We start from the raw sequence: 57,671 nt of genomic DNA on the forward strand, positions 1-57,671 counted from the left end.
CTACGGTAACGTATCAATTCAAACGGGTGGCTGTTTGTGCAGTGGGGGTTGCCACAAGCAATATTGTGACCATAAACCTACTGCCCAAACCTTTCTCCCAGTCTCTTTATACTTTCAATGCGGGAAGTTCTGTTGAGCTAACACAATATTGGGGTACGAACAGTTCCGCCGTATGGCAATTTGAGGGTGCGCCGTCGTGGGTATATGTATCCGGCAAGTCTTCCAATTCCCTGACGATAGCAGGCGGACTGGTAGATGAAGAATTCAAGCTGAAAGCCCATATTACCCAATGTCCATCGGATGTATTTTCCGCCACAATCAAAATCAGTAACACGATTCCCTACCGGGGACACATGGATAGTGTCAGATTGGCGGCAGGTAAGTATAAAATGGAGTGTTGGGGAGCACAGGGAGGAACAGGATATGTCGCTTCTTATTCTGCAAGGGGAGGCTACGGAGGTTATGCCCAGGGAACTGCAGTGCTAAATACAGTTACTACTTATTACGTTTATGTTGGAGGTATGGGAGTTTCAACCCCTTCTTCCACATCCGGGGGAGATGGCGGTTGGAATGGCGGTGGACGTGGGGGTGGAGATGATATAGCTGGTAATACTGGAGGTGGAGGCGGAGGCGGTACGGATATACGAAGGGGAGGACAAGCTTTATCCAACCGGATTATGGTTGCTGGTGGTGGAGGGGGTGGTTCCGGTGCTGCTGGAATTGGCGGTTATGGAGGAGGTATCGAAGGAGAAAGCGGAAACAAGCATTCGTCGATAACGAGGGCGGTTCCGTCTCCGGGTAAGCAAACTTCCGGCTATGCCTTAGGGTATGGTGGAAATGGTACTTATGGAGGTTTGCATTATACAGGAACAGGAGGCGGTGGAGGCGGCTACTATGGTGGGGAGGGGGCTGGAACAGGTCCTAAGTTTACAAATGCTTCTGAGCGATATAGATATGGAATTGGTGGTGCCGGGGGTTCCGGATACGTCAATACCGGCATTTTCAGTAACTCCTCTATGTCCAATGGTGCGAGAAGCGGAAACGGTCAGGTGAAGATTACATCGTTGAATTAAAAAGTTGAAGAGATTAAAAGAGTTGAAAAAGGTTGAAAGTACTCCTTTCAACCTTTTTACTTATTTATACTATATGTTTTATGCTACTAATATCTGCTAAGCGTCCATTTCCAAGTCGGACAACCAATTTGTATAATGTCTCGTCAATATAAATATTGACACCAATTATTCAATAGCCACGGGATTGCCTATCTCCACACATACTATATCCGGATACATTAATACAAACAGCCGAACGTCCAAAGCGGAATCCTGTTGCCGCTTCCGGTCTCAATATCATCCAGCGCAAGGTAGCTGTTCGGAAGGTTGGCTATCTGGTTGAAAGTCTTGCGGCTACCGCCCACCTCGAACAGATATTTCCCGTCTGCCATAAAATCACCCTGCCTGGGCATTGTCAGAGTTGAGCCTGCACCCATCTGGTTGGCAAAGAACGTTTCGCGAAGCGTACCTTCCGAAGTTCTTCCCGACAATGCGTGCATCAGATTGGCATTATTCAGATATACTTTCTTCGGACCAGTCAGGTGTTTATAATCCTTAGCCTTGTCTGTCAGCAAATAAAGCAATGCAGCACGATCTAACAAATATAACATTTTCAGCGTCTGGTCGCGGGTCGATTCCAGTTCCGCAGAGAGTTTGTTGATATTCGGTTCAAGAGGCACATTTTCGGCAATAACCATCAACAACTTCTTTATCTTCTGAATAGTCGTATAGGTAATATCCTCCACTGCCGGAATATCGCTGTCTATAACAAGTTGTGTGACTTCTGCCACTCGCATCAGATAATCATCGCCAGCCTCCTTATAATAGGGATAATAACCTTTACTCAGATATTCATCAAAGTATTTCAACACCTTTATCTTTGATGCCACCTCCATTGCGTATCCCGTATGAACGTCAAGTAATTTTTCCAAAGTAATTGCAGGTATCGTAGCGACTTCTTCATATTCTAGATACTCTCTAAAAGACAGTCCATTGAGTGTATAAAGCGATTGCCGGCGCGACAAGTCGGTTTTAGAGTTGTCGATAGCTAGCATGGCAGAGCCTGTGTACACAATATTCAAATCGGGATAGCTGTCGTAAAAGTTCTTTAATAACTGCGTCCAATTCTTATACTTATGCACTTCGTCGAAATAGACATTTACAACACCATGCGTATAGAGAAATTCCACCAACTCTTCCAGGCTGTGATTATTAAACCACATATTATCTAGTGACACATACAGCACATTTTCAAGCCTGGTGAAAGTTTCTTTGATATGTTGCAACAGCAACGTAGTCTTGCCGACACCCCGTGCGCCTTTAATGCCTATCAGTCGCACATTCCAGTTTACGCAGTCATACAAATAGCGTTTGAATCGCAAATCGGTTGCAGCGAGTTTACGATGAAAAGTATTTACCAACGGTTGAATATCCTCGTAATCCATAATGGCATAAATTACATATTTCATTGCAAATATAAGAAAAAACACTTTTCTAAAAGTGTTTTTTGTGCAAAATTTCACCTTTGAAAAGGTGTATATTCGTTCTGCGGAAACCAATTAAAGGATTATTATGCTTTTGTAAAGATTGTGTATAGAAGATATTTAAGCTAAGCACTTAGCGCATTATTGCCCGAATTTAAGTACCTTTGCCCGCAAAGTAGATAGAGTTTACAGAAAATGGGTACGGTGCCGGAAGAACTGAAAAATATAAGAATAGAGGATTATTCGTATGAGTTGCCGGAAGAGCGGATTGCCAAATTTCCTTTGGCGGATCGGGAGTCTTCCAAGTTATTGCTGTACGAGGGGGGACGGATAGAGGAGAGGAGTTTTCACGATGTCCGCCGTATTTTGAAGGCCGGGCAGACGTTGATATTCAATAATACGAAGGTGATTTATGCCCGTCTGTTTTTTCAGAAAGCGACGGGAGCCCATATAGAGGTGTTTTGTCTGGAACCTTTTGTTCCTGCCGATTATGCGATGAATTTCGCGTCCTGTTCTTCGTGCGACTGGAGTTGTATGGTTGGTAATTTGAAGAAATGGAAGGAGGGGACGATCTCATGTGTTTTCGACTATCAGGGGAAGCCGGTGACGTTGCAGGCGACGAAGCTGGAAGTGAAGACCGGCGGTGAAGTCATCGTCCGTTTTTCTTGGGATGCCGCGTTGTCGTTCAGCGAAGTGCTGGAGGGCTGCGGAAGAATACCGATTCCGCCTTATTTGAACCGGGAGTCGGAGGAGTCCGATAAGATACGCTACCAGACGATTTATTCCAAAAAGGAAGGTTCGGTCGCGGCTCCGACGGCGGGTTTGCATTTTACGGAAGCCATTTTGAAGGATCTGGCATTGCAGGGGGTGCATACCGAAGAATTGACGCTGCACGTGGGGGCGGGGACTTTCCGGCCGGTGAAAGCGGAGACAATCGGAGGACATGATATGCACACGGAACATATCGTGGTCGCCAGAAAGTTGGTGACGGCATTGAGGGATAAGAGTGCGGAGGTGATTGCGGTTGGGACTACTTCCGTCCGGACGCTTGAGAGTCTTTACTGGATGGGGGTGAAACTCCTGGAGGGCTATGAGGATTTCAACAGCGTTTCGCAATGGGAGTGTTACAGTCTGCCGTCTCATTATACGCTGAAGCAGGCGATGAGTGCCTTGGCGGACTGGCTGGAGCACGCCGAAACGGAGTGGCTGAAAGCCTCTACGACGATTATTATTTTACCGGGGTATCGCTATCGGGTGGTGGATGCCTTGTTTACGAACTTCCATCAGCCGCAGAGTACGCTGCTCCTGTTGGTGGCGGCGGCAATCGGAGAGGACTGGAAGAATGTGTATGCGTATGCCATGGCGCACGGGTTCCGCTTCTTGAGTTATGGTGATAGCAGTTTATTGTGGATAAAGAAATAATGTTGCCATGTTGAATCTGACGTTGCCGCCTTTTGAATACAATCTCGGGAAACAGAACGGAATGCCGGTGATTTTCGATGTCATCCGGAGGAAGTATGTAGCCTTGACACCGGAGGAGTGGGTGCGGCAGCACGTGATTCACTATCTGATAGAGAAAAAGCAGTATCCCCGGACATGGATTGCGGTGGAGAAAGAGATTGACTTGTACGGGCTGAAAAGGCGCTTTGACATTGTCTGCTATGATAAAAAATCGGAGCCTTATCTCATAGTTGAGTGTAAGGCTCCGACTGTCGCTTTGTCTCAATCGGTGTTCGACCAGGTGTTTCGCTACAATCTGGTGTTGGCGGCTCCCTATGTGGCGATAACCAACGGGGTGACGCATTATTGCGGCCAGCTGAATGAAGACAGGACTTTTTCCTTCCTGCCCGATTTCCCTTCTTTCTAACCCTGTTTGCCGAAGTAATCTTCCAACAGGTCGAATGCGGCTGTGAAAGAGCTTAGTTCGTTGTTCAGCACCTTTTCCTCCGCCTGCTTGATCTTTTCTTTTTCGTGCTGGTAAAAGCGGTTTTTCAGCTGCTCGTTGATGGTTTCGTACATCCAGTATTTGGCCTGTTCCCTCCGTCTGCCGTCGAAATAGCCGTTTTGCTGCGTTTCGCTGCAATAGTGCAGGATATTCTCCCAGATGGCGTCGATGCCTGTCCGTTCGTATGCCGAGCAGGTCATGACCTGGGGCGTCACGCCCGATTCGTGTGGGGGGAAAAAATGCAGCGCCGTTTGCAGTTGCACCTTTGCCAGTTCCGCGCGTTGTATGTTGTTGCCGTCGGCTTTGTTGATGATAATGCTGTCCGCCATTTCCATAATGCCGCGCTTGATGCCCTGCAGTTCATCGCCCGCTCCGGCGATTTGCAGCAGCAGGAAAAAGTCCACCATGGAATGGACGGCTGTTTCGCTTTGTCCCACGCCCACGGTCTCAATCAGAATGATGTCGAATCCCGCCACTTCGCAGAGAATCATCGCTTCCCGCGTTTTCCGCGCTACGCCGCCCAATGAACCGGCGGAGGGGGAAGGACGGATATAGGCTTTCGGGTCGCATGAAAGCTCTTCCATGCGGGTTTTATCTCCTAATATACTCCCTTTGGAGCGTTCGCTGCTGGGGTCAATCGCCAGTACGGCGATCTGGTGTCCCTGACCGGTCAGGTATTTCCCGAAACTCTCGATAAAGGTGCTTTTCCCGGCTCCCGGTACGCCCGTAATGCCGATCCGGACGGAATTGCCCGAAGAGGGAAGACAACGCTTGATGACTTCCTGGGCGATGAGCTGGTGCTCCGTTTTGGAACTCTCCACCAGGGTAATGGCCTGGCTGAGGATATTAATGTCCCCTTTCAGAATACCTTCGACATAATCGTCCGTTGTCAGCGTTTTTTTCTTGATAAACTTCAGGCGGGCGGCGATATTTGGATTCATCGCCTCAGGCTGTTCGATACCTCTGTTTACTTTCAGTCCTTCGTATTCCGGTGAATTCTCCGGATGTTCAATACATTCCGACATTATTTGTTGTTTTTCTTAATATGACAAAGATATTAATAAAAGTTGAGAGAGAAGAGGGCTATGTAAAATGATTTTTGAAGAGTTTGCCAAATTGAAGAAAATGGTTTAATTTCGAGTTGTAAAAAGATATTTATATGAAAGTATTATTGGTAAACGGGTCTCCTCATAAAAACGGGTGTACCTATACGGCATTGGATATTGTAGCACAAGCCTTGCATATGGAAGGTATTGAAACTGAAATTTTTTGGATTGGAAATAAACCTTTGGGCGGTTGTGTCGGGTGTGGCAATTGTCGTGAAAATCATAGATGCGTTTTTGATGATGCGGTCAATGAGTTTGTGAAAAAAGCGAAAAGTTTCGATGGTTTTGTTTTCGGGAGTCCGGTACATTATGCTTCAATGGCAGGTAGTATGACCGGTTTCATGGACAGGGTTTTTATGTCCGATAAAGCTGGGGGACATGGGGGGCTTTGTAAAAAACCGGGTGCGGTCATTACAACTTCCAGAAGGGCTGGTGCTACTGCCACTCTTGATCAATTGATGAAATGGCTTTCTATTTACGAGATGCCGATTGTCTCTTCAAGATATTGGAATGAGATACACGGTTGTACACCGGAAGATGTGCTGAAAGATGAGGAAGGGGTGCAGATTATGCGTGTGCTTGGAAAGAATATGGCATGGATTCTGAAATGTATAGAAGCCGGAAAACAAGCAGGTATTAAAGTGCCGGAATCGGAACAAGGTATTTATACAAGTTTTATTCGATAAAAGGAATATTTATTTTCTCTCTTTGAATTTCATAAACAGCGGGAGGTAGAGCAGTAGGGCTACGATGGAAAAGACCATGCCTCCCATGGCGCCGACGGCGAAAGAGAACCAGAATACTTCTTTGGATCCTTCGTATACGAAAGGTATTAAACCTAAAATCGTGGAAATGATTGTAAGGAATATGGGAATGATTTTGTGGTTGTATGATTTCAGATAATATTTCAGTCCCTGTTTGCGGGCTGTCTGGCATGTGAGGTTGTATTCGTTGATGATGTATATGCCCGCATTGACGACGATACCACACAGCAGTACAAAAGAAGCGAATCCGCCTTGGTCGAATGTGAATTTGAAGAGGTAAAAGGTAAGGAATACCCCTATGAAAGAGATGGGAATCATGAGAATGATGACCAAAGGTTGCCACAGCGATTCAAAGAGAATGGCGCATACCATATAGATGATTGCGATGACAAGAAACAGGAGGGCGTATTGTTTCTTTTGCGCGGACCAATTCCAGTTCCATCCGTTTTTATCGGCTTTGAATCCCAGGGGCAGGTTGTTGTTCATGTTTTTGATAGTTCGCTCCATGACCCGTTTTGCCAATTCGTAAGGACCGAGGAAATCGTATGCTACCAGCAGGGAGTAGACCTGATTGGTTTTATAAATGTCGTTTCCGGAACGGCGCTTTTCTATCTTTCCGAGGTCAGCCAGTTTTATGGACCTTTCATTCATCGTGATGATGTCGTTTTTGAGGTGCCATATATCGAAATTCCGGTTTTCCGATGAGACTAAAGATACGGGAATCTGTTCATTGTTAAAAAGAACGGGCGTCAGGTTGTTGCGGTATAACTGTTGTACCAAAAAATGATAATACTCTTTCGGTTGTAAATCTTGTCGGGCAAACTGTTCAAAATCGAAGTCGATGAAATATTCCGTGAAGTTGCGGCTCCTCCATGAATCCGAGCCCATAATTTCGGGAGCGGATACCCGTTTGTTTTGTTTTAGCGTATCGCACAGTTGTTCGGCAAAGGCGTACAGCATATCGTAATTGTAGCCGGTCAGCCGGATTTGGTTGCTCTTGTAGCCTGAGCCCAGGGCGTTGGAGAATCCCTGTCCGATGCCGTATATGCTCCAGTCCGCTCCGCCCAAGTCGTTGGCTTTGGCGATAAGAATGTCTTTCAGCATGACGGGGAAAGAACTGTTTTCAGCTTTTGGGTGGAAGGTAATGGTGATACCGGCGTTGTCATAGTTATATACGTAGCTTTGGTACATCTCGATTTCCTGATATTGGCTCAGGAAATTTTCCATTTTCAGCATCACGTCGTTCATCTGGTGGACGGTACAGCCTTCGGGCATGGAGGCCCGTACATACAATCGGGTTCGTTGCGGGTCACTGTAATAGTTACCGTTGAATACGTGTTCGGTGAAAAGCCGCAATGTACCTCCCAGGAGCGGTTCGAGGTAAGGCTTTAGTGTATTTTGGTAAAACTTGCCGCCGATGGTGTTGTTATACAATTCGGGGAAAAATCCTTTTAGTTCCTGGTCTTTGTTGTCTTTTAGCTTTGTCGGGAGAAGATGGACAGGTAGCCCGAATGTCAGCAGGATAAGCACGATTAGCAACCATTTAAATCTCGGACGGCGGCAATGTGTGATGAATTTACCGTATAGCCGAGTGAACTTTACCAGACGGCGCCTTGATTTTATCAGTTTTTTGCTTTTGCGGGGAGTAATCGGGAGCTTGTCAAGCAGTGCCGGAATAAACAGCAGGGCAATGAGCAGGGAAACTGTCAGATTAATGATGATAACGGAGGAAAAGTCTACGAGGTTGTTGCGTTGGTTCTCCGGTAGAAAGAATACGATAGTCAAGGCTCCGATGGTTGTCAGCAGGGCTGCCAAAATGGCTAAAAAAGCCTTCCGGTTATGATAGTAGCTGTAATGGTCTATCATGATGATGCTGGTATCGATAATCAGTCCGAGGGAGACGGTGATTCCCGCCATGGAATACAAATGAATCTCCAGATTGAACAGATTGTAGAAAATGAAGGCCAGCAGCACGTTTGCCAACAGGGTGACCACAATAAGAAACAGATACCGCAGTTTCCGGCTTACTGCATACACGAACAGCAGCAGAATAAGCGTAGACATGATTGTCCGGATATATATTTTATTCAGTTCTTTTTGAATCTCTTTTGACGAATCGTAAGCGATAATAGCCGAATAGTTCTCCGGGAACCGGGCTTCCAGTTTTTTCATTTCTTCTTTAATCCGGGCGGATACTTCCAAGGTGTTGATATGTTTTTCGGCCGTTACGGAAAGGTTGATGTTATTCAAGCCGTTGATGCGGTAATAATGGGTCGGAAGCTGTTCCTTGTATTGTATGGTGGCAATGTCTTTCAGGTAAATAATACGTCCGTTCTGGTTGGCGACCGGGATGTTTTCCCACATTTCGTAACCGTAGACCGTATTGTCGTTTTGTTGTTCCGGACTGTCCGAAGAAGCCGTATTTTTTACATTATTGACCAATAAAACCCGAATTTGCAGGGTATCGCCGGAGGTAGTGGTTTCTTTGGTAAGTCCTAATATATTTTCGGAATGAAACGTATTGACTGCCTGGCTAATCTGTTCGGCGGTAATGTTCAGTACCGCGCATTTGTTCGGGTTAAATTGGATTTCCCATTCGTAGGGTGTGGCACCGTATACTTCCACATTGTTTACTCCGTCGAGGCGGGAAATGACGGGGATAATATGTTCTTCCGCGTATTTTTGGATTTGTGAGGTGGCAATCGGGGCGTTCAGCGTATAGGAAATCAGTGTCTGCTGCTCTTCTCCCGAAGTATTGGTGGAAAAGGTCGGATAAGTGACCTGTTCCGGCAGCCGGGGATACAACTGTTTGATTAAAGTTGCAATCTCAAACCGGATAGCGTCGATGTTTACCTGTTTCTTGATAGCCAGCGTAATGCGTCCCGAACCTTTGCCTGTAACGGATTTCATCTCCTCGATACCCTTTACGGAGGCCAATACCCCTTCAATCTTGGAGGTGACTTCCTGTTCGATAATCCGTGCCGAAGCACCGTACCAATTGAAAGAGAGTGTCAGTTCCTGCTGTTTAAAAGAGGGGGTGTACCGGATATTCAGCATCGGAATCATGCTGACACCTACCACCATCAATGCCGCCATTGTCAGAATGACGGAAAAGGGGGAAAGTCTCCGCTTTGTTTCTCGTACACCCAAATTACTCATAATTTATTTCCGGTAAATATAATAATATGCCAACGGAATGAAATATACACTGACCAGTGTTCCCAACGTCATACCTCCGATAATAGCCAACGATAACGGGAATTGCAGGTCTGCCCCCAGATTTCCCGTAAACAGGAATGGGAGTATCGCCAAAATCGTAGTTAGGGAGGTCATGATAATGGGTTTCAAACGCCGGTTACCTGCCATCATAATAGCGCGTTTCAGGTGATGTCCCGATTTGCGCAGTTGGTTAATCGTATCTACTTTCAGAATGGAATCGTTAATCACAATACCGCACATGACGATAATACCAATCATAGACATAATGTTGATACTTGAACCGCAAATCCAAAGCAGGAACAATGCTCCGAAAAGGTCTATGGCAATCTCCGACAGGATAATAAGAGGTTGTACCAGCGATTCAAATTGTGCCGCCAGGATAAAATACAGAAGCAGTAAAGACACCAGCAAGATAACGGCTAATTCTTTGATTAAAGCCCGGTTAGTGTAATAGCTTCCGCTATAGCTGACTTCAAAGTCGGCATTGTCTGCCACGATTTGGGAGATTTCCCGGATGACCCGGTGGATGTCTTTGTCCGGAACTTCCAGATTAAGCGGGTAGAATTCGCCTTCCGGTCCCGAAATGATATTCTTCAAATCATTAACCCGGCTTTCCCGGAGCAGTGTATTCAACGGAATATCTATTTTATCCTTGTTTCTTACCCGGTTCTTTTGCAGGATTGCCTGGAGTGTATGTGTTTCGTCACCCAAAATGACGGGAATGGAGTATTCCCCCTCATTGAGGTCGAAAATCCGGTTTTCATTGAAAGCACTTTTCAATTTATAGAAAAGCGTATTGTAATCGACATCATACAAAGTCATTAATTCCGGGGAGGTGCGGAGCTGGATGACCTCTTGCCATGCCACCGGTTCGATGTATAAATCGGGTAGTTGCTTTCTTATTGTAGTCAGTAATTTATTCAACTTGTCGGGATTGGGGGCTTTCCCGTTTGTACTTCGGATGCGGGCAACCAGCGCAGGCTCTTTTTCCGCAAAAATCATATCGAATATATTTCCCGAACTCTCGGTGTAAAAAACGGCATGCGGGTAGTGTTGCTGCATGAAATCGTTTATGCGGTTGGTTAATGCCTTTACACTGTCGGTCTGAATTGTTTTCAGATAAATAATCGCTTCGGTGACGGAGCATTCTTTTGTGTGGGAGAGCAGGAATTTCTGGCTACCCGCCATGACCGTATTTTGGGCGAGTAAATCCTGCAGATGTCTAACCAGTTCCCCGCACCTTTTCTCGTTTTCCACCGCATTGATTTTCTGGTTCCATTCGATATTCAGTAACAGGTCATTCTGTGTAATAGGGGGCAGTTTCCTTTTTTCAATTGCGGAATAAATCAGACAGCTGCCGGCAATCATTCCCAAGCAGATACTCCATGTGGCAAATTGGTGGCGGAAAACCCATTTCAATCCTTTTTCATAAGTAGCTTCGTAATCGATGATTTGCAACCGGGCTAAAACGGAATTCGGCTTGCGTACCTGTTGTTTTTTGTATATCAGATAATAATATACCGGAATAATTAAGACAGAGACCAGCAACGAAGAGAGAAGGCCGATGGTAACCGCCATCGCCTGGTCATAAAACAGGGCTCCCGAAATTCCACTCATGAAAATTAAGGGAATAAATACGGCACAGGTTGTCAGTACAGAACTGAGCATCGGGGTAAATACCTCGTTCGTTCCTTGGACAACGGCTGTCGGAAGCGGTTCGCCTTTATCCCAATGCTGCGTGATGTTGTCTATGACGATAATGGAATTATCCACCATCATACCGACTCCCAGCACAATTCCTGAAAGGGAAATGATATTGATGGAAATGCCTGCCGTAAACATAAACAGCATCGATACAATCAAAGCAATGGGAATGGTTATCGTAATCAGCAGGGGCGAGCGGAAATCCTGCATGAAAAAGAATATAATGAAGCAGGCGAGGAAAATACCCATCAACAGATTCTGTGTCAGATTATCAATGGAATAATCCAACAAGGCGGTTTGGTCTCTTGTCATGATAAAGTCAAGATGCGGGTAGTCCTGCCGGAATATCTCCGTCAGTTTGGTAATCTCTTCTTTTAAGTTTGCCATGCGGGTGTCCGCTTGTTTGATAATCGCCAGCGTCAGGGCAGGTTTCCCGTCGGATTGTACAGATCCGGTCTGTTTCTGCGGTACTTCCTTTACTGTGGCCAGTTCTTTCAATTGGTAAAGTCGGTCGTTAATTTTACAGTACACATTTTCGATGTCCTGTTTGTTCGTAAGGGTGGAGGAGAAGCGGATATTATACTGATACTCTCCGTCCCGGATGGTAAGATTGCCTAAATTGATGTTATTTTTGGTAATTGCTTCCTCTATATCAGAAGGATTTATACCCAAAGCATCCAATTTCGGAAGGTCGGGAATGACCAGTAATTCCGACAGCGTTTGTCCGCTGATATCCACCATGGCCACTTCCGGAATCTGTTCAATCCGTTTGGAGAGGACGGCTAAGCTGAATTTGCTGAGTGCGATAAATTCCCGCATATCGCCCGCCTTGCTTCCTGTACTTTCTTTGAGAGTCAGATTCATGTAAAAAGCGGGAATATCCGTCGCGTTGGCTTTTATCGTGCGGGGACGATCGATATTACGGGGTAAATTGGCACGGTCTATTTTCTCATTGACTTCGATAAAGATAAAATCAATGTCCGACCCGTGTTCAAACTCCATGAAAATATTGCCTCTTCCGTCGCGAGTTTCCGTACGAATATCAACCAAATGGCTTAATTGGGTCAATTGATTACGCAACGGTTTGACCACCGTGGCATCCAGCTCCCTGGCAGAAAGGTTCTCTGCTGTCACTTGGACCGTTATATGCGGTATCTTCACCTCCGGCATCAGGGACACCGGAAGCAGGTTGATTGCCAGTACCCCCAGCACCAATACCGCAATCAACGTCATCGTTACCGCGATGGGCCGTTTTATCAGAAATTCCACCATACTTTACTTCTCTTTTATCATCACACCGGAGCCGTGCGCCAAATTCAGATTGCCCGAAATAATAACCACATCCCCTTCATTCAATTCCGCCCCTTTGTCCTGATTCGGTACGACTACGTAACTGTCACTGTTTGAGAACAAGACGTGTACATACGTCCACATGGCCTTATTCTCCCGGTCTATGCGGAAAAGTACTTCCTGATTGTCCCGGATAAGCACGGCGCTCTTCGGGACGACGAATTTGTCGGGTATACTGTTTTCGATATGCACCTTGACGTTCATGCCATCTATTAAATGACCGGGATTCGGGAATTGTGCCCGGACCATTATCTGTCCTTTGTCATTGACCGTCGGGTTGATTTCTGTTACCTGTCCGCTGTATTTCTTTTCCGGCTCCGTGAAAGTGGATACCAATACTTTCTGTCCGTTTTTCAAGTCATTTAATTCTGTCTCCAGCACGGCGAATTCCACTTCAAAAATCCTGTCATTGATAATCTGGCAGAACTCATCTCCCGTCGGGTATTCATACACCTTCGTCGATAAATTGGCAATCCGTCCGCTTACCGGGGCTTTTAAGAAACAGTTGTCCAATGTGAATTGCGCACTCTTCAACTGGGCTTCCGCGTCATTGTATCCGCTATGGATACGGGCTATACGCATTGTTTCGTGGGGGATATGCAACGAATCGCTTATCTTATATCCGTAGCCCAGTAGCTTGTCTTCCAGTTCGATTTTAGCCTTTTCCATCTGGTGCCGGGCTTGTTCCAGAGCAAGCAGGGCATCCCGAGTTTCCTGTACGGCAATCACATCCCCTTTTTCAACATGCGAGCCGTTTTTACCGTTCAGTTGGGTAATGATACCCGTATTGGCAAATTTCAGTGAGCTTTTATTTAACGCCCTTAATTTGCCGTTGCTCAATAGTTGGCTGTTAAAACTTTGTTTGCGTAAAACAATCGTATCTACCGGATTTTTTTCGATTTCATATTTTTTTCTTCCCACTTCGCTTTCCTCTTCGCTCTTTTCCTTTGAACCGCAACCGATGAGGGCGGCGCTTAAAAATAAATAGGCTAAAATGTGCAATTGTTTCATGTCTTTGCCTCTTAAAATGTCCGAATCAATTTTGAATCAACAAATCGAAATCCGTTGATATATTCCGTTTGTAAGTAAAATCGTAAAGGGTGGATTTTTGCAAGGAATAGTAATACGTCCAATAGTTGTGGAGTTCCGTAATAAAACGGCTCATGGCCTCGTCTTTCTCTGTTTGGGCCGTATTGAATTCCAGCACGCTAAGCGTCCCTTTGGTAAACTGTTCGAGGGATAACTCGTAACGCTGCTGTGCCACTTCATTCGCTTTGCCGGAAATATCACACTGTTTTTTCTGGTTATTGAACTGCAACACCCGAATCATAATATCCTGTTGCTGATCCACCAATTGTTGTTCAATCTGCGTCTTGATAACATTCATCTGTGATTGGGCGGTGCGAATCCTGCCGCGTCCCATGCCCCAGTCCATAATGGGAATCTGTATGCCCAGGCGTATATTCTCCTGGTCCTGGGTGTGGCGGTAACTGTCGCCTAAATCCGTCGCACTCTGATTCAAACCGAATTGGGCAAAAAAGTCTGCTTTGGCACCCCGGTTTGCCTTTGCCTGGGCGATAGCCATTTCGGCCCGCAGGAGTAATAAATTCTTATCTAACTTAAAAGACGTGTTATTTACCGATAAATCGTACACCTCTCCGTAATTCAGTGTAATATCCGGAATATTATCCGGGATAACCAATTGAAAATCGACATCGGTTTGAGGATACCCCAGAAAAGAAGCCAGTTTAAACTTGGCGGTCTGTACCTCTATTTCACTTTGACTGATAGTCATGCCGTCATTCAGCATGCGGAGTTCCAGTTGCATCAGATCGTTTTGGGTCACCGTCCCGATTTTAAAACGCTCCTGTGCCGTCTGGTAGGACTTTCGGGTATTGGTATAGTTTGTTTTGGCCATCTCTAGTTGTTGCTGTGCTTTCACTAAAGTGAAAAACATATCCACCGCTTTCACCGTCACCTCCTGCATAGCTTCCAGATAGGTTAATTTAGCCTTCTCATATTCCTCCGGTTCAATCTTTTTATCCCATTTCAACGAGTTGAAACTGCCGAAAATGGGTTGGGTGTAAGTAACGCTTACCGGATTGGAATTATAGGAATGGTAACGTTGTTTTCCGAATTGGTCTAAGCGTTCGAGGCTTGAATAAAGCGAAACCTTACCGCCCGTGGGAGCGATATTCTGGTTAATAGAGAGGCTTAGGCTATTCCGCATCGAATAATCCTGAACGTAATTATATTCCCCCGTCTGGGCATCTTGAAGAGCCACTAGAGCATGACTGAAATTGGGCGTTGTCAGACCCAGGTTCAACGAAGGGAGCAACTCCGCCTTGAAAGCCCGGAACTGCCAGTAAGAAGTCAAAAACTGATGCCGGTATAGAATAGCGTCAATAGAACGCTGGCTGGCCAATGTAATCGCATCTTCCAGTCGGAGCCGTTCCTTACGGGCTAACCGTAGGGTATCTGTCGGTTGAGCCTGGAGGAGTTCCGCCATAAGCAGGAGAAAGAGTAAAAATACCGGTTTCATGGTAGGGGGAATGGGGTTCGTTTTTATTGTATTGACAAACTTAAACTTTTTTTGATAAAATAAGGCTATTTCTACTAAAAAATTAGTTAAGAGAATGTTATTATTTCCATTTCACATCATTGTCTTCATATATAAAAATTCGTTCAATACGGCTGTCCAGGTTATAATTCTGTAACTGGTACAAAGCGTGTGAGGGAACATTTGTAAAGCACAGGTAGTGCTTTTGTTTACTCTTTTTCCCGCAAGATATCCAATCCTGTCCGTCCCAGTAAAATAACTCATATTCTGCTTCCGGCACAATACCGTCGTTGATGCAAAGGATATATCCGATACTTTGCAGACAATACCTGTCACCTAAATCGAAATCAATAAAACGGGGAGCACCTGCATGGGCGTAACCTTTGAAACAGGAAGCGGAAAAGCCGTCTGTCAGATACTCCTTCTTTCCCAATACAGGCGTAAGCGGGCAGCGGTAAACAGTTGCTTTTATCGCTTCGGATGGGTCTGCCGGGTAAAACCGTATTTCTCCGGCGGCGAACGTATCTCGGGCGCAAAGCAATCGGATATAGCGGTAACTGCGGGAAGAATCTACCGGTAATGTCTCCGACTCCATCGATATGGATGCCGGGATTTCTCCTAATGTATCGGCGGACGAGAAATCGGGCGAATTGCTTCCGAGAAAGCGGCAACGGGCCAAATATTTTACTTCATGCTGGTTCCTCTCATAAAAATGACTTCCGGTAACTTGATTGACGGCTATTGTTTGGAGGTATTTTTGTGGCATCAGGGTGTCGATACGGTTATCCGGTCGCAAATGGAAAGGAGGACCGGCGGGAATAACTTCCCCGTTTCTGTAAAAAGCGGGAAGGTAAACAATGTCCTTGCCCATGCCTTCAAACGTCACCTCGTTGCCCCGGATTTCTCCGTATTGTACCGGATGCCATTGCTGGTAACCGAACACGCACAGATAGGCGTAATGCGTCTCTTTGGGCACTTCCGGCAGGCGGATGGTAAGATTCACCGTATCGAAATACTCGGCGGAAACATCTTTCTTTTTGTAATTCTTGAAAAGCGGTGGAACATCTTCGCTTTTGACACGCTTATCGATGGCGGGGGCTGCCGGGTGATTGGAATAAGTGTGCCGGTATACCTTCGGCAGCCGGAAACTTCCCCATTTTTCATCGTACGTTCTGTTATTATATATCCGCTTGTACTTCCATCGGTCGTCATCCCAAAAAGCCTCGAAAGCATACGAACGTCCGTTGATAATCGCCACATTCCACGAATGAGAACTGTTCCGGTTACCCCAGGCAGGCACGAAATCCACGGCCACCGCCATCCCCAGGGACGACAACAACAGGGAATTAAACCAGCAGCGGTGTTCACACAATCCTTTTTTTAAATACTCCAGCACAGAGGCGGAGGGCACGGGAATATCCCGCCCGTAAAACCGCGTATGAGTGATATGCCGGTAAAGATACAAAAGACTGTCCGTCTCCCGGATGAAAGCGGTGGAATCCTGCCCGGCAACAGTGTCATTATGGTAAAAAAGTCCGTGGTGACGTGCGTAAAAAATCCGTCTGGCGGAATCCGCCGTGATACCGTTCTTTCGCCGGTAGGGCAGTATGTATTCGCAAAACTCCTCAAACGGGCAGGAACGGCAATAAACATTCTCCTGCCAGGCCTTAAAGGCGGCTTCTGTCTCTTCAATCAGATAGGCACAGGTTATAGAGCGCAGGTCAAACACCCCTCTTTCCTCGATGCTCGGAAGCAAAGAGCGTTTCAATTGCCACAACGAATCAATCTTTTCACCGAAATCTGAAAACGAATCATAATTATATCGGATAGCCAAAGCGCGGTGTTCCTCGTAAAAAGAGCGGTATGCCTGCAAAAAAACACTGTCCGGTCCCCAGCAGCCCGGCATATTCCGGATGAGGAAGCGGACGGCTTTATATTTCAGGCTGTCGCCGGATGCAGGGTCGTAATATCCCAGTGCCTTTTCAAGCTCGCCTCGGTTTGCTCCGGCAAACTGCAATGCCGCCTCCAGTTGCTTTTCCTCCGGAGTCTGGCAGGCGAGGTAACACAGCAACAGGGCGATGCACCGAAGCATATTAAGACGGAATCTGTTCATACAATTTCTTTAATTTATACTGCATCTCCTCAATAGCGGGAGACATGATTTTAGGCTTTTGTGCCAGTGCCTTTCGGATAACCTCCTTGGCTTTCTCATACTGTCCGGTTGTTACATACAGTTCCGCCAACAGATAAAGAGGATAGAGGCGGTGGGGCACCATGTGGTAAGCCTGCCGGAAAGCCGCTTCCGCCGCTTCGTAATTCCCGAGAGCCTGCTCGCTCTTGCCGATGATATTATAAAACATCGGGTCGGAACTTTTGACTGCCCCTTCCCGCAGCACCGGAATACTCTCTTTATATTGGTTCGTTTTTGCCAGACACTGCCCGTACTCGAACAGGAAAGGGGCAAACTCCCGCAGGGCAGGATACAGGGAACGGTAACCGTCAGCCGTACCCTCATAGATTTCCATATCGAAATATCTTTTTTCTTCTTTCCAGGCGTAGAGCCGTTGCACCTTTTCACTCAATTCATTACCCGCATACAGGCAGCCTGCGGCAAGAAGCACAAGCACCGTACGGAACATCGGGCTGTTTCCCGAAACGGACGGCGGAGAACAAAGGGCAATAAAAACAACAAACAAAAGCGTCAGAGGCAGCACGCCGAAAGGATAGGAGAAGAAAGCGAAAACCGAGAAAGCGGCAAGACTTCCCGCCAGACCCGTCTGCCGGTACCTGATAGCCTGTTTGAGAGCGGAGAGGAGCATTCCCGCAAAAAGAACCAATCCCGTCACGCCGAGTTCCGTTGCGAATTGCAGGTACTCGTTAAATCCGTAAGCCGGGCATCCCGCGACATACTCTTCCTGTGCGGTATGCGGCTCGTTGCGGAAATAGCGGGCTTGCGCCTCGCCGTATGCACCGGCGAAACTACCCGGACCTTGTCCCGTGAAAGGGGCTTCCCTGAAGGCGATACCCGATACTTTCCACATCAGCAGACGCCCGTCCGCCGAATCCTTTTTCAACATATATATGCCGGCGATGCAGCTGCCGAGGAGTAGCAAACCGAGGAAGACAGCCGGCAGGAGGTACCGTTTCTTTTTTCTGAAAAAGTCCCTGATGACAGGAGTAAGGGAACAGTATTGCCACAAAACCGGAACACTTCCGCACAGCGCAGCCAGCCACGCGCTGCGGCTCATGCCCGCTGGGAGGAGGATTACGCTTGCCACCGCACAGCCCATCCCGGCATAATAAATCCATTGTTCCTTGTTTGAGGACGGTTTGCGCAGGCTCAATCCCAGCGCAAGGGGGAACAGGCAGGCTAGCATACCCGAATAAGGCCCCGGATTAAAAAGTGACCCCGTAAACGGATACAGACTGTGGTAAGAAGGCAGATACCCGAACAACTGTCCCAATCCCCATATCGCCTCCGTCATACCGGTGAGGCAAAGGAAAAAGAACATAATGGTACGGGAGCGGCTCTCTATCGACACCATCGCGCGGACGGAAATGTAAACACCGCTCAATAAAATCATAACAAAGGCAAGAGTAGGGCAACAGCCGCCCGTTGCGAAGTACCGGAAAAACCAGTACCCGATAAAAGCCGCCGTCCATCCGTCGGTGGAAGTAAAGCGGAAACGGACAGGCCGGAAAAAAGAGAAAATGCAAACCGTCGCCAGCACGGCAGGCACGCACACGGCAAATACCTGCAAGCGTCTGGGATTAAGGGTGGCAATTCGCAGGGAATCATCGGTCATGACAGGCAATAAAATACCCGTTGCGCAAAGCATGACAAGCGCATAGCCGAACCACCTATTTCTTTCGGTAAACTTCATCTACTTGATTAATTTCCATGTTCTGCCTTCCTCTTCCGACTTCCAGATAATCCACGCTTTCCCCACAATACACACTTCCGGCAGGAAACCCCAGTAGCGGGAATCCTTGGAATCCTCCACCCGGTCGCCGCCCACAAAATAATAATCTCTCCGGAAGCAATACCTATCCGTTGGTTCCTCACCGATGTACACCTCCTGATTCCGGCATATGACCTCTTTCCCCGTTTCCCATTCGATCCAGCGTTTGTACAGGCATAAATTCTCCGGGGACAGCGGAACACATATCCCTTCCCCGGGCACGACAAGCGGGCCGAAATGACGAATATTCCACGGATAAGCCGGGTGATAGGGAAACGTATTATACACCTCCGGTTCAAACTCCTCCTGGCTTTTCAGCGATAACGCCTTCTGCGCGGACTGATTCCCGACTGTCCCTTTTTGTCCGTTGATAACGTAAAACCCCTCACTGATTTCAACCGTATCTCCCGGCACGCCGATACATCTCTTCACATAATAAGTGCCTAAATCCATACACACCGTATCCCACGCCGAGCGATAGGGGAAATTAAACACCAGCACATCATTGCGCTTCGCCTTCCTCCAGCCCGGTAACCGTCGTATTGTAATATCCTTTTTGTGCAAAGGGGCAAACGGATTGAAAATGCGGGCACCCAAAACAGGTTTGGCAACCCAGATGCGGTCACCCGTCACCAATGCCGGTTCCATCGAATTACTTGGAATCTTGAAAGAACTATATCCCAGCACATTCAAAACAATCCACCCCACAAACAAAATACATATCCAGAACAGGACATTCACCACCATTTCCGATACCTTGCCTTTCATTGTCCGTCGGATTTAATTTGAATGTAACGTATATTTGGAAATAAGATTATCACCGGAACTTACGGCGTAAACAGCCTTTTCATCTTCGTGGATGTCAAAGCCATTGATATATTGCTCCAATTCATAAATTTTTTCCAAATGCCCCTTTAAATCATATACATAAATATAATTACCTCCCTCCGGGGTGCTTTCTCCTGTACGCTCCAAACCGGAATAGAGAGCATAAATATGTTTATCCTTAACTTGAATATCCGAGAAACCGTCAATTCTGCCGATAGAGAACCCTCCGTTTTTTTCTACAATATCCGGTTTTCCGCCTTTTCCGATAACAATATACTCTGTTTGGTCTTTTAAATTATATATCTCCAGAACATCTCCCAACTTGGTTGCAAGACTCAGTATTTTATTTTGAGGGTTGTAATCCAGGAATGAATCCCAAAGAGAGGCTAAAAAGTTTTGATACAGGGGTACCGAGACCTCCTTATCAATGGGATAATTATATCTTCTTTCTAAAACATGGCCGATAGAATCTGCAAATATAACCCTGTCTTTTCCGTCGAAACTTAAAATAGCGAACTTATCTTCCACCTTTGTAAAAGCCAGCACGGGAATACATTCCGGAGGATAGGCAACAACCTGCAATGGAGTAGTTGAGCCGTGCAATAAACTGTCGATAGAATAAATATATAAATCCGCCTTAAATGAGTCGAAAACAAACATCTTTCCTTTATCAACCACAAACCCGCCTGCATTCACAAGCTCATTACTGCCTTTCCCTTTACTTCCGAACGATATTATATACTTCAAATCAGGGAAAGAATAAATATGGAAAAACTTATTTACACCGTGCAAATCCCAAAGAAACACCAGTGAATCCAATACCTTGACTTTATACGGATACTTCATAAATACCTCGGACTCTTTTAGTAAAACCTCCGATGAGAGTTTAATAACCTTAGGATTCTTACTGTGGACATCCACGACATTATTTCGTTCGGACTGGTATTTCTCCGTCGGCGACTCGGAGCGGCAGGCTAAAACGGTTTGTAATATTAATATTACGATGAAATGGATAGTTTTCATAGGTTGATAAATTAATAACCTTGAGCAGGTAATGAGCATTGAATAACAGAATATCCATCCTGTACCGCTATCGCATACAAAGTATTTGAACGGCTATCGGCGGCTAAACGTAAGAGAGGAATCTCTATATCAATAGTATGTTGCAAGCGAAACCGGTAATCATACAGATGAATCATCGTAGGTAAATTAGACGTATTTCTGGTATCTTCTTTGTTAATCTCTATAGTGGCAATATAATTTCGGACAAAGGCAACATCTAAAATCTTGGTATCCGGCTCTTTAATCTTTATTTGATGATTTTCAACAGAGTAATCATATCGGGTAGACTGCTTTTGGCTGTATAATGAAAACCTTTCTCCATTATTCTTATACAGGGAAATATGGGATAAATAGGGATACAGGCAAAGTAGATAACCGTTATAGGAATCATAAAACAAATTGACTTGAAAATAATCCGGACGATTGTAAAAATCTCCGGTAATGATAGGTTCACCGAACATTTGAACGACAGAATCTCTTCGTATAAATTGCAGAGAAGAAATAAGGGAATCATTAACAGCAACAAACGATGCACTATCTACGGCAATAATCGGATGTTTAAAAGAAATAGAAGGGAGAGAGGCATAATATTTCTGATGGTGGATAATACTATCTATATCGAAAAGCGCCTGTTTGGAAGAATTTAAATCATACACGATAACTTTATTATCAATGCAATTTCCGATAGAAGGAGTAATAAACTCTTCCGGCCCTTTGCCGATGATACCGGCCTCACCCACTTGTTCTCCGGATAGGGTATCGATAACTTTTATGAAATTCTTAGCTGCAAAAGGATCCTGCCACACTAAATACTGTTTATATAAAAGTAACTTCCCCGGTAAACGGGTATAAATATGCTCCGTAAGAACCGTATAAGGAATCTTAAACGGTTTAGGTGCGTCAGGCCTGCAACCGGCAAAAAAGAGTATCAACAATATAAACTTAATTTTCATAGCAAACCTTCCAAATCCAAATACCCGAATTGCATCTCATCATTAGTGCCGAAAATAATCCGGTGTTTTTCCTTATCATACTGGAAAGATAGAATGTGAAACCCTGTTTCCAGTGTTTTTATATAATTCCCTGCTGTGTCAAAAATATGGATTTTTGAAGGATAATGGTCTGGGGAACGATGATCTGCCCCGGAATAAAGGGCGAGTATCTTATCCTTACAAATACGAATATCCATATTGTAGTGGCAGATGTTGGTTATTTCCTTACTCCATGCCGGCCCGTAAACATTGCATTTCAGTGAGCCGTCTAAATTGCATATTGTCATAAGGTCATAGCGGGAATAACTCTTTACATAGATACCCTCTTCTTCAGAGGCATCGAATTGGAAGCGTTTTTTCTTCACAGACGGGTTTTCGTAACCGATGCGCAACTCTCCTGTACACATATTCCAGAGACCAGCGAGGATATTGACGTTTCTGTAATTATTCTCAACATCCACAATAGATACAAGGCTCAGTGTATCGTTGATATAACAGCATTTATATGGATACAACGGTTCTTTGAAACTGGTTTTTTCGTGAAACCGATAGGAAGGATCATGGATAACACTGTCTAAATCATAGCTAAGCAATTTGTATTTACCGAAGTCGAACACATAAAACTTCCGGTTTTTCTCGTCGGGGCATATTTCTCCGATATTTACAAATTCATAGGGTCCATGTCCTTTGGGGGCAATATTGGCAATGTATTGAAATGTATTTTTATCGAAAATGTGAATGTGTCCGTCTGCATTTTGGTAATCTGTGATAAACAAATACTTGTCCATTATGAAGACATGGAAAATAGAACTGATATATGGTTCATCGATGTGAATCTCTACAACCTTATCGTGTACATTCACGACATTATTTCGTTCGGACAAGTATTTCTCCGTAGAAGCTTGCTGGCTGCATCCCCACAGGGCGGAAATGGATAATAAAAAAAGTACAAACTTGGTCTTCATGACATTCATTTTAAGACATATTTAATGAGCACACAGTTTCCTTGTTCCATCTGTTCTTCTATACATAGTGGAGCACGTTGCATTCCTTTATCAACCAAGGACAAATAAACATTATATCGATTAAAAAAAGAAGATAAAAAATAATTATCCGTTGCGTAATGAACACGTGTATATGTATAGAATCCGTTGGGCTCTGTCGGACTGGCAGATTGTTTTTTCCGGTCATACAGATAAAATTGTTTCCCGAACCTCCCGAATAAGAAAGAACTATTAGCAACGACATTTTCATTGATATAAAGCCATGAATCATTATCTAAATTTTCTTTCTTTCGGTATGATAACGGGATTTGATATTTGCCGAAGTCAATACAGACGGTTTCATATGAATCAGGATTCACCCTGTCGAAAATAATAAGTGTATCCGAATAATAAGAATTGAAAATAACGGATTGGTCTGTATATAAAAAAGGACTCAATTTATTAATAATCTCGTTATCTTGTGGGGTTAAAGGGAATAAATACTTTTTTATATTCAGTTGGTTATCTGTAATAACAATCTTATTTTGAGGTGATGGGGTAGCAGGAGAGAAAGGTAACGTAAAAGCAAAATCGCCATTTTTAAACACAGCGATATCGGAAGGGAAGAAGGATATCCTTTTTTTCTTGATAAAACTGCCATCCTTCACAGAATGATACATAATTGAAGGTTCAATATCATGAATAATATAAATATAATTGGAATCCACGGTAAAATTACATATTCTGATAAATTCACCGGGGCCTCGTCCTTTCCTGCCTACGCCATATAAAAACTTTCCGGTTGTATCGAAAACAACAACTTGATTTCTACCTAAACGGTCGAAAACAAAGATTTTACCATCTTGAACAATTAACTTATCTATTTGTTGTAAATAGGCTTGGGGATTTTCTTCCAGAATAATATATTGGATTGTATCAAACGAATCATATATCGACGCCTTATTATCTTCATTCCAAACATATTTAGTGGACGAAGACAGAGATACACCTTGTTTTGATTGACAAGCGGATAAAAGAAAGAGGATAAAGAAATGTATAATAAACTTAATTTTCATAACAATCCTTCCAAATCCAAATAAGCAAACTGCACATCGTCATACTCTAAACTCATAATAAGGCGATTATTTTCTTCATCATAAATAAATCGGCTGATTTCATAATTAGTTTCCCACGTTTGGAGATAATTCCCCTCTAAATCAAAAACAATAAATCTGGTTGGATAATTGACTTTTATATTTCCATTGGCTTCTTTTACAATTCTATATTCCCCTAAATAGGTCGTAATAATTTTATCCTTACAGAAAAGGGGTGAATAATAGTAGTTATTTTTAGTTAATTTCGTTTCCCACTTAGGCCCGTATATATTGTATTTCAATTCACCGTCAAGAGTTCCGACGGTTATTAAGTCATAAAGTGAATGCACTTCCACATACAAACCTAATTCCGGTGAAACATCGGCAACAGTCCGTTTTTTCTTTACATCGGGATGCTCGTATTTCATCAACTCAATATCATTGGTCAGCATATTCCACTTCCCGACATACGGTTTAAAATCATTATTGCCTATAGGTTCTATCATGCGGCCGAAACACAAAGTATCGTTTATATATTCATATTCGGAAGGGAAGCGGCTTTTATTCATGCTGACTTTTATACTTGGGCGATATAGCGGATTAGCCAAAAGGCTGTCCAAATCAAAGCTGAATATTTTTAACTTTCCATGATCTGACACGTAAAATTTTCGACGAACTTTATCCGGTGCGATATGTCCTAGATTTGTAATCTCGCCCGGTCCTTTTCCTTTATTGCCTGTACTGCAAATATATTTGAAACTGTTTTTATCAAACAGATGAATAAGCTTGTCAGGAGAATTATAATCTCCGATGATAAAATACTTATCCATTAGATATAAAGAAGTAACATCACCTATAAAAACATCTTTCATCTCAATCGGCTGCACCCTGTCGTGAACATCAACCACCTTGCCATATTCTTTGTAATGCCTCTCCGTTGGCGACTGCTGGCTGCATCCCCACAGGGCGGAAATGGATAATAAAAAAAGTACAAACTTGGTCTTCATTATAAATTATATATATATAAAATATTGCCTTCTATCACGGTTTAATAGAATAAAAACACAACACAATCTTCTCTTCAGCCAATGCATTTTTTAAATCATCGGGAAAATCCGACGGATAATTATTCTTTTCAAAAATGGGAGGAAATACACTGACAAGATAACCTCCGCACGTGCCGAACCAATGTCCGTACTTATCAATGCTTTCATCTGTTTTTTGGTAGACTTTATGAGTATTTCTATCTAAAACAAATTGTTTATAAACACCTTTATCAAACAAAGACCCGTAAATATAATTATCATACACAAGAGTAAAAAACGTCAAGGCCGTATAATTTGCAAAAAGCTCCAACTTATCTTCAATATTCTTTCGGAAAGCATCCGGGACGCGTTTACTTCCGAAATCAAAGAGAAATACATCCTTGAGATTGCCGGAATCATCAAGTAAATAAACATGCTCATCAATCGGCTTATGGTAAAATATCCCCTCTTTCGTCTTGGTAAATCCAAAACCGGACAAATGAAAATTATCATCGGTATCATTCTCGTAGCGAGCAATAGTTTTTTCTTTCTCTAAATCCTTATTGGTAACAATAACATGGTCGTGTGGATACTTGCCGGAATTATTAGCTGTTAAACCGAAAGCAAACTTATTATCGGAAAGGCACTGGAGCATTTCGGCATAAAAAGGCAATTTTTGAGAACTGATAAAATCGTATTGGGAGTTATATTTCAACAGAGACAAAGAATTGTAATCCAAAACATAAACATTACCGTCACTGTCGATAGAAAAATCGGCAATATTGATATATTCGCCGGGTCCGTGTCCTTTATGCCCCACACATCCGATAGCTTTTCCTGTCGAATCGAACACAACTAACCTCGAGGACATTTTATCTGCGATATAAATCTTATTGTCAAACACCTCGATTTTATCGGTATAAACAATCTCCATAGCCTCATTTTCTGAATGCAGGACAATATACTTAACCGGGGTTAAAATATTGAAATCGGTACACTCCAATTCACATTCTTGAAAAGCATAAAATGGAATATTCGTACAATTCTCCTTATAACTTGTTTTACAGCTTACGCAAAAACAAAATACGATTAAAATATAGTAATATATATACTTCATTATTGGGACTCCTTATTGACCACGGCACCTTTTATTTTAAATTGGACAGGAGCCTCGGAAATATTGCAATACACCGAGATACTCTTCTCAAAATAGCCTTCCTCTTTAATATTCATTGCTACCCTTATCTCCATCGAGTCACCCGGTTTTACCGGCTTCTTGTCATAGCGGGGAGTGGCGCATCCGCACGAAGTCGTCACATCTGCCACAAGCAACGGTTGTCTTCCTGTATTCTTTAGGGTAAAGACAGCTTCCCTGCTCTCATTTACAGCAAACACACCCAAATCGCACACAGCCTCCTCATAAACGACCGTCGTTTGTGCGACCTCTTTTTTCGGTAGCGTATCACCTGTAATCACCTTCAGATAAAGCTCTTTGATTTTAGGATTGTGTACAGGATTCCCTATAACTTTTACCCGGTTATTACTATCTAATAGGAAAGTATGGAATCGCTCGTCTCGTGGGAAATGATTAAGTTTATTTAAGCTATCGTGTGTATCGAAGAATATGGGGAGACTAAATTCATTGTATTGGAATAGGTGTATTATTTTTTTTGAATAGGGAGAATGAATAAAAAATAAAAATTTGATTTTATTAGATGCAATAGAATCTAATTCTTTAATTAATTTTTTCCAAGAAGGTAATAAAAGTTTACATTCAGCACATTCAGACGAATCAATGTAATTAAGTATTGTATATGATGACTTTTTTAAAATGAATTCATTTTTGGTAGATGGTATTAAATTAGGAATAATAATAGTACTATTTTCTAATTTTGAAAATTCATATCTGATTTTTGTTTTTTCATTATCATAGCAACTATAATTTAATTCTAATAGAAATATTGTTAGGAATATTTTAACGTTTATATTCATAGAGTTATTTTAATAACAAAAGCTTAATTTAAAAGATAGAATCTTTTCCGTCTCTTCCTCAACCTTATAAAAATACAGACAGGGAGAAATATACCCGCAAAGGCGGAACCCCTTCGGAATATCGCAGTCTGCAATCAGGCGGTAAGTAGAATCATACACCTGCAAACCGTCGGTCAAGGCCGAGCCACCCTTCTGATAAACCCTGCAAAGCCAGTTGAGCGAATCAACATAAAGCACTTGGTCGTAAAACCCTCTTGTTGCACGTTCCTGCAAATACAAAGAGCGGAGAGATGCTTGGTGGGAAAGAGCAATATAATCGCAATCCATATCCCGGCCACTCTGGCCGAAAGTCCGTATATTCTTATGTCTCTTGTCAAACTTATAAATCAAAGAATCCGCCTCATAGCAGACATACACATTACCCTCCGAATCAAGATCGAAACTGCAATAGGGAAACTGGCAAAAACTACGCTCTTGGTAAATGGGGGGATAAGGTCCCAAAACCTTTTCGGGAACACCCGTGGGCGCATCCACTTGTAAAATCGTAAAACACTCGCTGAAAAACTTGCGAGACTCCGTTATATAACTGAAAGCCTTATTTATAGCCGTATAATATAAAGTCGAATCATAGCCGTGAATGACAAACTTATCATAAGGCCAGCTGTAAATAAAAGGATTATCGCCCCGCTTGGGCTGATGCGGCGAACGCGTATGCGTTTTAACCGTATTATAATACTTGAGAGTAAAAGTACTATCGTAGACAAAATAAAGCAAATCAGAAAAAATAACAATCTCTTCCCGATTATTGACACAATATCCGGTAATCTCATCAACAGGAATTTCTTTCGGGGAATGTCCCTTACCCAGGCATCGTTTCAGCAGCTTCCCGGAGCGGTCGAACAGATAAGCATAGCAAAATTTTTCATCAATAAACAGCAGGCAATCCTTATAAGTAATAACTTTACCTAAATAAGAAGTCGGAATAGAATCGAGACAGACGGAAACAGGAACAACCTCCGTAAACGCTATTTCTTGAGGCAAATTTTCAGCCGCGGTAAAAACATCCTCCCGTTTGGGACTGAAACAGGCGACAAAAAGGAAAGAAAAAAATAAAATTTTGTACATGACTAATTAAACCAAATAAGCTGTCTAAATATATATTATTTTTATAATAATCTAGACAGCTTAATGTTACTACCTTCTGCAATCTCCTTGTTTTTTGCAATCAGCTCCGTGATTATCTGCATAGCATCCATATTCTTCTGGATGGCTATCACCTGCACAATGTTTATCTACTCGACCTGAACCAATTTCATTATCAGCCAACGCCTCGATGTTTTCCAACATCAAAGAGTTTGCTTGGTTCGTCTCGGTAGAGAAGAACGTGTAAGCTGCCGTTAATAACGCAAAACATCCGACAGCGGCAATCGTAATTAATTTCTTTTTCATCATCGAAAAATTTAATGGTTAAAAATAAAAAAATTAAAATTCTGTCTGTATCCTTTCAACAGAAAAAGCACATGGCTTGGTTTGCTTTAAATAATTACTGTTTTGAAACCTCCTTTTTAAAAAAAAGGGAATAGAAGGATACCCTTGGGTTTTTTGCAATTGAGATCATATATCCAGTATCCCCCATTCCCTATATTATACGTAGTCGGACGCAGTTTAATCCGTAACGTAAAGTGTGCCGGAAAAATGCTGCCCGCCTTCGGTTTGCGCCGATACGTTATAAGTTCCGTTGGCTGTCGAGATTAGCATACAGTCCTCATGGCCAACCCGGCTCATCCACGTCGTCTTGCTTTCTGTGTGCTCAATGGTTACCGTAAGATATTCAAGCTCTTCTGGAAAAGAAAAACGAACCTCGCCGTTCCGGTACGTGCAGTGAATGCTAATTTTTGACGGCATACGGGGACGATTGATCGGTGTGTCCAAATGTAGGGTTGTTTCATCCTCCTTGACGGTTTTATCATCTCCGGCTTGGACAGGAAGCAGACCACAGATGCTGAAAATAAAAACAAACGCAATAATAGATAAGATAAATTTTTTCATATTTACTATATTAATTAGATTTTACCTTATAAAATTATCTGATTATATAGTAAAAGTTGCAGAAATAGTCAATAAAAAACTATCAGATTGATACTATAATGTATTGGTATTCAGTGTTGTTTAGTATGTATGTAGATAAAATTTCTATCGATATTTATAAATAACTGAATGTAAGTTACTTATAAACATATAGCTGTATTTTGTTTGTATATAATTGATAACAAGTAGATTAATCTGTCAAAATATGCTTAAGAAGAATTCTTTTTTAGCACAGTTACTGCTTTGGATTTTATCTTTCAGGCGTTTTTTACGATTGTATATCACAGGGGGCTTTTCTTGCAGGAAAATACTTATCGTGGAGGGGGATAAATCAAGGGCATAGTACAGGAACAGCTGGTAATCCGTATCTTTTAATTTTGGGAATTCCTGACGGAAGTCTGCCATAAGATTATTCTTATACGTATTGAGGAAAGTTTCCAATTCCATTTGGGTGTGCTGGTCGCTTTTGAATTTGGAAATGATGCCGATAACTTCCGAGTAGATGCGCTCCTTTTCCTGGGGAGTAGCTTGGCATTCATAATAGGTGCTGCACAGTTTGTCAATGGTTGCGAACTTTTGTATAACCAGTTCATCGATATAATTGTTTTTGGCAGTTAGGGCAGAATCCTGCCGCTTTAATTTATCGCTCAATTCCTGGGCGAGCAACATATTCTCTTCAATCTTTCGTTGCTTGCGATTTAAATGAATCCGGTAGAAAACAAAAAGGAAAACGGTAAGCAGGAGGCAGAAAGCAATAATACCGAACCGTTGGTACTTTTCATATTGCAGCTTATTCTTCAGGAACTCTTCTTCCTGCTTATAATAATTGGTAAGGGTACTGCTGATATTTTGGTTCAGAACATGATGGATAAGGGAATCTTGAGTTGTGGTAATAACATTCAGGGCCTGGAGCGCTTGGGACGTTTTTCCCTGAAGTAGATACATTTCGTAGTCTATAAGAGAGATAGCGGTGGCATGTTTGCCTATTTTATGCTGATAGAACACCGTACTGTCCGCATTATTTTCCGAAAAATAGATAAGGGCGAGATTCTTGTAATCCGGATCGGACAGACAGGTGGGGCAGAGGGACAGCAAGCGGAGGTAAGCAGCCTTGCCCGCCCGGTAATTTTGTTGCGCGACAGAAGAACAGCCCATCAGATGGAGGCTTTCTGCCATAAGGGTCGTATCTCCTTTCGCACAGGCAGTATCAAAAGCCTGCCGGGCAATCCGGATACATTCGTCGTATTCTTGGTTATTGTGGTGGGCACGTCCTATATCAAGCAAAGCGAAATCGGCATGCACATCCGCATGGGCCTGCAAAAAACATTGATGGGCCAGGGTGCAATAACTCACTTCTTCGCGGGCATTGTAAAGACGGTTATAAGTAGCCGCCATGCCGCGGTATATCAGTCCGAGGAAAAAATAATTCCCGATACCTTCCGCATACTTCTGCGCCTTGTGGGCGGACAGGATACTCGGCGTATAACTGCCGGCATTGAATTGTACGCGCGAAAGATAATAATAGGCAAGCATCAGGCGGTAAGGCTCCGGATGCGCATTATAATACGTCACGGCAACACCGATCAGCGAATCATTCGTCACATCGATATAATTCTTGTCAAGCGCCTGCGAATACAGCAACGCAAACAACGCCCTCCGTTCCGGGGAATTCAAATCACAGCGGGGAACATCCCTCAACACGGCAAGCGCCGAATCGGGGTGCTCATTCATCAGCCCTTCGGCCACCGCCAGCCGGGCATCCGCCTCACGGGAAGAACACCTTATAAACAAACTCAAAAGCGCCGCAATAAAAACAATACTTCTCATGACAATTAATAGCATACACACCTAATCAACAGAAACAGGCTCCTTAAAAAGTTTTTGAATAAGTAATTGCGAAAAAGGAACTCTTGCCCGATAATTCTGGGCATTCAGATAAGTATGTTCATTCCATATACCGGCATAATTAAACAAACGGTACTGTTGCTCGACATCCATATATTGACTTAACTCCTCAATAGCCTTAGGGGCATCCGGCAACAACGGAACAGACCGGAACACCTCCGGTACATACTTCCCGTAAACAATCGACGTCGAATTATGAAAAACTTCATCCAGTTCGTCATGGGGGAAAGAGGAAACATTCTCCACCTGCCACGCCTCCTTCTCTACAATTTCCTGTTGGTCCGGATAAGGGCGGGAGGCAACCTCAATCGACTTATACAAATCATTTTTAGGGTACATCCACCGCGTCTCGGTATAACAGCTTGTGATATGACAGACATCCCCCTCGTATGCAAACTGCACATTCATTCGGGTACGGTAAGGAGACTGGGCGGAATTGTTGAATTTACGGGCAAGCTGGTAATGATGATAAACAAAATCATCCAATTGCATACTCTTCAAATGAAGCGTGGACTTATCTATTTGCATCGTTCCGGAACACAAAGCCCGGATTTTTTTCAGATAATACTTCATTTTAGGAGAAAAGGCAATAGTATAAGTATTATTACTGTTATCCATGAGCCGATAGCTGTAATAATCCGGGGAACTGAAAAGAGGTCCGTAAAGAGTTAAAGCCCTCATGGCCGGGAATATCTTGGAAGAATTGCTGTCGAAATTCTTATTATAATTGGGACCGCCGACAAAATAATGGAACCGCAGCGTATCCTTCCCGTTACTCGTCAGACGGAAACTGTAAGCGGAATAAACAGGGAGAAACCGAAAACCGTACTTAAAATCCCACGACGAATGTTTATAATTGCCGGTAGTCAGATAAAGCCCGTAATCCCGGTCAAATTGTATCGCTCGTCCCTTGCTCTCCACAATCTTTTCATAGCGGGCATTCCCGTAAAAATTAGGATAGGGGAACGATTGCGTCTTCAGTTTCCGGGTCAGCCGGGAAGAAACCTTTTTAATAATCTGGGACAAAGAGCGGTCGGAAACCACAACCTCCTCCAGCTCATGCGGCACTTCTTGGGAGAAAAGCGGAAAACAGCAAAAAACAAAACAAAGCGACAACACCATTCGGAACAACATACCTACTCAAATTTAAACTTGTAAATAATCAAATTCTCCTTCTCAAAATCGGGGGCGGCACACGCATAATACCACGGAGCAATATAGCCGTAAACCTGGAACTTGGCGGGCAACTCCCCGTAATCCCCGACAAGCGTATGGCCCCGATACACCTGTAGGCAATATTCTCCCGAATCACCGCCCTTGGAATAACTTCGGAACAACAACCCCGTTTGGGGAATATACTTCAGCGACTGATAAAAACCGTACCTCCTTCTGTCCCGCTGGTAACTCTTATCCGCCTCCTCAAAACGGCCCGTTTCCCGATAATCGGTTTTCATATCCTTGCCGGGTATACCGAAAGAAAAAGCATTGTTATCTTGAAGACTCATTTTATAAATAAGCGGGTCGGCTTCAAACGAAAATAGCAGCGTATCTTGGTAAATGTCAAACAATACATGTTGAAAGTTAGGAATATACTTATAGCGCCGGTAAACAGGCGAATGTTGGCACATCATACGGCTTATCTTACCGGAAGAAAGGTCAAGCACACCCAGCGTATAGGCATTATCGTAAAAATGGGAAGCCTCCTCATAAGCATTATATTTCACATGCTCCGTAACAATCGGGACAACAACACAACTCCCCGAAACCGGACGGATACAATTGACTGAATACTGAATCTCATAAATATCATAACAATTCGGGTCGGGCGCATTGTACAACTCCTCATAACTGCGGCCAGCCTGCCAGTCGATATGGAACTGCCGAATCTTCTTCCAATGATTGTTAAACACACAGACATAGCCGTTTTCATCCAGAGTAACATATCCGTCATCACCCGCAGGGGCAATCGCAAACAATCCGTTCAACTCATGGGGGCCGTTGCCTCGCTGTAAACGATAGCCTATAAACCTCCCTTCAGGAGAAAACAGCAACAGGGAAGCCAATTGCCTATCGGCAAAATAAATCGTATCCCGGTTACAAAAAAACGTACCCGTCTGGGAAGAAAGAATATCCTCACCGGGCAGAGAAATCACAATAGAATCCAGCACAAACCCTTTCCCTTCTGCCTTTGGGGAAGAAAACAAAGGCAAATGCTCATAATCCACCTTATTCCTCGCCTCCGGCACATCCACATTCAGACGACAGGCACAACAACACAACAAACATATAAAAACGTAAAATTTCATGAATATAATATTATCCGGCAAAGATATATATTTTTTATAGGATAACTTCTCCGGTAAATAATGGTAAATCACATAAAAATCATATATTTGTGAAATAAAACAAACCTCCTGAATCATGAGCGAGAAAAAATACCCCATCGGCATCCAGAACTTTGAAAAAATCCGCACGGGCGGGTATGTATATGTGGATAAGACGGCATGGATATACAAACTGGTGAATACCGGAAGTTATTACTTCTTGAGCCGCCCGCGTCGTTTCGGGAAAAGTTTGTTAATCTCGACATTAGAAGCCTATTTGCAGGGGAAGCGGGAACTGTTCGAGGGGTTGGCCATCGAGAAATTGGAGACGAAATGGACAAAACACCCGATACTGCATCTGGATTTGAACACCGAGAAATACGACACGCCGGAGGCATTGGAGGGCGTCTTGAACGCCGCTCTGTGTGAATGGGAAAGCCTCTACGGTAGTCGGGAATCGGAACGTTCCTTGGCATTGCGCTTTCAGGGCATCATCCAGCGCGCTTGCGAGCAGACAGGGGAGCGGGTAGTCATATTGGTAGACGAATACGACAAACCGATGCTACAGGCCATTGGCCGTCCCGACTTACAGGAAGCGTACCGCAACACGTTAAAAGCCTTTTACGGCGCCTTGAAATCCCGGGACGGTTACATCAAATTTGCCATGCTGACCGGTGTAACAAAATTCGGCAAAGTAAGTGTATTCAGTGACCTCAACAATCTGAAAGATATTTCTATGCGTAATGATTACGCAGGTATTTGCGGAGTAAGTGAGGAAGAGTTGTTGGGGTATTTTGGTGATAGCATACAGGAATTGGCGGAAGCCAATAAAATGTCTTATGATAATACCCTGGCTAAATTGCGTGAGAATTACAACGGGTATCATTTTTGTGAGGACAGCATCGGGGTATATAATCCGTTTAGTCTGCTTAATACATTTGATGCGAAAGCGTTCCGCAGCTATTGGTTTGAGACGGGCACACCGACGTATCTGGTGGAGTTGTTGAAACAGCACCATTACAATTTGGACCGTTTGTCACAGGAACAGACCACCGCTGATATACTGAACAGCATAGACTCAACCTCCACCAATCCTGTACCGGTAATCTACCAGAGCGGTTACCTCACCATAAAAGAATATGACGAACGCTTTGGCATATATACGCTTGGATTCCCGAACCGGGAAGTAGAGGAGGGGTTTGTAAACTTCCTTTTGCCCTTCTATACAAACCTCACGGCGCCGGAGACGGGTTTTGCAATCCAGAAATTTGTCCGAGACGTAGAGGCAGGCAATGTTGATGGTTTCTTGTCTCGCCTGCAAAGCCTTTTGGCGGATACTTCTTACGAACAGATAAAGCGAGACCAGGAAGTACACTATCAAAACGTAATATTTATCGTCACCAAACTAATGGGTTTTTACGTCAAGGCTGAATACCACACGAGCAACGGCCGTATCGATTTAGTCTTGCAGACGGACAAATACGTCTACGTCATGGAATTCAAATTGGACGGCACGGCGGAAGAAGCCTTACAGCAGATACGCGACAAACACTATGCCCGTCCCTTTGAAACGGACCCCCGCGAAGTATTTAAAATCGGCATCAACTTCTCCTCCGATACCCGCAACATCGACCGTTGGATAGTGGAGTAACAAACAATCACTCCGCCGGAGTGCGGAAATAGTGGGTAGTGGAAAACTGCGTTTCGTCCGGATTACCGAAAAAACAATAAAGATGCGCTTCCTCTCCCAGATGCCGGCGCAGGCGGAACTCGCAACGTCCGTCGGAACGCTTGGCAGTAACATCCTTGACAATATTCACCTGAAAAGGGGTAGACGTGTGAATCTCCACAATCCACAAACGGTCATCGGGAGAAACATAGGGACGTTCCGCAACAAAATCCCACGTCAGCAACAGGCTCTCCTCGTCAGTGCCGCTGGAAAGCTTCATATTCAGAGGCAGGGCGAGATTACCGTGGCTGAACGACATTGCCTCGTAATAAGGTACGGAACTGTCGGCGGAAAAAGCGTTGAAATTAACCTTGATAAACAGATTGCGGCAATTATATCTCTCTTTGCTTGCCGCTGCACGCCATACCTGGACAAGAGGTTCGGGAAGAAACTTGAAATACAGTGATGCCTGCGAAAACATATTTACTGCCGGACGCTCTTCCGGCGGAGTCTTGAAATGATACTCTCGGGGATAACTGCGAACATACGTCACACCATTGTACGAATAGTAAATGAGCTTTCCGATGCGTCCGACAATCTCCATCTTGTCTGGGTCATATCTGGCCATAAAACACAATATTTAAATATTCGTATACAAGATATACATAATTTGTGATATTTCAAAATTATTTATTACTTTTTTTATAAAAAACAGGTAGCTCCGTAGGAAATGCTTAGGAGGTGCTTAGGATTTGGTTAGGGTTTAATATACGGAATGTATAAGGCGGGTTATTCATTTTATAATCTTTCAATACTGTTATACAGTGAATTATATATGTGTTTGCATAAATATGATTACATAATGTAAAAATATTTGTAAAATATTTTGGAAAAATTGTTGGAATATGAAAAATATGTTTTATATTAGCAGCGTGAAAACGAGCAAAATCTGTGAGGTGAAAAAGTAAATGTGAAACATTAAATTTTTACACTAATGGGAATTAACAGTGGAAGTCAGACAATAGGTCTGCAAAAATCGGTGGGAAGCCTGACATATTATACGTGGAAAGGCTTGACCATTAGCAGGGTGAAGGTGATGAGCAATCCGAGCCGCACCGACCTGCAAGTGAAAAACCGCAGCATTCAAGGCGTGGTGGGGCATCTGTGCCGCCGTTTGATTGAGGCAATCCGGATAGGGTACACTATTCGGGAGAAGTATTGTTCGCCGGCGAATCTTTTTGTAAAGGCAAACCGCTCGGTAGCCACGGCGACCAAGGATGAGGAAACGGGAGAATTTCTTGTTTCGGTAGATTTTGCCCGGTTGAAACTGGCGGACGGGGATCTCTTCCCGCCGGCGCTGACGGCAGTTGTTGACAAGGAAGGCAGAAAGGTGGTATTTACCCTGGCTGCCGCCGAAGAAGGCGGACGTGTGCTGCCGGATGATGTAGTCTATGCGGTCATCTATGAGAAAAAGCGAGAGCTTTGCCGGATGCCGCTTTTAGGTAAACGTGTGGAGACGGGGGAGAAAGAGGTGAAACTTTCGGAGCAGTGCGATATGGATGATTTGGAAATCTATGCTTTTGCTGTGAACGAAAAGAAGCGATTGTCTTCGCCGTCTGTTTATCTGAGTGTCTGATGAAATGACTTTTCCGCTCCGTTTTCGCTGATGAAGCCTCATAGATGAAAAGTCATGTAAAAAGAAGTCCCGCCTAAAGCGGGACTTCTCATACATGCGTCAGTCAAAATAAGTTGTTCAACAAGGATTCGAACCTTGACTAACAGGACCAGAATCTGTTGTGCTGCCATTACACCATTGAACAATCCTTATATTTGCACTACAAAAATACTATATATTTTTATTTTTACAAAAAATAAAAATATTTTTTTCTTCTGTTATTTTGTCGCGTTTTCCAACCGTTTCATCATCATAAAGATGAAGAGGGCGGAAATCAGGCACAGAACGATTAAGATTGACCACAAAGCCCACAGTTCCATGTGTCCCCAAAGCATACCGATGATAGACACGAGGTAGTTACCTACAGCTGTGGCACCGAACCATAAACCCATCATCAGTCCCTTGTATTTGGGAGGTGCGACTTTGGATACGAAAGAGATTCCCATCGGGGACAGGAACAGTTCCGCAAAGGTCAGCACAAGATAGGTGTTAATGAGGACAGACGGAGATACCAGCAGGTTGTCTGCCACAACGGTTGCACCGGTAGGATTCGGCGTGGGAAGTCCCAGGGAACAGAAAGCCATTACGGCAAATCCTAAGGCGGCGATAAGCATACCGATACCGATTTTACGGGGTGCGGAAGGCTCTTTTCCTCGTTTTGCCAAAGCACCGAATACCGCCAGCGATACAGGGGTAAGGGCTACCACGAAGAATGGGTTGAATTGCTGGAACATCTGGGGCAGTACTTCGATGAATGAACCGGCCTCCAGGGAGATGTATTTGTAAATCAGAACGCCGGCGGACAAAAGGGCTACGGCTCCCGATATTAATTTGGATTTAAGTACTTTGGATTGGAATAAAGAGAACAGACTGTATACCAATGTAATGACAAATACCAAATTGAATACGTTGAAACTCATTCCCAAAGCACCGTCGGCAACTCGCGCGGTGTAGTCGCGGGCGAAGAAGGTAAGGGTTAGCCCGTTTTGGTGGAAGGCCATCCAGAAGAAGATAACGACAGCGAAAACCAGAACGAGGGCGGTAATACGTGATTTGGTCTGTTCCGGCGTCAGTTCCACGACATTGTCCTGTTTGCCGCTGGCAGCCGCTTGTTTGGTGTTTACATCCGCATGCTTGAAGGTTTTCTTGAATACCTGGTAAATCAGCATGGAGAGGATAAGGGATGCGCAGGCTACGGCAAATCCGTAGTGGTAAGAGAGTGACAGTTCGTCGATATAGTTGTGGGCAAATGCGTTCAGATTGCCGTCGAAAGCTGCGGTTTGCGACTGTGCGAACTGGGTGAGGGATGCGAGGGCATCGCTTGCCATTTGTCCGCCTTTTTCGAGGTATTCGTGGCAAAGGGCGGGGATGTCACCCTGGTATTTGAGACCGGCTTTGCTCATGAAATGTTCGGTAATTCTGGATGCTGCCGTTGGGGCAAAGAGTGCGCCGACATTGATGGCCATGTAAAAAAGGCTGAAGGCGGTATCCCGTTTGTCGGAATATTTGGGGTCGTCATAGAGGTTGCCGACCATTACCTGTAGGTTGCCTTTGAATAGTCCCGTCCCCAATGCGATGAGGAAGAGTGCGCCGAACATGGCAGCCACGCCGATGGCGTCATTGCCGGTGGGAACGGCCAGGCAGGTGTAACCGATGAACATGACGATGATACCCGATGTTACCATTTTGCCGTAGCCGAATTTGTCGGCGAGGATACCTCCCAATACGGGCAAGAAGTAAACGAACGCCAGGAAGCCGGCGAAGATGTTGGAGGTTGCTACCGAACTGAATCCGAATTTCGCTTGCAGGAATAAGGTGAAGATGGCAAGCATCGTGTAGTAGCCGAAGCGTTCTCCGGTGTTAGCGAGTGCTAAGGCATATAAGCCTTTGGGTTGATTTTGAAACATGAATTTAATTATTTAAAGTTAATATTCATTTTATGTTGGGAACAAATGTAAGAATTTTTCCGCATTTTCCGTTTTGAAAGCCGCTGTGTCAGTTATTTATTTTTGGAAGAATTTTTTGGGAGATGAAATAATTTAAGCAATTTTGCGGGGAAAATGTAGAAGTATTTATGAAGAAATTTGTTTTTATATGTTTGGGGATGGTTCTGGCTGTTTCGGCCGGGGTGGCTCAAAAGAAAAAGGAGATTACAGTACCGGTGAGCGTGAGCTATTGTTTGCCTAAGGTGATGTATCAGGTGAAGGTGAAGGCGGAGGTTGTTCGCTATATTCCGGGGCCTTATGCGGAGCATGCCGCGAAGGAGCTGGGGATGAAGCCGGAATCTTTGTCGCTGAAAGAACGGTGGCGGGTGGCGTCGGTAGAGGTGGAGCCTTTTTATGTGCCGGATGAGAGTGCTGTATACATGATGACGGCAAGCGGAGAGTATAGTGCCGTGATGCTGAATTTGAGCCCGGAGGGATTTCTGGCGGGCGTGGCGGCCGGGATGCCGAATACGGATGTCGCCGGTGAAAGAATGGAGCGCCGTTTTCCGGCTACGGATTCCCGGCGGATGATTGATATGACGAAATTACGCACTTACAATCCGTTGAAAGAGGTGTTGGATACGAATTATACGGAGCAGGAGATTGACGGCGTGATGAAGCGGATATGGGACCCGATTGTGCGGTATGAGACGAAGACGAAGAAGGATTTGATGGAGGAGGCGGTGAAGGAGATTTTCCGGATTCGTTCGGAACGGGTGAAGTTGTTGTCGGCGGACAATGAAGTGGCGGACGGGAAGTCGCTGGAGGTGATTTTGAAGGAGTTTGACAGGATGGAGAAGGATTATTTGAGTCTTTTTATGGGTACTGAGGTGAAGCGGAGTGTGGAACGGGTTTTTACCTGTACGTTGGATAAACCGAATGAACAGGTGGTGGCTTTCCGTTTCAGTGAGTCGGAGGGCTTTGTTGACAAAAAAGACGTATCGGTATCGTCTTATGTGCTGGTAGCGGAACAGGTCGTGGTGCCTCCGGACAAGAAGGCGGTTCCGGTGGAAGGTGCCCAGTCGGTTATCTATTACCGGGTGCCTGCGGTGGCGAATGTGAAGTTGATACGGATGGGCGAGGAGTTGCAGCAGTTTAGAAGTGTGATACCGCAGTTGGGGGTGATAAGAAAGTTTCCGACGGAGGTGATTGCGGTGGAGGGGTTGCAGTTGGAGTTTTATCCGGAATACGGTTCTATCAAGAGTATCGGCAGGGGGGTACGTTGAGTGTCCCGTTTTATTTAATGGTTTCGAGTTATGGCGGAAGGCAGTGAAAGCAGTTGGTTCGGACGTTTTCTGATTTGGCGGGTGAAGTATGTGAAGGAGAGTAATTTTATTCTCGTGTTGAGTTTGTTGGTGGGAATTGTGTCGGGATTGGCGGCTATCCTGTTGAAAAATATGGTGCACAGCACGCATGTGTTTTTTACCGAACGCCTTCAGGTTGATAGCGGTAGTTTGCTTTTCTTTGTTTATCCTTTTATCGGGATATGCCTGACTTCTTTGTTTGTCCGTTATTTTGTGCGGGAGGATATCAGCCACGGGGTGACGAAGGTGTTGTATGCGATTTCGCGGCGCAATAGTATGATTAAGCCTCATAACAGTTATTCTTCGCTGGTGGCGAGTACGATAACTATCGGTTTCGGCGGTTCAGTGGGTACGGAGGCTACGATTGTTCTGACGGGGGCGTCTATCGGGTCGAACCTGGCACGCTTTTTCCGGATGAATTACAAGGTGATGACGTTGATGATCGGTTGCGGGGCAGCGGCGGCGATTGCCGGTATTTTTAAGGCGCCGATTGCGGGGATTGTTTTTACGCTGGAGGTGTTGATGCTGGATTTGACGATGGCGTCTTTGATTCCGTTGATGATTTCGGCGATTTCGTCTTATGTGATTGTTTATTTTATGATGGGGGACGGTATTGTGCTGGATTTTGCAGTGCATGACCGGTTTGCTTTGGCGAATGTGCCCTATTATATTATTCTTGGTATTTGCTGCGGTTTTCTGTCGGTTTATTTTATCCGGATGAATATCCGGGTGGAGCAGTTTGTGGCGAAGATAAAGAATCCGTTTAAGAAGGTTTTGACGGGCGGCGCTTTGCTGGGGCTGCTGATTTATGTGTTTCCTCCGCTTTACGGGGAGGGATATTCGGCTTTGCAGGATTTGCTGACGGATAATGCGGATAATATTTTGAAAAATACGTACTTTTTTGACTGGAAGAGCAGTACGTTTATGATTCTTTTGTATGTGGTGGGGTTGGTGTTTGTGAAGGTGATTGCGACGGCTTTGACGAACGGAAGCGGGGGCGTGGGCGGAGTTTTCGCTCCGAGTTTGTTTACGGGGGGCGTGGGCGGTTATCTGGTGGCTACGTTGCTTAATCTTTCGGGGGTGGCTACGGTGCCTGTGAATTATTTTGTGCTGGCGGGCATGGCGGGGGTGATGTCCGGGGTGATGAATTCGCCTTTGACGGCGATGTTCCTGATTGCGGAGATTACGGGCGGTTATACTTTGCTGGTGCCTTTGATGATTACTTCGGTGATGGCTCACTTGACAGGACGCGGTATGGAGTCGCATTCTATTTATGCGCGCCGTCTGGCGATGAAGGGGGATTTGATTACGCACAATAAGGATAAAGCGGTTTTGACGTTGATGAAGCTGGACAAGGTGATTGAGACGGATTTGAAGACTGTGTCGGCAGATGCTTCGCTGGGTGATTTGGTGAAGATTGTTTCCCGTTCGTGCCGTAATATTTTCCCGGTGGTGGATGAGAATGAGGAGTTGCTGGGGATTGTGCTGTTGGATGATATACGCAAAATCATGTTTAATCAGGATTTGTATGAGACTACGTATGTGCGGGATTATATGACGACGCCTCCGACGGTGGTGAATATGGAGGACCCGATGGATGGCGTTATGCGGAAGTTTGAGGATACGGGGGCGTGGAATCTGCCGGTTATCGGGGAAGGGAAGTATGTGGGGTTTGTTTCCAAGGCGAAGATATTTAATACGTACCGGCGGGTGTTGCAGCATTTTTCCGATGAGTAGGGGGTTAATTTTTTTTATGTGTATTTTTTATGGGGATAGGTATTGTTTATTCTTATAAAAAACATATTTTTGCGGCAAACAATGAATGGCAACGTTTTAAAGTGAAGAAATTATGTATTGGACTCTTGAACTTGCATCTAAATTGGAAGATGCGCCGTGGCCGGCATCAAAGGATGAACTGATAGATTATGCTATCCGTTCGGGTGCTCCGTTGGAAGTAATCGAAAATCTTCAGGATATTGAGGATGATGAGGAAATTTTTGAAAGTATAGAGGATATATGGCCGGATTATCCGAGTAAGGATGATTTTTTCTTCAACGAAGACGAATACTAAAATAGTATCTATAATTAACTATTTAATAGTTAGCGCTGTATGACAAAATCCACTTCAGAAATGAGGTGGATTTTTCGTGTTTTATGACCTCAGAAGTGTCAAAATAATCACATATTTTACAATATGTGCTATCCCTTTACGACCTCCAGCTCTCCCAAAATTCTTCTTGAAGGAGATGGGAGGGGCAAGTTTGAGTTCTGTAGCTCTTTTCTGAATCGTAATTCAAGACAACATCTCTATTCCAGAAAAAGAGATTTGTATATTTAGAACTAATTCGTTATTTTTGTATCATGGAACAGGAAAACATAAGGATAATATTTCGATCAGAAGAATTCAACGAATTCTTTGAGTCTTTACCTCAAAAAGTGAGGGATAAGTTTGAATATGTGTTTCTTGTGGTACAGAGAGTTTATAATATTTCCACAAAATTTATAAAACACTTGGATAATACCGAGTTATATGAAATGAGGGTTTCTGTCGGAACCAATGAGTATAGAAGTGTTCTTTTGGCCATAGACCATACAAATGTAATTGAGGCAAAAAGGATTATCCTTTTGAATGGATTTCTTAAGAAATCTTCTAAAGATTATAAAAAGCAAATAGAAGTCGCACATAAAATATTGGAGAAATTAAAATCATGATGCAGTTAGACGAAAAGAAGTTAGCTAAACTTTCCACAACAAACCAGATGTTGGATGAAAAGTATGGGATAGAGGGTACTGAATTCCGAGCAAAATTTGATGCCAAAGCTCTTGCGTGGTATTATGGTACTCTCTTAAAGGAAAGACGTCGTGAATTAAAACTCACCCAACGTGAAGTAGCAGAAAAAGTCGGAAGAGAACAAACGTATATAGCACGTGTTGAAAAGGGGAAAGTAGACCTTCAATTATCCAGTTTCTTTAGGATTGCAGCCGTTTTAGGTATACAATTAGTGCCTTCGTTTGTATCTATTTGAAATAATGATGTTGGGTAGCACTATTATTACCAACAAATCTAATTACTACACATGAACTATTTTGTGTTATCCACAAACAATCCCTCATTAAAATTGCACTCATAGAATCGTTGATAATCATTAATCTATTTTAATTGGAATTTTTCTTCAACGAAGACGAATACTAAAATAGGATTTAAGGAATAGAAGACCGCCCTGAAGGCGGTCTTTTTTATTATAGTCCGGTTATTTTCCGCAAATGGCCGCATAGGGGCAGGTGCGGCATTTCTTTTCGTCGAGAGCCTGTGTGAAGGGGACGTCGGGAGAGTAGAGTTTTTCAAGCAGTTGTTTTAAAAGGGGGGCAAATTCGTCTTTGTATCTGTCGAAGTTGATTATGAATTCCTGGTCGTGTTTCAACAGGTGGTTGTAATCGGGGGCGAAGAGCAGTTTTGTGCTGTAAATGCCGGGTTGCAGAGGTTTGCTCCGGTTGTCGGTGTGGCCGAACATGAGGCAGTAGAGCAGGGTTTGAAAGGCTGCTTTGTTACGGGTGGTGTTGCCGCCGTCAAAGAGGGATTCGATGTTCTTGAATGTGGTGGTGTCCGAGCCTGTTTTGTAATCGATGATGCGGATGGCGTTTTTGGTTTCGTCGATGCGGTCGATGATTCCTCCGATGTGGATGGTCCGGGTGATGCCGTTTAGGTCGATTTGAAGGGGGAAGACGTATTTTTTTTCCATGGAGATAATCCGGAAGGGACAGATTTTTCGGTCGTACCGGAACATCTGAAGCAGGTATTTGCGGATGATGGGCAGAATGAGTTCGTTGCTTCCGCTGTCGAGGAGTTGGGATACCTCGCGGTCGTAGAAGTTCAGGTAGGAGCGCTGGATGTGTTCGTCGATGAGGGACTGGCTGTTTAAAAAGCGGTCGATGATTTCCGGTGTGATTGTTTCCTGTGCGACGGTGGCGTAGAGGGATTCGGCGCATTCATGGAAGATGTTGCCCAGTAACCGGTGGTCGAGTTCTTCTGCTATTTCTTCCTGTTCTTTGATGCCGGCGGTGTATTTGAAATAGAATTTCAGCGGACAGTCGATGTATGTGTTCAATGCAGACGGGGAGAGGGGATGGGTGTCGGTGTCGCCGACTGTTTCCAGCCATGCGTTGATTCGGGTGTTTTTTTCGACGGTGATAGCCGGGGTGTTGGAAACGGATATGTGGTTCTGGAAATTGATTTCTTTGACGGGTAGTCCCGATTCATATTTAATCTGGTACATATACCGGCTCATTTCGCCGCTGTTGATGTTTTTGCTTGCTGTGGTGTACAGTATATGTATGTTCTCCGCCCGCTGGAGTAGCCGGTAGAAGTAGTAGGCGAAGAGTATGTCCTGGTGTTCCGGGGTGGGCAGCCTGAATCCGACGCGCAGGTTGTAGGGGATGAAGGAGGGGACGGTGGAGGTCTTGGGGATGATGCCTTCGTTTGCCGATAGTATAATCAGTTTTTTGAAGTCGAGCATGCGGGTTTCCATGAGTCCCATGAGTTGCAGGCCTTCCAGCGGTTCTCCGGAGAAGGGGATGGTGATGGCATGTATGACTTTGTTGATGATTTGCAGGTAAAGTTTGTCTTCCGGTTCTATGCCTTCTTCGGAGAATGTGTTTTGGAGGCTTTGCAGTTGTGTGATGAGATTGAAAATAAATTCCTTTTCGACGGAGTGCAACTGGGTGCCTTTTTCATCGGAAAGGCGGAAAATGAGTTGCAGGATGCGGAGTATGTAGTCGATGGGTTTCTGTTTTTCCCGGGAAAATATTTCTTGGGTGATTTCATTGAAATGGAGTTGTTTTCCGGAAATGTATACGATGTTTTTTCGGTTGATGTCGTCTGTTATTTTATCAACTTCTTCGGGAGCGGATTCTTTGACCAGTTTGTGGTTTAGTATGGCGATGACCGGTTTGTAGTAGTAGCTTCCGTTTTTCATGTATTTCTGAAGTTCTCCCAACAGGAAAATCAAGGAGGCTACCGAGGTGTTGTGGGCGGGGTACCCCATGGTTATGTTGATTTTCCGGATGTCGTCGGGTATGGAGTGCATGACGGGTAATAACATGCGTTCGTCGCATAGTACGACGGCGGTCTGGATGTAGTCCCGCGGGGTGACGTCTTTTATCAGTTCGGGAATGAGTTTGGCTTGTCCGATGGTGGAGGGTACGGATATGAATTCGATGTTTTTCCGGTTGTGTTTGAAGTTGTTAAAGTGTTCTTTTCCCAGTTCATTGGGGAAGAGTTTCAGGTTTTCCCGTATGTATTTTCCCGCTTCGTGGTATTCATTGGCGGTGTAGTACAGGTCGTAGTCCCAGTAAAAGAGGGCTTGCCCTGTGTTTTGGAAGTGGGAAAATATCTGCTTTTCACACAGGTTTAGGGCGTTGAATCCGGCGAATATGATGGTGCCGGTATGGGTGGAGGATTGTATGTTTTCCAGATAGTGGCGGAGTGACATGCCTTCGTAGGCTATTTTTTCCTGTATCAAGGAGTTTTTGAAGGAGGTGTAGAGTGTGTAGAGCTGGTCCCAGATTTTCAGGAATTCCTGTTGTTCTTTGCTGTATTTTTGAGGGTTGAATGTAGACCAGAATTTTTTTATCGCTTCGATTTGTTCGGGCGTGAGGTAGGGAATGTTGTATTCTATGTTTTTCAGTGCCGTGAGGTTGGAGAAAAGTGCTTTGGCGTCGACGAGGTATTTGTCGATGTCGTCGAAGTCGCCAAGGAGCATGTTTCCCCAGAAGTAAAAGTCTTCAAATGTTTCCTGGTTTCCGTTTATTTCCCTGTAGGCTTTGTACAGTTTGATTGTCAGCACTAAATCATCGGCTTTCCTCAGTCCTGTCTGTTCGCGGATGAAGTCGGGAAGTGTGATGATTTTGGGCATCCAGACGGGATGGTTGATGAGGTTTGAGATTTCATCGGCTAAGAATAGTCCGGCTCTTTTGTTGGGGAAGATGACGGTGGTATCTTCAAAGTTCGGGTATTTTTTTATCAAATCGGCGGCAAGCAGGTGTAAGAATGAGGACATAGGGATTTTAAAGTAAGGGTGTGGGTTTTAACTTTTGGATTTTTGTTATTATTTTTGAAGAGACAAATTTACAATAAATAGTCGGGATTTTTGGGAGGATAAATGTAAAATCGGATTTAACCAGAGGGATTATGTTTAGGGATTTGTTACAGAAGAATCGGAGTTACCGGCGCTTTGACGAGGAGGTAAGGATTTCGGAGGAACAGTTGCGGGAGTGGGTCGGGCTGACCCGTTTTTGTGCTTCGGCGCGTAATGCGCAGCCGTTGAAATATGTGGCGGTGTGGGATGCCGGAGAGTGTGAGGTTGTGTTTGAAACGTTGGCGTGGGCGGGCTATCTGACAGACTGGGACGGACCGGAGAAAGGAGAACGGCCGTCGGCTTATTTGGTACAGGTGCTGGATACGCGGATTTCGGAGAATTGCCTGTGCGATGACGGTATTCAGATTCAGACGATTTTATTGGCTGCTGTGGAAAAGGGGTACGGCGGGTGTGTGATTAAGTCGTTTAAGAATGAAAAGTTGCGGGCAGTATTGGGATTACCTGACTTTTTGAAAATCAATTATGTGATAGCTTTGGGTAAACCTTGTGAGAAGGTGGTTATAGAGGATATGCGGGATAATGGGTTTAAGTATTGGCGGGATGCGGAGCAGGTTCACCATGTGCCGAAACGGAAGGCGGAGGAACTTTGGGTAAGAAGGGAGGAGTTATGAAATTGCTGTGTGCCGAGTATGCTCCGGAAGGAGAGATAACGTTGAGCGTGGTGGGAGACAACGCATTGTTGAGGAATAACAATGATTTTTATTTTCCTGCTTTTACAGAGGAAGTGAGTTGTGTGCCCCAGTTGGTGTTGCGCGCCTGTAAACTGGGGAAAGGGTTTTCGGAGCGTTTTGCTTCCCGTTATTATAATGAGATTGGGGTGGGGATTCGCTTTTATGCGGATACGCTAGAGCGGCGTTTGAAGGAGCGGGGTTTGCCTTTCGGGTTGGCTTCTTCTTTTGATGAATCGGCGGCGCAGAGTGAGATGGCGGAGTATGACGGGCGGCGTGTAACGTACCGGATGGCGGTGAATGGTACAGTTGTTTGGGAGGAGGCTTCCGATGATTTGCCTGAAAGTATGAACCGGTTTGTGGCGATGGCAGGCGCTTATTATATGATTAAAATCGGGGATTTTTTTTATTGCGGGAGTCCGTTTCGTTATCGGGGATTGAAGATTGGAGACCGTCTGCAAATGTGGCTGGAGGACAGATGTCTGCTTGATTTTTGCGTTAAATAAATACACCCCGGAATTTTTTGTGTTCCGGGGTGCCGTGTTGTTTTTATTTTGCGGGGATGTTTTTCAGGATTTCTTTCAGGTAGTCCCAGAATTTCCCAACGGATGCAATGTTTACTTTCTCATCGGGGGAATGGGGATGACAGATGGTCGGTCCGAAAGATATCATGTCCCAGTTTGAATATTTTGACCCGAGGATACCGCACTCTAGGCCGGCGTGGATAGCCATCACCTGTGGTTCTTTACCGTACATTTTCCGATAGGTCTCTTGCATTAGTTTTAATATGGCGGAATCCGGATTGGGTTTCCAACCGGGGTAAGCCCCGTCGAAGAGTATTTTATCGGCTTTGGCTAATTGGAATACAGCGTCCAGCGATTCGGCCAGGGCGCTTTTTGCCGTTTCAACGAAAGAGCGCATAAGTGTGTTAATAACGATTTTGCCGTTGCCGGATTGTATGAGGGCTAGGTTGTTGGACGTTTCTACGGTTCCGGGCATGGCATCGGACATGCGGATAACTCCGTTCGGACAGGCTACGATAGCGTTGATTAGCCGTGTCTGCAAATCTTTGGTCATGATTTGTGCCGGAAGGGCGACTTCTTCCATGAAGAATTGCAAGTCCGGTTCCGTGAGTTGAAGTTCTGCTTTGTAAATGGCAGCGTATTCGCTGATTCTTTGTTTTAACAAGTTTTCTTTCTCCTGCGGTATGGTTATTACTGCGAAACTTTCCCGGGGAATGGCGTTTCTTAATGAGCCTCCGTTAATGGAAGAGAGTGCCAGGCCGAGTTCTTGGGCGCAGGCTTTCAGAAAACGGAATAACAGGATGTTGGAATTGCCTCTTCCCAAGTTGATATCCATGCCGGAGTGCCCGCCTTTTAATCCTTTCAGTGAGAGTTTGTAGGCTTTGCTTCCGGCCGGTGTTTTTTCTTCCAGGTAGTTGAATTCAAAGGTAGAATCCAGTCCTCCGGCACATCCGACGTATAGTTCCCCTTCGGTTTCGGAGTCCATGTTAAGCAGGATTTCGCCTTTTAGTTCTCCGGCTTTTAAGCCGATAGCTCCGTCCATGCCGGTTTCTTCGGTGGCGGTAATGAGTACTTCGATAGGGCCGTGCGGGATGTCCGTAGCCGTGAGAACAGACATAGCAGCGGCTACTCCCATACCGTTGTCTGCTCCTAATGTGGTGCCTTTGGCGCGTACCCATTCTCCATCAACGTAGGCGTTGATAGGGTCTTTGGTGAAGTCATGGACGGTATCTTCATTTTTTTGGGGTACCATGTCCAAATGGCCCTGTAAGATGACGCCTTTCCGGTTTTCCATGCCCGGCGTGGCAGGTTTGGTCATGATGATGTTTCCTGCGTTGTCGATGCGGGCGTCAATGTGGTTTTCTTTTGCCCAGTTGAGCATAAATTCCCTTGCTTTTTCTTCGTGGTTGGAAGGTCTGGGAACTTGTGTCAGCTTGTAGAAATTTTGCCAGATGGCTGTAGGTTGTAAATCTTGTAATGTTGCCATAGTTTTATATTTTATTTCAGATGTTCATTTAAGTATTTTACGAATTTGGAGTAAAGTTGCAGACTGGTATTGCCTCCGTAAATGCTGTGGTTCCTGTTGTTATAGATTCCCATGTCGAATTGTTTGTTGGCTTGTACTAGGCGTTCTGCTAATTCATACGTATTTTGTACGTGTACGTTATCATCTGCTGTTCCGTGACAGAGAAGGAGGTTGCCTTTCAGTTTGTCCGCCCAGTTCAGGGGGGCGTGTTCGGCATAGCCTTTTTCGTTTTCCTGCGGGGTGCGCATGTAACGTTCGGTATAAATGGAATCATAGTATTTGAAACTTGTGACAGGCGCTACGGCAATGGCGGTATTGAATACGTGATTACCCTTGAGTATGCAGAGGGAGGACATGAAGCCTCCGTAACTCCATCCCCATATTCCTATTTTCTGCGAGTCTACATACGGTTGTTTTGCCAGCCATTGGGCGGAAGCAATCATATCGTCGCTTTCCAGTTTTCCTAATTGCATGTAAGTGCATTTGCGGAATTCTTCTCCCCGGGCTGCGGTACCTCTGGGGTCAATGCAAACGACGATGTAATCTTCCTGTGTCAGGTAGTTTAACCAGTTCACGCCTCCCCAGGCATTCTTCACCTGCTGTGAATTCGGACCGCTATATTGAGTAATCAATACCGGATATTTCCGGGACGGGTCAAAATTTACCGGTTTCATAATCCAGGCATTGAGTTGTGTTTCACCGTCCGCTGCCGGAATCTGGATAAATTCTTTGGGTGAGAGCGCATAGTCTTGTATGGTTTCCGTCAGTTGCTTGTTGTCTTCCAATACTCGGATAAGTTTATTTTTGGCATTGAACAGGCGGGTAACCGGCGGTGTCTGTATGTCGGATACGGTGTTGATGTAATAGTTGTAGGTTTTGCTGAAATCAACGGTATTCCAGCCTTTGACCGTTGTTATCTTTGTTTTCTTCCCTTTGGCATCTACGGAATAAATCTGTTTTTCGAGCGGGGATTCCTCAAAAGAGGAGTAATAGAATAGCTTCCGGACGGGGTCATAACCGTAAAAATCGGAGATGTCGTAATCGCCGGATGTGAGCGCTTTGATTTCCCGACCGCTTATGTCATGCAGATACAGGTGCATATAACCGCTTTTCTCGCTGGTGATGACAAATTGTTTGCCGTCTTCCAGAAAGATGAAGTTGTCTAAATTGCTTTCATCGATATAGTATTTGTTTTCTTCTCTGTACAGGGAAGTGGTATGACCTGTGCGTACGTTTGCCAATAATATATCCATTTTGTTTTGCAACCGGTTTAAACGGATAATGGCAAGCCGTTTGGGGTCTTTCGTCCAGCGGATGCGCGGAATGTAAATGTCTTGTTCTTCTCCGGTGTCCATGGTGAGGGTGGTTTTATCCTGTATGTCGTAGACATGGACGGAAACCGTGGAGTTTGTTTCTCCGGCTTTCGGGTATTTATAGCTGTATACGGAGGGATAAAGTTCATTGTCTTTCAGTTCGGGACTCTGTCCTTGAAACATGTTCATGGGGTATTCCCTGACGTCGGATTCATTGAATTTGATGTAAGCGATAGCGGAGCCGTCAGGAGCCCATTCAAAGGCTTTGTTGAAGGCAAATTCTTCTTCGTAAACCCAATCCGGTGCCCCGTTGATGATGTGGTTGTATTTGCCGTCGAAGGTGATTTGCTGTTCGGAGCCGAACCGCAGGTCGTGGATGAAAAGATTGTTATCGCGCATGAAGGCGATGCGGGAGCCGTCGGGAGAGAACGTGGCCAAGCGCTGTCCTCCTTGCTCGGAAAGCGGTTTTAATTCTTTGTTCTTAAAATCATAGATGTAGTAATCCGCTGTGTATGAACGGCGGTAAATGGGGCGGATATTGGTGCTTATCAATATCCGGCTTTCGTCGTGATTGAATTGATAGTTACTGATGCGTTGAATATTTTTTGATTCTATTGAATCCAGATTTAATAGGGTAGAGACCGGTTTCCCCGTTTTGTAGCTGTATCGGGTGATTTTTTTACCATTGTTTTCCAATACGGTATAGTGTTCTCCGTCGTTCATGGACCGAAGCCCGTGTACGCCTTTAGCCCGGAATGTGTCTTTAACAAGAATATCTTCTAATGTAATTGATTGGTTTTGCGCGCTGGAAGTGAAAAAGGCGCCACAGAGGAAAAACAGAATGATAACAATGTATGCTTTTTTCATTTTATCAATAAGTTAATGTATAGTTTATGATTTTTATTAGATTTATTTTTTAGCAGCTCCAAAGGTTTGAAAAAAATATCTGTTTTCAAAGTGTTTCATGCGGGAATGTGGTCGGGTAAAGCAATTTCGATAAAAAAGTGTATCTTTGCATTTTTGTTAGGAGTAAAGTTAGGAGAACGCATGAATTTCAGTTTATTAGCCAAGGATAAAGATAGTGAGGCCCGTTGCGGAGTTTTATCGACTGCACACGGGGAGATACATACGCCTATTTTTATGCCGGTGGGTACGGTGGGAACGGTAAAAGCTGTGCATGCAAGGGAGTTGAAACAGGATATCGATGCGGAAATAATTTTAGGCAATACCTATCATCTTTATTTGCGTCCGGGTACTGACGTGTTGCAGGCCGCTGGAGGGCTCCATAAATTCAATGCGTGGGATCGGCCGATATTGACGGACAGCGGGGGATTTCAGGTCTTTTCTTTGACGGATAACCGGAAGATAACGGAAGAAGGGGTTATTTTCCGGTCGCATATCGACGGGTCAAAGCATATTTTTACACCTGAAAATGTAATGGACATCCAACGCAAAATCGGTGCGGATATTATAATGGCTTTTGATGAGTGTCCGCCGGGGAACAGTGAGTATGCATACGCCAAAAAGTCACTGGAACTGACCCAGCGCTGGCTGGAACGTTGTGTGGCCCGTTTGGATGCGACGGAACCGTTGTATGGATATGAACAGAACTTGTTTCCTATTGTGCAGGGGTGTGTGTATAAAGATTTGCGGGAACGGGCGGCGGAACATGCCGTTTCTTTGAACAGGGCGGGCTATGCCATCGGCGGCTTGGCTGTCGGTGAACCGACGGAGGAAATGTATGCGATGATAGAGGTGGTGAATCGTATATTGCCGCAGGACAAACCCCGTTATTTGATGGGAGTGGGGACTCCCGAAAATATATTGGAAGGGATTGCCCGGGGGGTGGATATGTTTGATTGTGTGATGCCGACCCGCAACGGACGTAATGGCATGTTGTTTACGACGGAGGGCGTAATCAATATAAAGAATAAGAAATGGGAACGGGACTTTTCCGCCCTTGACCCTGCCGGATTGTGTTTCGTTGATAAAGAATACACGAAAGCTTATTTGAGGCATTTGATTAAAGCCGACGAAATATTAGGCTTGCAGATTTGTTCCATTCATAACCTGGCCTTTTATTTGTGGCTGGTGCGCGAAGCCCGGCAACATATCGCTGCGGGAGATTTTATGAAATGGAAAACCGGCATGATAAAGAAGATAACCACCCGTCTCTAAATTTTTAATGTACAGGCATGAAGACGCTCGACTTATATATCATACGAAAATTTTTGGGCACATTCTTTTTTTGTCTGCTCTTGATTCTTTGTATTGTAGTCGTGTTCGATGTATCCGAGAAACTGGAAAAGTTCTTGGAGAATGAGGCACCGCTGAAAGCCATTATTGTTGATTATTATTTGAACTTTATACCCTATTTTGCGAATGTATTCTCTTCTCTGTTTACATTTATTTCGGTGATATTCTTTACCTCCAAAATGGCTTATGACAGTGAGATTATTGCTATTCTCAGTACCGGTATCAGTTTTAAGCGTTTCTTATACCCTTATTTTATCTCGGCTTGTATTATTGCTGTCTTCTCTTTTGTCCTGGGAGGATTCATTATTCCGAACGCAAACCAGAAACGGATTCTCTTTCAGGAGCAGTATATGGGGAAAAAATACTCCAATAAAGAGTCTAACATTCATCGGCAGATAGCACCCGGGGTGTTTATTTATATGTCCAGTTACTCTGTAGCCGCCAATGTGGGATACGATTTCTCTCTTGAAAACTTTGAGGATAACATATTGAAAAGCAAACTGACCTCTTCCCGTATCTCTTGGGATAAAGAAAAAGAGAAATGGGTTATAATAAATTGGAAATTGAGGGAATTGGACGGTGACGAGGAACGCTATACCACGGGGAAGCAATTGGATACATTATTGGGATTTATGCCCTCGGAATTTTCAAAAGATCCGAGTAAAATAAAAGAGCAATTGACCTTGCCGGAACTGGAAGAATATATAGACCGGATGAAATTAAGGGGAAGCTCAAACGTAGTTGAATTTCAGATAGAAAAATATAAAATGTGGGCTAATACCTTTGCCACATTTATTCTGACATTAATCGGAGTAAGTATTTCTTCCCGGAAAATTCGGGGAGGAATGGGCTTGCATCTGGGCTTGGGGCTATTATTGAGTTTTTCGTATATTTTATTTATGCAGTTTTCCACCGTTTTTGCAACAAATGGAAACATGAATCCGTTATTAGCGGTGTGGATACCGAATATCTTATTTTCGGTAATAGCTTTCTTTGTATATAGGACTGCGCCCAAATAGCAATGTATGAGTGAAGTATGTTCAATAAGATATTAATTACAAATCATGAATAAGTTTAGTAATAGGCAGGAGAAAAGACGTAGCTACAGAGAGGAAGGGGATAATAAGGGCAGATATGGAAGAAATGAACGTCGGGAGAGAAACGGTAAAGTACCTTTCAGCAAATTTCGTAAAAAAGAAGAGGGAGAACAACGGGATACCCAAAAAAGAGACGAACTGCGGGCCAGACATTACAGCAAGAAAAAGCAATTGGCGCACCGGATAAAAAAAACGGAAAAAGCGGATGCGGAACTGCGTTTGAATCGTTACATATCCATGAGTGGCGTTTGCTCGCGCCGGGATGCGGACGTATTGATTGCGGAAGGAAGGGTGAAGGTGAATAATGTAATAGTCCAGGCAATAGGGGTAAAGGTAAAAAGAAGCGATAAAGTAGAGGTGGACGGCAAAACAGTGGTTCCGGAAAAGAAGGTCTACATCGTCTTGAACAAACCGAAAGATTATGTGACAACCGTAGAGGACCCGCAGGAACGGAAAACCGTAATGGCATTGATTGCAGATGCCTGTAAAGAGCGGGTTTTCCCGGTGGGAAGACTGGACAGACAAACGACAGGTGTATTGCTTTTTACAAATGACGGAGACTTGTCAAAAAAACTGACTCATCCGAAATATGAACATAAGAAAATCTATCACGTATTCTTGAACAAGCCGTTGGCGCTAAAAGATATGGAAGCAATCAGCACAGGGGTAGAACTTGAGGACGGAGAGATAAAAGCGGACGAAATCAGTTACGTTTCAACCGACCAGACCCAAGTGGGGATAGAAATTCATTCAGGACGGAACCGGATAGTCAGAAGAATATTTGAACATTTGGGCTATCAGATTGAAAAATTGGATAGGGTATACTTTGCCGGCATAACCAAAAAAAATCTACCTCGGGGAAGATGGCGTTTCTTAACTTCGGAAGAAGTACGCGTATTGAAAATATATTAATGGTGAGATAGGGCATATACAGCAAGTGAAATTTGTTGTATAATTTTAATATTTTTGAATAAAAATATATATCTTGCGTCGCCTTAGTATAAATAACGGATATGGTAGCTTTTGTATCGCATAGGATTAATAGAATGAGAGTTTTGCAAAAAATCTCTTATACCCCGCGATGGATTATATTTGTTATTGATGTCTGTTTAAGTCTGTTTGCCATAGCTATCGCTTGTTTGGTATTGGCAAACTTTCAATTGGACAAGATTAGTTGGCAGGCACTGCTGAAAATTATGGCAGTAGTGATTGGCGTGAGGGTGATTAGTTTTATTATCGGGCGCACTTATTCCGGAATTATACGTTACACAGGGACAGAAGATGTATTGCGGATATTTTATGTCCTGACAGCGGGGGAATTGGTACTGCTCTTATTTAATGCGGGATTCTTTATTTTCGGTCAGCCTTTCTTCATTCCTTTGGGCTTCTTGTTGATAGAATACATGGTATTGATGTGTATGATGACCGTGAGCCGCCTATTCGTGAAGATAACCTTTGCCCAATACGTAGATGCACAGAAAATAAAAAGAAATGTAATTATTTGTGGAAGTGATGAATACGGGCTGATGGCGAAGCATGCATTGGATAATGCGGTGGATGCCTCTTACAGCATTCTGGCTTTTGTAGATATGAACGACAAGAAAGCAGGCAAAGTCCTGGAAGGCGTGAAAATATATAAATCACAGTCATTGGCTTACTTGTTGAAACGCTATACGGTTGATAAAGTCGTGATTGCCAAAAAACTGTTGGCACAGGATAAAAAAAGGGCGTTGATAGAAACATGTCTGAAATACAACGTCAATGTATTGGAAGTACCTCAGTTTGAGAGTTGGATTAACGGAGAGCTGAATATCCGCCATATAAAAAATATAAAGATAGAGGATTTGTTGGATAGGGGCGTAATAGAATTGGAAGATAACGAATTGCGTAAGCAACTGTTGAATAAAACAATATTGGTGACGGGAGCGGCCGGTTCCATCGGAAGTGAAATTGTCAGACAATTAACCCATTTTAAACCGGCGAAAATTGTTTTATTTGATGAAGCGGAATCACCATTGTACGATATACAACTGGAATTGTCGGAGAAATTCCGTTTCAGTGATTATGCCATAGAAATGGGAGACGTCAGGGAGTATGCACGGGCAGAAAGTGTGTTTGTAAAATACAAACCGGATGTCGTCTACCATGCCGCCGCATACAAGCATGTGCCCATGGTGGAACTCTTGCCGTTGGAGGGAATAAAGACCAACGTCTTCGGTACGAAAAATATGGCGGATTTGGCTGTGAAATACGGTGTCGATAAATTTGTAATGGTTTCGACGGATAAAGCGGTAAACCCGACCAATGTAATGGGATGCACAAAGCGGATAGCCGAAATTTATATCCAATCATTGAACAGCCAGTCAAAAACATCTTTTATTACAACCCGTTTTGGAAACGTATTGGGCTCAAACGGCTCCGTGATACCCCGATTCTCGAAACAGATAGAAGCAGGAGGTCCCGTAACGGTTACTCATCCGGATATCACCCGGTTCTTTATGACAATCCCCGAAGCGTGTCAGTTGGTATTGCAGGCGGGAGCATTGGGAGAAGGCGGTGAGATATTCGTTTTTGATATGGGAGAAAGCGTTAAAATCGTTGATTTGGCACGTAAAATGATAAAATTGTCGGGATTTGAAGTAGGGAAAGATATTCATATCGTATTTACAGGCTTGCGGCCGGGAGAAAAATTATACGAAGAAGTCCTTAATGTCAAGGAAACAACCTTGCCGACACCTCACAAACGAATCAAACGGGCTAAAGTCCGGGAATATGACTTCGACGAAATAAAGGAGGAGATAGACGACCTGTATAATATATTGAAGACGGGAGATACTTTTGAAGTTGTGCGGAAAATGAAATTGATTGTGCCTGAATTTAAATCGAAAAACTCGGTTTACGAGGAAATCGATTTTCAACTTGAAGCTGTAAAAGTAGAGCGGATGATGGAAAAGGCTGTAAAAGAATAAGCGTTGCTAATTATAAAACCTGTTATTGATACATGCTATTTTGGTATGCCGTATACACCGCTTCTCGCGCAGAAAAGAAAATAAAGCAACGTTTGGATGAAGCGGGTATTGAAAACTACTTGCCTTTGCGTACGGAAATCAGAATTTGGACAGACCGGAAAAAGAAAATTCAACTGCCGTTAATATCCGGTTATATATTTGTTCATATTTCACCGGAAAACATATTAAAAGTCTTGAACATTCCGGGAGTTGTTACATTCCTGAAAGAAAAAGCAGTACCGGTCTCCATACCGGATATACAGATGCACCGGCTTCAAATGATGGTTGAACATGCCTTCGACGAAGTGGAATTTGTAGCATCTCCGGTAAATGTGGGCGACACCGTAAGAGTGAAACAGGGAAATCTGGAGGGACTGATAGGGGAACTGGTGGAAATGAGAGGAAAATATAAAATAGCCATCCGCTTGCAATACTTCGGTTGTGCCCTCACAACCATACCGGTAAGCTGGGTCGAAAAATTAACCGAATAAAACGGTGTGAATTTTTCATTGTAAGGCTTTTTTTGAGTAATTTTGCGTAAAATATACATTGGAAAGATAAGTATTAATTTAATTCTACGACGGGTGAAAAGAATCGCATTATTGGTATTTTTGGTATTGTGTGGAATACTCCGGGTACTTGCTCAAATGTCGGATGAGCAAGTAATCAAATTATTGAAAGATGCTCAAAAACAGGGAATGTCCCAGCAACAGATGATACTGATGCTGACACAGAAAGGCGTAACCAAAGAGCAAATTATGCGCTTAAAAGCATCTTATGAAAATGGAGAATTAGGGGGAGCGAATGCAACATCTCAACCTACGGATAGCCGTTTGAGAACGACAACCAAACAGAATCAGACGACGAAAAATAATACAGATAAGACCACCGCAACATCCAAAAAAACATCCGATACGGAAAAAGAAAAAACACCCAAAGAGTTGATGGATAAACGCTTCTTAAAACAACAGCCGGAAGTCGATCCGATGGATATGCTCAACTTTGAAGAAGATACCGGTGTTGATTTATTGGACTCCCTGACCATGGAAATGG

At 44.1% G+C, this 57,671-nt stretch carries 46 protein-coding genes and 1 tRNA gene (1 of these 47 running past the window's edge); 19 read left to right on the forward strand and 28 right to left on the reverse strand.

Annotated elements, in window-relative coordinates:
- The coding region (locus NFR61_RS00005) for a glycine rich domain-containing protein (protein WP_251619672.1) at positions 1–1,073 on the forward strand (1,073 nt) is incomplete at its 5' end.
- 218 nt (positions 1,074–1,291) lie between these two features.
- Here NFR61_RS00005 and NFR61_RS00010 read toward each other — a convergent pair.
- Positions 1,292–2,521 carry an ATP-binding protein gene (locus tag NFR61_RS00010; RefSeq protein WP_251619674.1) on the reverse strand — a complete coding sequence of 410 codons (1,230 nt, stop codon included), beginning with the start codon at positions 2,519–2,521 and terminating at the stop codon, positions 1,292–1,294.
- 210 nt (positions 2,522–2,731) lie between these two features.
- On the opposite strand from NFR61_RS00010, the gene NFR61_RS00015 reads away from it, so the two are divergent.
- The gene (locus NFR61_RS00015) at positions 2,732–3,958 is read left to right on the forward strand and encodes an S-adenosylmethionine:tRNA ribosyltransferase-isomerase (protein WP_251619676.1); all 1,227 of its coding nucleotides are present in this window, start codon (positions 2,732–2,734) and stop codon (positions 3,956–3,958) included.
- A 7-nt stretch (positions 3,959–3,965) separates the two neighbouring features.
- Positions 3,966–4,403 (forward strand): type I restriction enzyme HsdR N-terminal domain-containing protein, encoded by a 438-nt coding sequence (locus NFR61_RS00020; protein ID WP_251619678.1) that lies wholly within the window; start codon positions 3,966–3,968, stop codon positions 4,401–4,403.
- Here the strand turns inward: NFR61_RS00020 and meaB are convergent.
- On the reverse strand, positions 4,400–5,494 hold the full coding sequence (gene meaB / locus NFR61_RS00025) for a methylmalonyl Co-A mutase-associated GTPase MeaB (protein ID WP_251619976.1): 1,095 nt from the start codon (positions 5,492–5,494) through the stop codon (positions 4,400–4,402). The two genes, NFR61_RS00020 and meaB, sit on opposite strands and share 4 nt — an antisense overlap.
- Before the next feature lie 146 nt (positions 5,495–5,640).
- Here meaB and NFR61_RS00030 point away from each other — a divergent pair, with 146 nt between their 5' ends.
- The gene (locus tag NFR61_RS00030) at positions 5,641–6,273 is read left to right on the forward strand and encodes a flavodoxin family protein (RefSeq protein WP_251619680.1); all 633 of its coding nucleotides are present in this window, start codon (positions 5,641–5,643) and stop codon (positions 6,271–6,273) included.
- 9 nt (positions 6,274–6,282) lie between these two features.
- On the opposite strand, the gene NFR61_RS00035 is transcribed toward NFR61_RS00030, so the two are convergent.
- From NFR61_RS00035 to NFR61_RS00130, 20 genes are all read right to left on the reverse strand, one after another.
- Positions 6,283–9,501 (reverse strand): efflux RND transporter permease subunit, encoded by a 3,219-nt coding sequence (locus NFR61_RS00035; RefSeq protein ID WP_251619682.1) that lies wholly within the window; start codon positions 9,499–9,501, stop codon positions 6,283–6,285.
- Positions 9,502–9,513: 12 nt separating this feature from the next.
- Entirely contained in the window at positions 9,514–12,546 is a 3,033-nt protein-coding gene (locus tag NFR61_RS00040; protein ID WP_251619684.1) for an efflux RND transporter permease subunit, read from the reverse strand.
- A gap of 3 nt (positions 12,547–12,549) precedes the next feature.
- A complete protein-coding gene (locus NFR61_RS00045; protein WP_251619686.1) occupies positions 12,550–13,635 on the reverse strand; it encodes an efflux RND transporter periplasmic adaptor subunit in 1,086 nt (361 codons plus the stop codon).
- A gap of 25 nt (positions 13,636–13,660) precedes the next feature.
- A complete protein-coding gene (locus tag NFR61_RS00050; protein WP_251619688.1) occupies positions 13,661–15,166 on the reverse strand; it encodes a TolC family protein in 1,506 nt (501 codons plus the stop codon).
- 100 nt (positions 15,167–15,266) lie between these two features.
- Positions 15,267–17,297 carry a hypothetical protein gene (locus NFR61_RS00055; protein ID WP_251619690.1) on the reverse strand — a complete coding sequence of 677 codons (2,031 nt, stop codon included), beginning with the start codon at positions 17,295–17,297 and terminating at the stop codon, positions 15,267–15,269.
- On the reverse strand, positions 17,278–19,068 hold the full coding sequence (locus tag NFR61_RS00060; protein ID WP_251619692.1) for an O-antigen ligase family protein: 1,791 nt from the start codon (positions 19,066–19,068) through the stop codon (positions 17,278–17,280). Before NFR61_RS00060 ends, NFR61_RS00055 begins: the two co-directional genes overlap by 20 nt.
- The gene (lepB, locus tag NFR61_RS00065; protein WP_251619694.1) at positions 19,069–19,914 is read right to left on the reverse strand and encodes a signal peptidase I; all 846 of its coding nucleotides are present in this window, start codon (positions 19,912–19,914) and stop codon (positions 19,069–19,071) included. It lies immediately after the preceding gene.
- Positions 19,915–19,926: 12 nt separating this feature from the next.
- Complete coding sequence (locus NFR61_RS00070) at positions 19,927–20,997, reverse strand: BF3164 family lipoprotein (protein WP_251619696.1); 1,071 nt, start codon at positions 20,995–20,997, stop codon at positions 19,927–19,929.
- An 11-nt stretch (positions 20,998–21,008) separates the two neighbouring features.
- A complete protein-coding gene (locus NFR61_RS00075; RefSeq protein ID WP_251619697.1) occupies positions 21,009–21,989 on the reverse strand; it encodes a hypothetical protein in 981 nt (326 codons plus the stop codon).
- The gene (locus NFR61_RS00080) at positions 21,986–22,993 is read right to left on the reverse strand and encodes a BF3164 family lipoprotein (RefSeq protein WP_251619699.1); all 1,008 of its coding nucleotides are present in this window, start codon (positions 22,991–22,993) and stop codon (positions 21,986–21,988) included. The genes NFR61_RS00075 and NFR61_RS00080 overlap by 4 nt, the downstream gene beginning before the upstream one ends.
- A gap of 5 nt (positions 22,994–22,998) precedes the next feature.
- Positions 22,999–24,087 carry a 6-bladed beta-propeller gene (locus tag NFR61_RS00085; protein WP_251619701.1) on the reverse strand — a complete coding sequence of 363 codons (1,089 nt, stop codon included), beginning with the start codon at positions 24,085–24,087 and terminating at the stop codon, positions 22,999–23,001.
- The gene (locus NFR61_RS00090) at positions 24,084–25,112 is read right to left on the reverse strand and encodes a 6-bladed beta-propeller (protein WP_251619703.1); all 1,029 of its coding nucleotides are present in this window, start codon (positions 25,110–25,112) and stop codon (positions 24,084–24,086) included. Before NFR61_RS00090 ends, NFR61_RS00085 begins: the two co-directional genes overlap by 4 nt.
- A 34-nt stretch (positions 25,113–25,146) precedes the next feature.
- Entirely contained in the window at positions 25,147–26,247 is a 1,101-nt protein-coding gene (locus tag NFR61_RS00095) for a 6-bladed beta-propeller (protein ID WP_277613039.1), read from the reverse strand.
- Positions 26,247–26,606 (reverse strand): DUF1573 domain-containing protein, encoded by a 360-nt coding sequence (locus tag NFR61_RS00100; RefSeq protein WP_251619706.1) that lies wholly within the window; start codon positions 26,604–26,606, stop codon positions 26,247–26,249. Before NFR61_RS00100 ends, NFR61_RS00095 begins: the two co-directional genes overlap by 1 nt.
- Positions 26,607–27,131: 525 nt before the next feature.
- Positions 27,132–28,247 (reverse strand): hypothetical protein, encoded by a 1,116-nt coding sequence (locus NFR61_RS00105; RefSeq protein WP_251619707.1) that lies wholly within the window; start codon positions 28,245–28,247, stop codon positions 27,132–27,134.
- A gap of 69 nt (positions 28,248–28,316) precedes the next feature.
- Positions 28,317–28,574 carry an NVEALA domain-containing protein gene (locus tag NFR61_RS00110; protein WP_251619709.1) on the reverse strand — a complete coding sequence of 86 codons (258 nt, stop codon included), beginning with the start codon at positions 28,572–28,574 and terminating at the stop codon, positions 28,317–28,319.
- A gap of 213 nt (positions 28,575–28,787) precedes the next feature.
- Positions 28,788–29,171, reverse strand: a complete 384-nt coding sequence (locus tag NFR61_RS00115) for a hypothetical protein (RefSeq protein WP_251619710.1) — start codon at positions 29,169–29,171, stop codon at positions 28,788–28,790.
- A 237-nt stretch (positions 29,172–29,408) separates the two neighbouring features.
- Positions 29,409–31,037 (reverse strand): hypothetical protein, encoded by a 1,629-nt coding sequence (locus NFR61_RS00120; protein ID WP_251619712.1) that lies wholly within the window; start codon positions 31,035–31,037, stop codon positions 29,409–29,411.
- Between the two features lie 21 nt (positions 31,038–31,058).
- Complete coding sequence (locus tag NFR61_RS00125; RefSeq protein ID WP_251619714.1) at positions 31,059–32,249, reverse strand: hypothetical protein; 1,191 nt, start codon at positions 32,247–32,249, stop codon at positions 31,059–31,061.
- Between the two features lie 2 nt (positions 32,250–32,251).
- Positions 32,252–33,421: a hypothetical protein gene (locus NFR61_RS00130; protein ID WP_251619715.1), complete on the reverse strand. Its 1,170-nt coding sequence runs from the start codon at positions 33,419–33,421 to the stop codon at positions 32,252–32,254.
- A gap of 115 nt (positions 33,422–33,536) precedes the next feature.
- Between NFR61_RS00130 and NFR61_RS00135 the strand changes: the two genes are divergently transcribed.
- The gene (locus NFR61_RS00135; protein ID WP_251619716.1) at positions 33,537–35,090 is read left to right on the forward strand and encodes an ATP-binding protein; all 1,554 of its coding nucleotides are present in this window, start codon (positions 33,537–33,539) and stop codon (positions 35,088–35,090) included.
- A gap of 7 nt (positions 35,091–35,097) precedes the next feature.
- On the opposite strand, the gene NFR61_RS00140 is transcribed toward NFR61_RS00135, so the two are convergent.
- Positions 35,098–35,736: a hypothetical protein gene (locus tag NFR61_RS00140; RefSeq protein WP_251619717.1), complete on the reverse strand. Its 639-nt coding sequence runs from the start codon at positions 35,734–35,736 to the stop codon at positions 35,098–35,100.
- Positions 35,737–36,102: 366 nt separating this feature from the next.
- Between NFR61_RS00140 and NFR61_RS00145 the strand changes: the two genes are divergently transcribed.
- The gene (locus tag NFR61_RS00145) at positions 36,103–36,744 is read left to right on the forward strand and encodes a DUF6266 family protein (protein ID WP_251619718.1); all 642 of its coding nucleotides are present in this window, start codon (positions 36,103–36,105) and stop codon (positions 36,742–36,744) included.
- Positions 36,745–36,857: 113 nt separating this feature from the next.
- Here NFR61_RS00145 and NFR61_RS00150 read toward each other — a convergent pair.
- Both NFR61_RS00150 and NFR61_RS00155 read right to left on the reverse strand, forming a co-directional pair.
- Positions 36,858–36,928, reverse strand: a tRNA-Gln gene (locus NFR61_RS00150).
- Positions 36,929–37,001: 73 nt separating this feature from the next.
- Positions 37,002–38,690 (reverse strand): peptide MFS transporter, encoded by a 1,689-nt coding sequence (locus tag NFR61_RS00155; protein WP_251619719.1) that lies wholly within the window; start codon positions 38,688–38,690, stop codon positions 37,002–37,004.
- Between the two features lie 167 nt (positions 38,691–38,857).
- Between NFR61_RS00155 and NFR61_RS00160 the strand changes: the two genes are divergently transcribed.
- The 5 genes from NFR61_RS00160 (at position 38,858) to NFR61_RS00180 (ending at position 43,098) form a co-directional block, all read left to right on the forward strand.
- Complete coding sequence (locus NFR61_RS00160) at positions 38,858–39,994, forward strand: DUF4831 family protein (protein ID WP_251619720.1); 1,137 nt, start codon at positions 38,858–38,860, stop codon at positions 39,992–39,994.
- A 30-nt stretch (positions 39,995–40,024) separates the two neighbouring features.
- Entirely contained in the window at positions 40,025–41,809 is a 1,785-nt protein-coding gene (locus NFR61_RS00165) for a chloride channel protein (protein ID WP_251619721.1), read from the forward strand.
- Between the two features lie 112 nt (positions 41,810–41,921).
- Complete coding sequence (locus NFR61_RS00170; protein WP_161877413.1) at positions 41,922–42,143, forward strand: DUF2795 domain-containing protein; 222 nt, start codon at positions 41,922–41,924, stop codon at positions 42,141–42,143.
- A gap of 290 nt (positions 42,144–42,433) precedes the next feature.
- Complete coding sequence (locus NFR61_RS00175; RefSeq protein WP_251619722.1) at positions 42,434–42,784, forward strand: type II toxin-antitoxin system RelE/ParE family toxin; 351 nt, start codon at positions 42,434–42,436, stop codon at positions 42,782–42,784.
- Positions 42,781–43,098, forward strand: coding sequence for a helix-turn-helix domain-containing protein (locus NFR61_RS00180; protein ID WP_251619723.1), 318 nt, complete (start codon positions 42,781–42,783; stop codon positions 43,096–43,098). Before NFR61_RS00175 ends, NFR61_RS00180 begins: the two co-directional genes overlap by 4 nt.
- Positions 43,099–43,323: 225 nt before the next feature.
- On the opposite strand, the gene NFR61_RS00185 is transcribed toward NFR61_RS00180, so the two are convergent.
- Positions 43,324–46,128 (reverse strand): PD-(D/E)XK nuclease family protein, encoded by a 2,805-nt coding sequence (locus tag NFR61_RS00185; RefSeq protein WP_251619724.1) that lies wholly within the window; start codon positions 46,126–46,128, stop codon positions 43,324–43,326.
- Positions 46,129–46,259: 131 nt separating this feature from the next.
- On the opposite strand from NFR61_RS00185, the gene NFR61_RS00190 reads away from it, so the two are divergent.
- Together NFR61_RS00190 and NFR61_RS00195 are read left to right on the forward strand one after the other, a co-directional pair.
- Positions 46,260–46,838 (forward strand): nitroreductase family protein, encoded by a 579-nt coding sequence (locus NFR61_RS00190; protein ID WP_251619725.1) that lies wholly within the window; start codon positions 46,260–46,262, stop codon positions 46,836–46,838.
- Entirely contained in the window at positions 46,835–47,401 is a 567-nt protein-coding gene (locus tag NFR61_RS00195; RefSeq protein WP_251619726.1) for an HAD family hydrolase, read from the forward strand. The genes NFR61_RS00190 and NFR61_RS00195 overlap by 4 nt, the downstream gene beginning before the upstream one ends.
- Before the next feature lie 43 nt (positions 47,402–47,444).
- Here the strand turns inward: NFR61_RS00195 and NFR61_RS00200 are convergent, their stop codons facing one another.
- The gene (locus tag NFR61_RS00200) at positions 47,445–48,905 is read right to left on the reverse strand and encodes an aminoacyl-histidine dipeptidase (RefSeq protein WP_251619727.1); all 1,461 of its coding nucleotides are present in this window, start codon (positions 48,903–48,905) and stop codon (positions 47,445–47,447) included.
- Positions 48,906–48,916: 11 nt separating this feature from the next.
- Entirely contained in the window at positions 48,917–51,124 is a 2,208-nt protein-coding gene (locus NFR61_RS00205; protein ID WP_251619728.1) for a S9 family peptidase, read from the reverse strand.
- A 180-nt stretch (positions 51,125–51,304) separates the two neighbouring features.
- Here NFR61_RS00205 and tgt point away from each other — a divergent pair, with 180 nt between their 5' ends.
- The 6 genes from tgt to NFR61_RS00235 form a co-directional block, all read left to right on the forward strand.
- Positions 51,305–52,435: a tRNA guanosine(34) transglycosylase Tgt gene (tgt, locus tag NFR61_RS00210; protein WP_251619729.1), complete on the forward strand. Its 1,131-nt coding sequence runs from the start codon at positions 51,305–51,307 to the stop codon at positions 52,433–52,435.
- Positions 52,436–52,452: 17 nt separating this feature from the next.
- Positions 52,453–53,532, forward strand: coding sequence for an LptF/LptG family permease (locus NFR61_RS00215; protein ID WP_251619730.1), 1,080 nt, complete (start codon positions 52,453–52,455; stop codon positions 53,530–53,532).
- Positions 53,533–53,577: 45 nt separating this feature from the next.
- A complete protein-coding gene (locus NFR61_RS00220; protein ID WP_420910088.1) occupies positions 53,578–54,522 on the forward strand; it encodes a pseudouridine synthase in 945 nt (314 codons plus the stop codon).
- Between the two features lie 134 nt (positions 54,523–54,656).
- The gene (locus tag NFR61_RS00225; protein ID WP_251619731.1) at positions 54,657–56,579 is read left to right on the forward strand and encodes a polysaccharide biosynthesis protein; all 1,923 of its coding nucleotides are present in this window, start codon (positions 54,657–54,659) and stop codon (positions 56,577–56,579) included.
- A gap of 32 nt (positions 56,580–56,611) precedes the next feature.
- The gene (locus NFR61_RS00230; RefSeq protein WP_251619732.1) at positions 56,612–57,109 is read left to right on the forward strand and encodes a UpxY family transcription antiterminator; all 498 of its coding nucleotides are present in this window, start codon (positions 56,612–56,614) and stop codon (positions 57,107–57,109) included.
- Positions 57,110–57,202: 93 nt separating this feature from the next.
- Positions 57,203–57,671, forward strand: the 5' portion of a protein-coding gene (locus tag NFR61_RS00235; RefSeq protein WP_251619733.1) for an SLBB domain-containing protein. Its footprint extends 2,099 nt past the window's final position; 469 of the gene's 2,568 nt are visible here — the first part of the coding sequence; its start codon is at positions 57,203–57,205; its stop codon lies off the right edge, out of view.

It is taken from the genome of Odoribacter lunatus (assembly GCF_943193135.1).
GTDB classification, from domain to species: domain Bacteria; phylum Bacteroidota; class Bacteroidia; order Bacteroidales; family Marinifilaceae; genus Culturomica; species Culturomica lunata.

What these genes read in the sequence shown, in the direction of transcription:
- NFR61_RS00010 (WP_251619674.1), bottom strand. Translation starts at nt 2,521, where the DNA reads ATGAAATATGTAATTTATGCCATTATGGATTACGAGGATATTCAACCG.
- NFR61_RS00015 (WP_251619676.1), top strand. Translation starts at nt 2,732, where the DNA reads ATGGGTACGGTGCCGGAAGAACTGAAAAATATAAGAATAGAGGATTAT.
- NFR61_RS00020 (WP_251619678.1), top strand. Translation starts at nt 3,966, where the DNA reads ATGTTGAATCTGACGTTGCCGCCTTTTGAATACAATCTCGGGAAACAG.
- NFR61_RS00030 (WP_251619680.1), top strand. Translation starts at nt 5,641, where the DNA reads ATGAAAGTATTATTGGTAAACGGGTCTCCTCATAAAAACGGGTGTACC.
- NFR61_RS00040 (WP_251619684.1), bottom strand. Translation starts at nt 12,546, where the DNA reads ATGGTGGAATTTCTGATAAAACGGCCCATCGCGGTAACGATGACGTTG.
- NFR61_RS00045 (WP_251619686.1), bottom strand. Translation starts at nt 13,635, where the DNA reads ATGAAACAATTGCACATTTTAGCCTATTTATTTTTAAGCGCCGCCCTC.
- NFR61_RS00050 (WP_251619688.1), bottom strand. Translation starts at nt 15,166, where the DNA reads ATGAAACCGGTATTTTTACTCTTTCTCCTGCTTATGGCGGAACTCCTC.
- NFR61_RS00055 (WP_251619690.1), bottom strand. Translation starts at nt 17,297, where the DNA reads ATGAACAGATTCCGTCTTAATATGCTTCGGTGCATCGCCCTGTTGCTG.
- NFR61_RS00060 (WP_251619692.1), bottom strand. Translation starts at nt 19,068, where the DNA reads ATGAAGTTTACCGAAAGAAATAGGTGGTTCGGCTATGCGCTTGTCATG.
- lepB (WP_251619694.1), bottom strand. Translation starts at nt 19,914, where the DNA reads ATGAAAGGCAAGGTATCGGAAATGGTGGTGAATGTCCTGTTCTGGATA.
- NFR61_RS00070 (WP_251619696.1), bottom strand. Translation starts at nt 20,997, where the DNA reads ATGAAAACTATCCATTTCATCGTAATATTAATATTACAAACCGTTTTA.
- NFR61_RS00075 (WP_251619697.1), bottom strand. Translation starts at nt 21,989, where the DNA reads ATGAAAATTAAGTTTATATTGTTGATACTCTTTTTTGCCGGTTGCAGG.
- NFR61_RS00080 (WP_251619699.1), bottom strand. Translation starts at nt 22,993, where the DNA reads ATGAAGACCAAGTTTGTACTTTTTTTATTATCCATTTCCGCCCTGTGG.
- NFR61_RS00085 (WP_251619701.1), bottom strand. Translation starts at nt 24,087, where the DNA reads ATGAAAATTAAGTTTATTATACATTTCTTTATCCTCTTTCTTTTATCC.
- NFR61_RS00090 (WP_251619703.1), bottom strand. Translation starts at nt 25,112, where the DNA reads ATGAAGACCAAGTTTGTACTTTTTTTATTATCCATTTCCGCCCTGTGG.
- NFR61_RS00095 (WP_277613039.1), bottom strand. Translation starts at nt 26,247, where the DNA reads ATGAAGTATATATATTACTATATTTTAATCGTATTTTGTTTTTGCGTA.
- NFR61_RS00105 (WP_251619707.1), bottom strand. Translation starts at nt 28,247, where the DNA reads ATGTACAAAATTTTATTTTTTTCTTTCCTTTTTGTCGCCTGTTTCAGT.
- NFR61_RS00110 (WP_251619709.1), bottom strand. Translation starts at nt 28,574, where the DNA reads ATGATGAAAAAGAAATTAATTACGATTGCCGCTGTCGGATGTTTTGCG.
- NFR61_RS00115 (WP_251619710.1), bottom strand. Translation starts at nt 29,171, where the DNA reads ATGAAAAAATTTATCTTATCTATTATTGCGTTTGTTTTTATTTTCAGC.
- NFR61_RS00120 (WP_251619712.1), bottom strand. Translation starts at nt 31,037, where the DNA reads ATGAGAAGTATTGTTTTTATTGCGGCGCTTTTGAGTTTGTTTATAAGG.
- NFR61_RS00125 (WP_251619714.1), bottom strand. Translation starts at nt 32,249, where the DNA reads ATGTTGTTCCGAATGGTGTTGTCGCTTTGTTTTGTTTTTTGCTGTTTT.
- NFR61_RS00130 (WP_251619715.1), bottom strand. Translation starts at nt 33,421, where the DNA reads ATGAAATTTTACGTTTTTATATGTTTGTTGTGTTGTTGTGCCTGTCGT.
- NFR61_RS00135 (WP_251619716.1), top strand. Translation starts at nt 33,537, where the DNA reads ATGAGCGAGAAAAAATACCCCATCGGCATCCAGAACTTTGAAAAAATC.
- NFR61_RS00140 (WP_251619717.1), bottom strand. Translation starts at nt 35,736, where the DNA reads ATGGCCAGATATGACCCAGACAAGATGGAGATTGTCGGACGCATCGGA.
- NFR61_RS00145 (WP_251619718.1), top strand. Translation starts at nt 36,103, where the DNA reads ATGGGAATTAACAGTGGAAGTCAGACAATAGGTCTGCAAAAATCGGTG.
- NFR61_RS00155 (WP_251619719.1), bottom strand. Translation starts at nt 38,690, where the DNA reads ATGTTTCAAAATCAACCCAAAGGCTTATATGCCTTAGCACTCGCTAAC.
- NFR61_RS00160 (WP_251619720.1), top strand. Translation starts at nt 38,858, where the DNA reads ATGAAGAAATTTGTTTTTATATGTTTGGGGATGGTTCTGGCTGTTTCG.
- NFR61_RS00165 (WP_251619721.1), top strand. Translation starts at nt 40,025, where the DNA reads ATGGCGGAAGGCAGTGAAAGCAGTTGGTTCGGACGTTTTCTGATTTGG.
- NFR61_RS00170 (WP_161877413.1), top strand. Translation starts at nt 41,922, where the DNA reads ATGTATTGGACTCTTGAACTTGCATCTAAATTGGAAGATGCGCCGTGG.
- NFR61_RS00175 (WP_251619722.1), top strand. Translation starts at nt 42,434, where the DNA reads ATGGAACAGGAAAACATAAGGATAATATTTCGATCAGAAGAATTCAAC.
- NFR61_RS00180 (WP_251619723.1), top strand. Translation starts at nt 42,781, where the DNA reads ATGATGCAGTTAGACGAAAAGAAGTTAGCTAAACTTTCCACAACAAAC.
- NFR61_RS00185 (WP_251619724.1), bottom strand. Translation starts at nt 46,128, where the DNA reads ATGTCCTCATTCTTACACCTGCTTGCCGCCGATTTGATAAAAAAATAC.
- NFR61_RS00190 (WP_251619725.1), top strand. Translation starts at nt 46,260, where the DNA reads ATGTTTAGGGATTTGTTACAGAAGAATCGGAGTTACCGGCGCTTTGAC.
- NFR61_RS00195 (WP_251619726.1), top strand. Translation starts at nt 46,835, where the DNA reads ATGAAATTGCTGTGTGCCGAGTATGCTCCGGAAGGAGAGATAACGTTG.
- NFR61_RS00200 (WP_251619727.1), bottom strand. Translation starts at nt 48,905, where the DNA reads ATGGCAACATTACAAGATTTACAACCTACAGCCATCTGGCAAAATTTC.
- NFR61_RS00205 (WP_251619728.1), bottom strand. Translation starts at nt 51,124, where the DNA reads ATGAAAAAAGCATACATTGTTATCATTCTGTTTTTCCTCTGTGGCGCC.
- tgt (WP_251619729.1), top strand. Translation starts at nt 51,305, where the DNA reads ATGAATTTCAGTTTATTAGCCAAGGATAAAGATAGTGAGGCCCGTTGC.
- NFR61_RS00215 (WP_251619730.1), top strand. Translation starts at nt 52,453, where the DNA reads ATGAAGACGCTCGACTTATATATCATACGAAAATTTTTGGGCACATTC.
- NFR61_RS00220 (WP_420910088.1), top strand. Translation starts at nt 53,578, where the DNA reads ATGAATAAGTTTAGTAATAGGCAGGAGAAAAGACGTAGCTACAGAGAG.
- NFR61_RS00225 (WP_251619731.1), top strand. Translation starts at nt 54,657, where the DNA reads ATGAGAGTTTTGCAAAAAATCTCTTATACCCCGCGATGGATTATATTT.
- NFR61_RS00230 (WP_251619732.1), top strand. Translation starts at nt 56,612, where the DNA reads ATGCTATTTTGGTATGCCGTATACACCGCTTCTCGCGCAGAAAAGAAA.